At 58.3% G+C, this 57,091-nt stretch carries 55 protein-coding genes (2 of these 55 only partly in view); 31 read left to right on the top strand and 24 right to left on the bottom strand.

Annotated features, from left to right (window positions below):
* From J7380_RS07855 to J7380_RS07805, 11 genes are all read right to left on the bottom strand, one after another.
* A protein-coding gene (locus tag J7380_RS07855) for an acetolactate synthase large subunit (protein ID WP_209195236.1) crosses the window boundary here: on the bottom strand, positions 1–1,374 show its 5' portion. It extends 300 nt beyond the left edge of the window; the window shows 1,374 of its 1,674 coding nt (coding positions 1–1,374); it begins with the start codon at positions 1,372–1,374; its stop codon lies beyond the left edge, outside the window.
* An 84-nt stretch (positions 1,375–1,458) separates the two neighbouring features.
* Entirely contained in the window at positions 1,459–2,967 is a 1,509-nt protein-coding gene (locus J7380_RS07850) for an FMN-binding glutamate synthase family protein (RefSeq protein ID WP_209195235.1), read from the bottom strand.
* Positions 2,968–3,611: 644 nt separating this feature from the next.
* On the bottom strand, positions 3,612–4,271 hold the full coding sequence (gene ureG, locus J7380_RS07845; protein ID WP_209195234.1) for an urease accessory protein UreG: 660 nt from the start codon (positions 4,269–4,271) through the stop codon (positions 3,612–3,614).
* On the bottom strand, positions 4,268–4,936 hold the full coding sequence (locus tag J7380_RS07840; protein ID WP_247742459.1) for an urease accessory UreF family protein: 669 nt from the start codon (positions 4,934–4,936) through the stop codon (positions 4,268–4,270). The genes ureG and J7380_RS07840 overlap by 4 nt, the downstream gene beginning before the upstream one ends.
* The gene (locus J7380_RS07835) at positions 4,902–5,354 is read right to left on the bottom strand and encodes an urease accessory protein UreE (RefSeq protein WP_209195233.1); all 453 of its coding nucleotides are present in this window, start codon (positions 5,352–5,354) and stop codon (positions 4,902–4,904) included. Before J7380_RS07835 ends, J7380_RS07840 begins: the two co-directional genes overlap by 35 nt.
* 28 nt (positions 5,355–5,382) lie before the next feature.
* A complete protein-coding gene (locus J7380_RS07830) occupies positions 5,383–5,607 on the bottom strand; it encodes a DUF1127 domain-containing protein (protein ID WP_209195232.1) in 225 nt (74 codons plus the stop codon).
* A gap of 121 nt (positions 5,608–5,728) precedes the next feature.
* Entirely contained in the window at positions 5,729–7,438 is a 1,710-nt protein-coding gene (gene ureC, locus J7380_RS07825) for an urease subunit alpha (protein ID WP_209195231.1), read from the bottom strand.
* Positions 7,438–7,743, bottom strand: coding sequence for an urease subunit beta (locus J7380_RS07820; RefSeq protein WP_209195230.1), 306 nt, complete (start codon positions 7,741–7,743; stop codon positions 7,438–7,440). Before J7380_RS07820 ends, ureC begins: the two co-directional genes overlap by 1 nt.
* Positions 7,740–7,901 (bottom strand): hypothetical protein, encoded by a 162-nt coding sequence (locus tag J7380_RS07815; protein ID WP_209195229.1) that lies wholly within the window; start codon positions 7,899–7,901, stop codon positions 7,740–7,742. The genes J7380_RS07820 and J7380_RS07815 overlap by 4 nt, the downstream gene beginning before the upstream one ends.
* 15 nt (positions 7,902–7,916) lie before the next feature.
* A complete protein-coding gene (locus tag J7380_RS07810; protein WP_152460019.1) occupies positions 7,917–8,219 on the bottom strand; it encodes an urease subunit gamma in 303 nt (100 codons plus the stop codon).
* 1 nt (position 8,220) lies between these two features.
* Positions 8,221–9,075, bottom strand: a complete 855-nt coding sequence (locus J7380_RS07805) for an urease accessory protein UreD (RefSeq protein ID WP_348539089.1) — start codon at positions 9,073–9,075, stop codon at positions 8,221–8,223.
* A gap of 360 nt (positions 9,076–9,435) precedes the next feature.
* Between J7380_RS07805 and urtA the strand changes: the two genes are divergently transcribed.
* From urtA to J7380_RS07730, 15 genes are all read left to right on the top strand, one after another.
* Positions 9,436–10,716: an urea ABC transporter substrate-binding protein gene (gene urtA, locus J7380_RS07800; RefSeq protein ID WP_209195228.1), complete on the top strand. Its 1,281-nt coding sequence runs from the start codon at positions 9,436–9,438 to the stop codon at positions 10,714–10,716.
* Positions 10,717–10,777: 61 nt separating this feature from the next.
* Positions 10,778–12,730 carry an urea ABC transporter permease subunit UrtB gene (gene urtB, locus J7380_RS07795; RefSeq protein ID WP_209195227.1) on the top strand — a complete coding sequence of 651 codons (1,953 nt, stop codon included), beginning with the start codon at positions 10,778–10,780 and terminating at the stop codon, positions 12,728–12,730.
* A gap of 3 nt (positions 12,731–12,733) precedes the next feature.
* On the top strand, positions 12,734–13,963 hold the full coding sequence (gene urtC, locus J7380_RS07790; RefSeq protein WP_209195226.1) for an urea ABC transporter permease subunit UrtC: 1,230 nt from the start codon (positions 12,734–12,736) through the stop codon (positions 13,961–13,963).
* Entirely contained in the window at positions 13,960–14,700 is a 741-nt protein-coding gene (gene urtD / locus J7380_RS07785; RefSeq protein WP_209195225.1) for an urea ABC transporter ATP-binding protein UrtD, read from the top strand. The genes urtC and urtD overlap by 4 nt, the downstream gene beginning before the upstream one ends.
* 3 nt (positions 14,701–14,703) lie before the next feature.
* Positions 14,704–15,399 carry an urea ABC transporter ATP-binding subunit UrtE gene (gene urtE / locus J7380_RS07780; protein ID WP_209195224.1) on the top strand — a complete coding sequence of 232 codons (696 nt, stop codon included), beginning with the start codon at positions 14,704–14,706 and terminating at the stop codon, positions 15,397–15,399.
* Positions 15,400–15,788: 389 nt separating this feature from the next.
* Positions 15,789–15,968: a hypothetical protein gene (locus J7380_RS07775; RefSeq protein ID WP_209195223.1), complete on the top strand. Its 180-nt coding sequence runs from the start codon at positions 15,789–15,791 to the stop codon at positions 15,966–15,968.
* Between the two features lie 151 nt (positions 15,969–16,119).
* Positions 16,120–16,299 carry a hypothetical protein gene (locus J7380_RS07770; RefSeq protein ID WP_209195222.1) on the top strand — a complete coding sequence of 60 codons (180 nt, stop codon included), beginning with the start codon at positions 16,120–16,122 and terminating at the stop codon, positions 16,297–16,299.
* 163 nt (positions 16,300–16,462) lie between these two features.
* On the top strand, positions 16,463–17,323 hold the full coding sequence (gene cpaB, locus J7380_RS07765; protein ID WP_209195221.1) for a Flp pilus assembly protein CpaB: 861 nt from the start codon (positions 16,463–16,465) through the stop codon (positions 17,321–17,323).
* A 28-nt stretch (positions 17,324–17,351) separates the two neighbouring features.
* Positions 17,352–18,935, top strand: a complete 1,584-nt coding sequence (locus J7380_RS07760; protein WP_209195220.1) for a Tad domain-containing protein — start codon at positions 17,352–17,354, stop codon at positions 18,933–18,935.
* Complete coding sequence (locus tag J7380_RS07755) at positions 18,932–19,438, top strand: TadE/TadG family type IV pilus assembly protein (RefSeq protein WP_209195219.1); 507 nt, start codon at positions 18,932–18,934, stop codon at positions 19,436–19,438. Before J7380_RS07760 ends, J7380_RS07755 begins: the two co-directional genes overlap by 4 nt.
* On the top strand, positions 19,435–20,073 hold the full coding sequence (locus J7380_RS07750) for a TadE family protein (protein ID WP_209195218.1): 639 nt from the start codon (positions 19,435–19,437) through the stop codon (positions 20,071–20,073). The genes J7380_RS07755 and J7380_RS07750 overlap by 4 nt, the downstream gene beginning before the upstream one ends.
* Before the next feature lie 11 nt (positions 20,074–20,084).
* Positions 20,085–21,287, top strand: a complete 1,203-nt coding sequence (locus tag J7380_RS07745) for an AAA family ATPase (RefSeq protein ID WP_209195217.1) — start codon at positions 20,085–20,087, stop codon at positions 21,285–21,287.
* A gap of 48 nt (positions 21,288–21,335) precedes the next feature.
* A complete protein-coding gene (locus J7380_RS07740; protein WP_209195216.1) occupies positions 21,336–22,733 on the top strand; it encodes a CpaF family protein in 1,398 nt (465 codons plus the stop codon).
* A gap of 11 nt (positions 22,734–22,744) precedes the next feature.
* Complete coding sequence (locus J7380_RS07735) at positions 22,745–23,773, top strand: type II secretion system F family protein (RefSeq protein WP_209195215.1); 1,029 nt, start codon at positions 22,745–22,747, stop codon at positions 23,771–23,773.
* A 12-nt stretch (positions 23,774–23,785) separates the two neighbouring features.
* Positions 23,786–24,769 carry a type II secretion system F family protein gene (locus J7380_RS07730; protein ID WP_209195214.1) on the top strand — a complete coding sequence of 328 codons (984 nt, stop codon included), beginning with the start codon at positions 23,786–23,788 and terminating at the stop codon, positions 24,767–24,769.
* A 6-nt stretch (positions 24,770–24,775) separates the two neighbouring features.
* On the opposite strand, the gene J7380_RS07725 is transcribed toward J7380_RS07730, so the two are convergent.
* Together J7380_RS07725 and J7380_RS07720 are read right to left on the bottom strand one after the other, a co-directional pair.
* Positions 24,776–25,264, bottom strand: a complete 489-nt coding sequence (locus J7380_RS07725; RefSeq protein ID WP_209195213.1) for a prepilin peptidase — start codon at positions 25,262–25,264, stop codon at positions 24,776–24,778.
* Positions 25,264–25,920 carry a helix-turn-helix transcriptional regulator gene (locus tag J7380_RS07720; RefSeq protein ID WP_209195212.1) on the bottom strand — a complete coding sequence of 219 codons (657 nt, stop codon included), beginning with the start codon at positions 25,918–25,920 and terminating at the stop codon, positions 25,264–25,266. The genes J7380_RS07725 and J7380_RS07720 overlap by 1 nt, the downstream gene beginning before the upstream one ends.
* A gap of 866 nt (positions 25,921–26,786) precedes the next feature.
* Here J7380_RS07720 and J7380_RS07715 point away from each other — a divergent pair.
* The 5 genes from J7380_RS07715 (at position 26,787) to J7380_RS07695 (ending at position 32,006) form a co-directional block, all read left to right on the top strand.
* Positions 26,787–28,133, top strand: coding sequence for a substrate-binding protein (locus J7380_RS07715; RefSeq protein WP_170353387.1), 1,347 nt, complete (start codon positions 26,787–26,789; stop codon positions 28,131–28,133).
* A 100-nt stretch (positions 28,134–28,233) separates the two neighbouring features.
* Positions 28,234–29,265 (top strand): branched-chain amino acid ABC transporter permease, encoded by a 1,032-nt coding sequence (locus J7380_RS07710; protein ID WP_170353386.1) that lies wholly within the window; start codon positions 28,234–28,236, stop codon positions 29,263–29,265.
* 3 nt (positions 29,266–29,268) lie between these two features.
* Positions 29,269–30,474: a branched-chain amino acid ABC transporter permease gene (locus tag J7380_RS07705; RefSeq protein WP_209195211.1), complete on the top strand. Its 1,206-nt coding sequence runs from the start codon at positions 29,269–29,271 to the stop codon at positions 30,472–30,474.
* Positions 30,475–30,485: 11 nt separating this feature from the next.
* A complete protein-coding gene (locus J7380_RS07700) occupies positions 30,486–31,241 on the top strand; it encodes an ABC transporter ATP-binding protein (protein ID WP_170751588.1) in 756 nt (251 codons plus the stop codon).
* Between the two features lie 9 nt (positions 31,242–31,250).
* Complete coding sequence (locus J7380_RS07695) at positions 31,251–32,006, top strand: ABC transporter ATP-binding protein (protein ID WP_170353383.1); 756 nt, start codon at positions 31,251–31,253, stop codon at positions 32,004–32,006.
* Between the two features lie 255 nt (positions 32,007–32,261).
* Here J7380_RS07695 and gph read toward each other — a convergent pair whose 3' ends face one another.
* Entirely contained in the window at positions 32,262–32,936 is a 675-nt protein-coding gene (gene gph, locus J7380_RS07690; RefSeq protein ID WP_209195210.1) for a phosphoglycolate phosphatase, read from the bottom strand.
* Between the two features lie 224 nt (positions 32,937–33,160).
* Here gph and J7380_RS07685 point away from each other — a divergent pair, with 224 nt between their 5' ends.
* Entirely contained in the window at positions 33,161–33,328 is a 168-nt protein-coding gene (locus J7380_RS07685) for a hemin uptake protein HemP (RefSeq protein ID WP_209195209.1), read from the top strand.
* Positions 33,325–33,786, top strand: a complete 462-nt coding sequence (locus tag J7380_RS07680) for a hypothetical protein (RefSeq protein WP_209195208.1) — start codon at positions 33,325–33,327, stop codon at positions 33,784–33,786. The genes J7380_RS07685 and J7380_RS07680 overlap by 4 nt, the downstream gene beginning before the upstream one ends.
* Before the next feature lie 52 nt (positions 33,787–33,838).
* Here the strand turns inward: J7380_RS07680 and J7380_RS07675 are convergent, their stop codons facing one another.
* The 7 genes from J7380_RS07675 to J7380_RS07645 form a co-directional block, all read right to left on the bottom strand.
* Complete coding sequence (locus J7380_RS07675; protein WP_209195642.1) at positions 33,839–36,898, bottom strand: aminotransferase class III-fold pyridoxal phosphate-dependent enzyme; 3,060 nt, start codon at positions 36,896–36,898, stop codon at positions 33,839–33,841.
* Positions 36,899–37,006: 108 nt separating this feature from the next.
* Positions 37,007–37,879, bottom strand: coding sequence for an NAD(P)-dependent oxidoreductase (locus J7380_RS07670; protein WP_209195207.1), 873 nt, complete (start codon positions 37,877–37,879; stop codon positions 37,007–37,009).
* 97 nt (positions 37,880–37,976) lie between these two features.
* The gene (gene cueR, locus J7380_RS07665) at positions 37,977–38,366 is read right to left on the bottom strand and encodes a Cu(I)-responsive transcriptional regulator (protein ID WP_209195206.1); all 390 of its coding nucleotides are present in this window, start codon (positions 38,364–38,366) and stop codon (positions 37,977–37,979) included.
* Positions 38,363–40,834 (bottom strand): heavy metal translocating P-type ATPase, encoded by a 2,472-nt coding sequence (locus tag J7380_RS07660; protein ID WP_209195205.1) that lies wholly within the window; start codon positions 40,832–40,834, stop codon positions 38,363–38,365. The genes cueR and J7380_RS07660 overlap by 4 nt, the downstream gene beginning before the upstream one ends.
* 105 nt (positions 40,835–40,939) lie before the next feature.
* Positions 40,940–41,101, bottom strand: coding sequence for a hypothetical protein (locus J7380_RS07655; RefSeq protein ID WP_170353376.1), 162 nt, complete (start codon positions 41,099–41,101; stop codon positions 40,940–40,942).
* Positions 41,102–41,146: 45 nt separating this feature from the next.
* Positions 41,147–41,767 (bottom strand): pyridoxamine 5'-phosphate oxidase family protein, encoded by a 621-nt coding sequence (locus J7380_RS07650; protein ID WP_209195204.1) that lies wholly within the window; start codon positions 41,765–41,767, stop codon positions 41,147–41,149.
* Between the two features lie 12 nt (positions 41,768–41,779).
* Positions 41,780–42,244 (bottom strand): nuclear transport factor 2 family protein, encoded by a 465-nt coding sequence (locus tag J7380_RS07645; protein ID WP_170751567.1) that lies wholly within the window; start codon positions 42,242–42,244, stop codon positions 41,780–41,782.
* Between the two features lie 300 nt (positions 42,245–42,544).
* Here J7380_RS07645 and J7380_RS07640 point away from each other — a divergent pair, with 300 nt between their 5' ends.
* Together J7380_RS07640 and J7380_RS07635 are read left to right on the top strand one after the other, a co-directional pair.
* Positions 42,545–43,111: a TetR family transcriptional regulator gene (locus J7380_RS07640; protein ID WP_209195203.1), complete on the top strand. Its 567-nt coding sequence runs from the start codon at positions 42,545–42,547 to the stop codon at positions 43,109–43,111.
* A 101-nt stretch (positions 43,112–43,212) separates the two neighbouring features.
* Complete coding sequence (locus J7380_RS07635; RefSeq protein ID WP_209195202.1) at positions 43,213–44,370, top strand: acyl-CoA dehydrogenase family protein; 1,158 nt, start codon at positions 43,213–43,215, stop codon at positions 44,368–44,370.
* Between the two features lie 165 nt (positions 44,371–44,535).
* On the opposite strand, the gene J7380_RS07630 is transcribed toward J7380_RS07635, so the two are convergent.
* Entirely contained in the window at positions 44,536–45,426 is an 891-nt protein-coding gene (locus J7380_RS07630; RefSeq protein WP_209195201.1) for a LysR substrate-binding domain-containing protein, read from the bottom strand.
* Between the two features lie 164 nt (positions 45,427–45,590).
* On the opposite strand from J7380_RS07630, the gene J7380_RS07625 reads away from it, so the two are divergent.
* The 3 genes from J7380_RS07625 to J7380_RS07615 are packed head-to-tail and all read left to right on the top strand — an operon-like array spanning position 45,591 to position 50,125.
* On the top strand, positions 45,591–47,783 hold the full coding sequence (locus tag J7380_RS07625; RefSeq protein WP_209195200.1) for a thiamine pyrophosphate-dependent enzyme: 2,193 nt from the start codon (positions 45,591–45,593) through the stop codon (positions 47,781–47,783).
* Positions 47,780–48,814, top strand: coding sequence for an ACP S-malonyltransferase (locus tag J7380_RS07620; RefSeq protein ID WP_209195199.1), 1,035 nt, complete (start codon positions 47,780–47,782; stop codon positions 48,812–48,814). The genes J7380_RS07625 and J7380_RS07620 overlap by 4 nt, the downstream gene beginning before the upstream one ends.
* A 39-nt stretch (positions 48,815–48,853) precedes the next feature.
* On the top strand, positions 48,854–50,125 hold the full coding sequence (locus J7380_RS07615) for an FAD-binding oxidoreductase (RefSeq protein WP_209195198.1): 1,272 nt from the start codon (positions 48,854–48,856) through the stop codon (positions 50,123–50,125).
* A gap of 2 nt (positions 50,126–50,127) precedes the next feature.
* On the opposite strand, the gene J7380_RS07610 is transcribed toward J7380_RS07615, so the two are convergent.
* Positions 50,128–50,829 (bottom strand): SDR family oxidoreductase, encoded by a 702-nt coding sequence (locus J7380_RS07610; RefSeq protein WP_209195197.1) that lies wholly within the window; start codon positions 50,827–50,829, stop codon positions 50,128–50,130.
* Positions 50,830–50,932: 103 nt separating this feature from the next.
* Between J7380_RS07610 and J7380_RS07605 the strand changes: the two genes are divergently transcribed.
* Positions 50,933–51,784 (top strand): LysR substrate-binding domain-containing protein, encoded by an 852-nt coding sequence (locus tag J7380_RS07605; RefSeq protein WP_209195196.1) that lies wholly within the window; start codon positions 50,933–50,935, stop codon positions 51,782–51,784.
* On the opposite strand, the gene J7380_RS07600 is transcribed toward J7380_RS07605, so the two are convergent.
* Positions 51,775–52,677 carry a LysR family transcriptional regulator gene (locus J7380_RS07600; RefSeq protein WP_209195195.1) on the bottom strand — a complete coding sequence of 301 codons (903 nt, stop codon included), beginning with the start codon at positions 52,675–52,677 and terminating at the stop codon, positions 51,775–51,777. The two genes, J7380_RS07605 and J7380_RS07600, sit on opposite strands and share 10 nt — an antisense overlap.
* Before the next feature lie 75 nt (positions 52,678–52,752).
* Between J7380_RS07600 and J7380_RS07595 the strand changes: the two genes are divergently transcribed.
* The 3 genes from J7380_RS07595 to J7380_RS07585 form a co-directional block, all read left to right on the top strand.
* Positions 52,753–55,965, top strand: coding sequence for a reductive dehalogenase (locus J7380_RS07595; RefSeq protein WP_209195194.1), 3,213 nt, complete (start codon positions 52,753–52,755; stop codon positions 55,963–55,965).
* A gap of 129 nt (positions 55,966–56,094) precedes the next feature.
* On the top strand, positions 56,095–56,961 hold the full coding sequence (locus J7380_RS07590; protein WP_209195193.1) for a xanthine dehydrogenase family protein subunit M: 867 nt from the start codon (positions 56,095–56,097) through the stop codon (positions 56,959–56,961).
* Positions 56,958–57,091: the beginning of a (2Fe-2S)-binding protein gene (locus tag J7380_RS07585; protein ID WP_170353362.1), read on the top strand. 346 nt of this gene lie beyond the right edge of the window; only the first 134 of its 480 coding nucleotides appear in the window; it begins with the start codon at positions 56,958–56,960; its stop codon lies beyond the right edge, outside the window. Before J7380_RS07590 ends, J7380_RS07585 begins: the two co-directional genes overlap by 4 nt.

Raw genomic sequence — 57,091 nt, 5'->3', positions numbered from 1 at the left:
TCGAACCGCGGTTTCGATTTCTTGACTGTTCATCATGAACCCGCCGTCGCCACAGATCGCCATGACCCTGCGGTCGGGGTAAAGCTTGGCCGCCATCATGGCCGAAGGCAACCCGGCCCCCATGGTGGCCAGAGCATTGTCCAGCAGGACGGTATTGGGCTGATAGGCAAGATAGTTTCGCGCGTACCAGATTTTATAGATGCCGTTGTCCAGCGCAATGATATCGCAATCGCCCATCACTTTGCGGGTATCGGCCACAAAACGCTGTGGGATTACGGGGAAACGCGGGTCATCGGCACCTTCAGATGTATGCTGGTCGGTCTCTTGCTTGACGCGCTGGAAATAGCTTCGGTCGAAATCCAGCGGGCCGCCCAGTTTATCACCCAACCGCGCGATGGATTGTGCCAAATCACCGACAACTTCGACCTGCGGAAAATAGACCTGATCGACCTGCGCGGCCTTGTAATTCACATGGATCACTTTGGTGCCGCCTTCTTCCATGAAGAAGGGCGGTTTTTCGACCACGTCATGGCCAACATTGATGATCAGATCGGCCCGTTCGATGGCGCAATGCAGGTAATCGCCATCCGACAGCGCAGCCGTCCCAAGAAACAGGTCGGATCGTTCATCCACCACGCCTTTGCCCATCTGCGTGTTGAAGAAGGGGATCTTTGTGTCTTCGACAAATTTGCTTAGCGCACTGCGAGCGTGCTTGCGGTTGGCTCCGGCACCCAGCAACAACAGGGGCATCTTCGCTGACCGGATCATTTCAGCGGCTTCGTTCAGGACCGTGTCGCCCGCGACAGCGTAGTGGCGCGGATGCGGCTCGAGCACGTGTTCCGTTGTGTCTTCAGCAGCGATATCTTCTGGCAATTCAAGCAGCACCGCGCCGGGGCGTTCCTCTTGCGCGACGCGGAACGCCTCGCGGATCAGGGATGGGATGGTGTTGCCATGAACGATCTGCTTGGACATTTTGCAGATCGGGTCGAACAGCCCGACTACATCAATGATCTGAAATTGGCCCTGTTTCGACTTCTTGATGGGCTTTTGGCCTGTGATCATGATCAGAGGCATGCCGCCCAGATGCGCATAAGCGGCAGGAGTCGCAAAGTTGGTGGCCCCTGGCCCCAGTGTTGCCATGCAGACACCCGCCTTGCCGGTCAAGCGCCCGTAGGTCGCCGCCATAAATGCCGCGCCCTGTTCATGGCGGGTCAGGACCAGCTCGATCCTTGAGGTCCGCAAGGATTCCAGCACATCCAGGTTTTCCTCACCCGGTACGGCAAAGATATACTCGACCCCTTCGGCCTCAAGCGCTGCGACGAGCAGATCCGAGGCTTTTGTGACAGACGGTGCGTTTTGCGAATGATCGGACATGGTGTCTCCTGATAGCGCGCCGGATCCACGTACGAATCCGGCGGTGGCAAAGGTCACAATTGAACTGAGATGAATGGTGCGATGTTATTCCGCTGCTTGCAATTGTGCAGGTTCGGGATACAGCTCGTGCATCGAAACGGATCGGCCATTGTCCAACACGATACGCGCATGGTGACGCTTCAGCTGGCGCGGTTCGGCCACACCGCAGCTGTGGGCGATTATGCCAACCTCTTTCTTCATGTTCCGGGCATAGCTTGCCACACGTTCCGATTTACTGGTTGGATCAAGGCCGAACTGCAGCTTGGTATTATGCGTGGTGATTCCGGTCGGGCAGGTGTTCTTGTTGCACTGCAAGGCTTGGATGCAGCCCAGTGCAAACATGAACCCACGCGCTGAATTCACAAAATCCGCACCCGCGCAAAAGGCCCATGCCACCTCAGACGGGTTGATCATTTTGCCGCTGGCGCAAACCTTGACCCTGTCGCGAAGCCCGTACTTCTTCAGCATATCTACAGTCAGAGGCAGGCTTTCGCGCAGTGGCATCCCCATGTTGTCAATCAGGCTCATCGGGGCCGCACCGGTACCGCCATCCGAGCTGTCGATGGTCACAAAATCCGGCGCGCTTTCTGGCCCACGCTTCAAAATCTCGGCGCACAGATCGTCAAAGAACCCATACGACCCTATAACCGCTTTAAAGCCGACCGGCTTGCCGGTGATGTCGCGCACATAAGCGATCATATCCAGCAGATCGCCCACGCTGTCGATTTCTGGGTGGCGGTTCGGGCTGATCGCATCCTGACCTACTTGCAACCCGCGGATTTCGGCGATGTCCTCGGTCACTTTGGCGCCGGGAAGGATGCCGCCTTTGCCGGGTTTGGCGCCTTGGCTCAGCTTGATTTCAAACATCTTCACCGCATCATGGGCCGCGACAGTGCGCAACTTGCCCTCGTCAAACCCACCCTCGGGTTTGCGCACCCCGAATTTGCCGGTGCCGATCTGGAATACGACATCCGCACCGCTTTCCAGATGATAAGGCGATAGACCGCCCTCGCCGGTATTGATCCACATGCCCGCTTTCTTCGCCCCCTGGGACAGCGCCCGCACGGCAGGGATCGAGATCGCACCGTAGCTCATGCCGGAAATGTTGAAGATTGAATCCGTCGTGTAGGGGTGGCGCGCATAGGGTCCAACTGTAACAGCCGACGGCCCTTGCGCATCCTGCTCCAGTGTCGGGAAGGGACAGTTGACGAAGTACACGGTACCCGTGGGGCGCAGATCCCGTGTCGAACCAAATGCTACGGTAGAATCCACGTTCTTTGCGGCCCGGTAAACCCAGGATCGTTCCGCCCGGTTGAATGGCATTTCCTCGCGGTCCTGGGCAAAGAAATACTGACGGAAGAATTCCCCCATATGTTCAAAGAAATACCTGAACCGGGCCACAACCGGATAGTTCCGTCGCAGTGTACTTTCCGTTTGTGTCTTGTCCCGAAAGTAGGCGACGACAACCCATAGAACTGCAAGTCCGACAGCAAAGACAAAAACCAAGGACAGGATTTCCAAAATGCTAAGGAGGGACGTTGATAATTGCGACATGGCTTGGCTCGTCTGTTGGGGTCGACCAAAATTCGCCAGGATCAAGCGGACTTCTAAGTCGAAGAATAAGGATGCAACCTAGATTGGGCGTTCCGAGTCTTTGTTCCAGCAGCAATCACGATTTTGCTAATAAGCGTCAACAAAGCCGTGATGACGAAAGCCTGTTCACTTTTAAATTGGTCTCTGTTTCCCAGAACATTTTTGTTTTTTCTTAGCTGATGAGCAGTGCGCACACATCTGTGGGGATTAGTGCTCAAAGCTTAAGCGCCGCAGGCTCCGCCGGATCGTGTTTGCTCACAGAACGGTCACACAGGTTTGACCCGCTGTCGTACCGCGCTGTGTTACGCAAAAGCACTCACACTTTTTATGTCCACGTCCTCAATGCAAAGGCCACCAAAATGATCCGAGCCGTCCTCATCACTGCCAGCATACTCTTCGTGGCCGCCTGCGAAGGTCCAAGCGGCGGCAGCGCAGAAAATCAAACGCAAGAGTTCGAAGAGAGCTTTCGCAATCAGGGCAGCTGATGCTCCAACGTCGGGCTGAATTCGTTTCGGCCCGACGTTTTTTTGGGCAGACGCCGCAAAACTGGTAGAACAATAGGTTCTGAAACCGCGAACCTGTCGCGCGTCTCGCAGTGTCAGAGGTTACGCATTCTGAACCACGGGTTGTTGCGCATCTGAGCTTGATGACAGGTTCAATCCACCTATCTGCGCCAGCAGGTCCACAATCCTGTCGACGCTCTGTCTCTGTTTCAGAGATGCAAAGACAAACGGCCGCCCGTTGCGCATCCTCGTCGCGTCGCGGTCCATGACGTCCAACGATGCACCGACATGGGGCGCAAGGTCGGTTTTGTTGATGATCAGGATGTCGGATTTGGTGATCGCGGGGCCACCCTTTCTGGGGATTTCCTCGCCCGCAGCCACGTCAATCACATAGAGCGTCACATCCGCCAATTCCGGACTGAAGGTGGCGGATAGGTTGTCGCCGCCGCTTTCGATCAGAACAATTTCGACATCGGGGTGCCGGGCCTGCATTTCAGCCACGGCCGCAAGATTGATCGAGGCGTCCTCGCGGATTGCTGTATGCGGGCAGCCGCCGGTTTCGACACCAATGATCCTGTCTTGGGGCAGAATCTGCATCCGCATCAGGGCCTCGGCGTCTTCACGGGTGTAGATATCGTTGGTAATTACACCGATCGAAAGACGGTCGCGCAATGCCTCAGACAGTGCTGCGGTCAGCGTGGTTTTGCCTGCGCCGACAGGGCCGCCAATGCCCACGCGCAGAGGGCCGTTCATGCTGGTCATGTTCGGAACATCCTTGAATATTGGGTTTCATGTTTCATCGACGCAATGTCCGACAGGAAAGCTGTGGACGTCAGATCGTCCAGTGTCGCATCCAGAGCGTCCGTTGCCACGTGCTGACATAACGGGGTCAGATCTCGGATCAGGCGTTGGCCTTCGGTTTGTCCCAAGGGCACCAGACGCATTGCGCATGCGACCAGATTGGACATGAACGCTTGCAGATACATCTGTGCCGTCAGCGGCAGAGGCAGGCCGTTCAGTTTTGCGGCATAGCCCAGAGCCACGGCATAGGTCAGGGATGGCAGGTCAACTGACCATATTTCTGCAGTGACAGTGCTGAACGCTTCCCCCAAAAGGCGCGTTTCCATCAGACGCTCGGACGAGGGGCAAAAAGCGCGCGACAGCCTGTCGATTTCAGCAATCGCATCCGCCGACCCAGCGTGGGCAGCGGCCAGAAAGATGCAATCAGTGCGCCCCGAGCCGTGCTGGATCACATCGGCTATCCAATCCCCCGTTTCGGCGGCCGAGGAAACGCTGCCGCTTTCAATGGCCCATTCCAGACCGTGGGAATAGGCGAAGCCGCCCACAGGATATGCGGGCGACAGCCATTGCGTCAGCGTCAGGATATCGGCGTCAGTGGGCGTGGCCATGGGTCCTGCCGTGGCCATAGGCACCACCTTCGGGGGTGAAAGGCTCGCGGATTTCGCGCACAGTTGCCCCCAGTTTCAACAGCATGTCGCGGATGACGTGATCGACCTGTATCAGCAGGCGATCCGGGTCGACCTGACACGGTGTGTGGCGGTTGCCGATATGCCACGCGATGCGGGTGAGATCGTCGGATGTGACCTCAAGCAGCGCCTCAGGCGCGGCCTGAATAAGAACTTCGCGCCCGTCTTCCAGAACCAATGCGCCGCCATGGTCCAGTGATGTGGTCTGGGACAAATCAATAAGGATTTGTTCGCCGCTGTCGCAAGTCAGAACTTTGCGACGTAGAAAACGGTCCTCGTAGGTAAGCGACAGGTGATCAGCGGGATCACCGTGCGTATGGTCACTGTATCGACGCGCAGTGCAGAGCAGGGCGGTCATAGTTTGGCCCCCTCTGCAGCGCGTGCGGTCAGAGCCAGATCGAGTCCGCAAACACCCTGTGAACGATCCGGTCGCGGGTCAGGCCGCGTTTGTGCAGTTCCTCGTCGCTGAGCGATTGCAGGAACTCGACTTGCCGAACCCGTGTCTGGGCTTCTGCCATGCGGGCCAGCGCGGAATTGACGCGTGTTGCGAAGTTTGCGATCAGCCCGAATAGCGAGAACCGCGTCGGGGTATGAGTTGCTGAATGTGCCATTTGGACCCTCGTTTCCGTTGGTCCTCCCATGAGCTTGAAAATGTGTCATGTCAGCCTCATTGAGTAGTGGGTTTTTGGTCATGGCCGCGTTGCAAATGCGGCAACGCAGCGCAAATATTGGTCAGAACATAAAGTACCGCTGGGCCATCGGCAGAACCTCGGCCGGTTGGCAGGTCAGCAATTCGCCATCGGCGCGGACTTCGTAGGTTTCGGGATCAACCTCAACCTGCGGTGTGGCGTTGTTCAGCAGCAGGTCGCTTTTGCCGATATTGCGGGTGTTCTCTACCGCAACGGTTTGCTTTGCCAGCCCCAGTGTATCACCAATCCCTGCGGCCTGCGCCGCGCCCGAGACAAATGTAATCGCCGAATGCTCGACCGAGCGCCCATAGGCCCCGAACATCGGACGGCTATAGACCGGCTGCGGGGTGGGGATTGAGGCATTCGGATCGCCCATCTGCGCGCAGGCGATGGTGCCGCCCAGCAAGACCATCTCGGGTTTTACGCCGAAAAAGGCCGGGTTCCACAGGACCAGATCGGCGCGTTTGCCTTCTTCGATGCTGCCAATTTCATGGCTCAGGCCGTGGGCGATGGCCGGATTGATGGTGTATTTCGCGATATAGCGGCGCACGCGCACATTGTCGTTTTCACCGGTTTCCTCGGGCAGGCGGCCGCGCTGTTTCTTCATCTTGTCGGCGGTCTGCCATGTGCGGATCAAAACCTCTCCGACCCGACCCATGGCCTGACTGTCGGACGCGATGATGCTGAATGCACCCATGTCGTGCAGGATATCTTCGGCTGCGATGGTTTCACGCCGGATGCGGCTTTCGGCAAAGGCCACGTCCTCGGGGATGGATTTGTCGAGGTGGTGGCAGACCATCAGCATGTCCAGATGCTCCTCAACCGTGTTCACGGTGAAGGGGCGCGTCGGGTTGGTCGAGGAGGGCAGAACGTGGTTTTCGCCGCAGATCTTGATGATGTCCGGGGCATGACCGCCGCCTGCGCCCTCGGTATGGAAGGCGTGGATCGTCCGGCCTTTCATGGCCCCCACGGTGTTTTCGACAAAGCCGGATTCGTTCAGCGTGTCAGTGTGGATCATCACCTGCACGTCCATCGCGTCGGCCACCGTCAGACAGCAATCGATGGCGGCAGGCGTCGTCCCCCAATCCTCATGCAGTTTCAGGGCGCAGGCACCCGCGTTGATCTGTTCCTCCAGCGCGGCGGGCAGCGAGGCGTTGCCTTTGCCCGCAAAGGCCAGGTTCATCGGAAACGCGTCGGCAGCCTGCAGCATCCGCCCGATATGCCAGGGGCCGGGGGTGCAGGTGGTGGCCAGCGTTCCATGCGCCGGGCCGGTGCCGCCGCCCAGCATGGTGGTCAGGCCGGAATGCAGCGCGTCCTCGATCTGTTGCGGGCAGATAAAGTGGATATGGCTGTCGAACCCGCCCGCGGTCAGGATGCGCCCTTCGCCCGCGATGGCCTCGGTGCCGGGGCCGATGACGATATCGACGCCGGGCTGCGTGTCGGGGTTTCCAGCCTTGCCGATCTTGGCGATGCGCCCGTCCTTCAGGCCCACATCCGCCTTGTAGATGCCCGAGTGATCGACGATCAGCGCGTTGGTGATGACCGTATCCACGGCCCCCTCGGCCCGCGTGGCCTGAGACTGCCCCATCCCGTCGCGGATCACCTTGCCGCCGCCGAACTTGACCTCTTCGCCATAGGTGGTCAGGTCGCGTTCAACCTCGATCACCAGATCGGTATCGGCCAACCGCAGCTTGTCGCCAGTGGTAGGGCCGAACATTGCGGCATAGTCAGAACGTTTGAGTGTTGCTGGCATCAGAGCGACCCCATGACTTTTTGATTGAACCCGTAAACCTTGCGCGCACCCCCGATGGGGATCAGCGAGACCTTGCGCGCCTGACCGGGTTCGAACCGCACTGCGGTGCCGGGCGCGATGTCCAGACGCAGCCCGTGCGCGGCAGTGCGGTCGAAATCCAACGCCGGGTTGGTTTCGGCGAAATGATAGTGTGAGCCGACCTGAACCGGGCGGTCGCCGGTATTGGCGACCATCAGGGTGATCGCCTCGGCACTTGCGTTCAGGGTGATCTCACCCTCGGCGGGGAACAGCTCTCCGGGGATCATTTGTTCAGCTTTACCATCACTGCGACGGCGGCCAGCGCGACGACGGCCAGACCAACACCCAAAGTGGCATAATCCGAGCCATGCGCGTGGATATGGGTGCCGTTGTGGGCCGCTGCGGGACCGGCGAGGATCAGTGCGGGAAAGAGCATACGGGTCATGTCAGGGTTCCTTTGTCAGCGAATGGGGTTGTGGACGGTCACCAGTTTGGTGCCATCGGGGAAGGTGGCTTCGACCTGAACTTCGTGGATCATCTCGGGCACGCCTTCCATGCATTGCGCGCGGGTGATCACCTCGGCCCCGGCCTGCATCATGTCGGCCACGGATCGGCCATCACGCGCGCCTTCGACCACGGCGTCGGTGATCAGCGCGATCGCCTCGGGGTGGTTCAGCTTGACGCCGCGGGCCAGCCGCTTGCGGGCGACCTCGGCGGCCATGGCGACCAGCAGTTTGTCTTTTTCACGGGGGGTCAGGTTCATGTCAGATCATCCAGCATCGGGGAAGCGTGTCATTGTTCAGCCGCCGCAGCACCGGCATCAGCGTGCGGCGGAGGGTAAAGCTGTTCTCGGCAAGCACCCGGATCACCAGCAGATCGTCCTGGATCAGCGAGGCTCCGGCGGTGTCAGGCAACATCTCGCGGATGGGGCCGATTTGGCCCTCGGCTGTGGGTGAGACAAAGGCCACCAGCGCCATCGCCCCCGCACCGCCTGCAATATGCGGTTTGGACAGATGGGCGTGCAGATCACCGGTGAATTGCATCGCGTCGAGAAACAGGGGGGTGCCATCGCGGACAATCTCAATCCGGTCGCGCAGGCGGATATCGGTCAGGGTCTCGCCCATCGCCATGCGACCAAAGACCAGCGGTTCCACCATCAGTGCGGTGGCATCCGGGGCAAGGTCGATCTGCAACCGGCGATCCAGCGCACTGCCATCAAACAGAATAGTTTCCTGCGGCAGCCAATTCAGCCGCGCGCCCGGCGCTACGCTCAGGTGGTTCACGATCTGACCCGAGGGGCCGGGTTTGGCCTTGTATGCGCGCTCGCAGGTTTGGGTGGTCAGGGTCAGGGTCGTGTCTTTGCCCGCGTGGCCGGTAAAGCGGAACGTGTCGCCTCCGGTGATCCCGCCAGCGGTGTTCAGCAGTACAGCGTCTAACGCGTCACCATCGGTGCGCGGGAACAGGCATTTGAAAGAGCCTGACTGCCGGAACCCATCCAGAACCGAGGTTTTGCCCAATCGTTTGGCACTCAGCCGAATCGCACCCTGTGCGCGCGGCGGTTGCGCAGCCTGCGTGGGCAATATCGAGGCATGATGTGTAATGGGGCACCTGCGGATCACGTTGTTCTGCCGCCTGTTTCACCGTTTGGGCGTCGGAACTCTATTCTTCCGTGTCGGATTTGGGTGGTGTTTCGGTGCGACGGATTAATTTTTAGGCGATCACGTTAACGACTGCCTTAAAATTAAACAAATACGACGGATCGAGGGAAATGATCTGTCAACCATTTGCCAAATTCTCTGCGATGCAGAAACCGTATGGGTGCCCACCACGGGGACGACCCCCGAGGGTGTGTGACGGCTGCGCGAATTGGACCTCGGACACAACCGCCACACGGAACGCAACAACAGTTGCGGGGATCAGGTAGAAGAAAGGCGCGCTGCTGCGCAAGCCCTCACCTGCGCCCTGCCAGGAGGATCTTTATGACATCTCTCAAATCCACACTTGCCGGTTCGCTTGTCTTTGCAGCCATGGCAACCGCCGCATTGGCCGAAGAAGACACGATCAAGGTGGGCGTGCTGCACTCGCTGTCGGGTACCATGGCGATCTCGGAAACCACGCTGAAAGACACCATGCTGATGCTGATCGACCAGCAAAACGCCAAGGGTGGCCTGCTGGGCAAACAGCTTGAGGCGGTTGTGGTCGACCCCGCATCCGACTGGCCGCTCTTCGCGGAAAAAGCGCGCGAGCTGCTGACCGTGCATGAGGTGGATGTGATCTTTGGCAACTGGACCTCCGTCAGCCGTAAATCGGTTTTGCCGGTGATCGAAGAACTGAACGGCCTGCTGTTCTACCCGGTACAGTACGAGGGCGAGGAATCGTCGAAAAACGTCTTCTACACCGGCGCCGCGCCGAACCAGCAGGCGATCCCTGCGACGGACTACTTCCTGGACGAGTTGGGCGTCGAGAAATTTGCTCTGCTGGGCACCGACTATGTGTACCCGCGGACCACCAACAACATTCTGGAAAGCTATCTGAAGGGCAAAGGCATCGCGGATGACGATATCTTCGTCAACTATACACCCTTCGGCCATTCCGACTGGTCCAAGATTGTGGCCGACGTTGTCGCGCTGGGCGCGGATGGCAAGAAAGTCGGCGTGATCTCGACCATCAACGGCGACGCGAATATCGGCTTCTACAAAGAACTGGCCGCTGCGGGCGTTTCGGCGGATGACATTCCGGTCGTGGCCTTCTCGGTTGGTGAGGAAGAACTGTCCGGTCTGGATACTGCAAACCTTGTGGGCCACCTGGCTGCATGGAACTACTTCCAGTCGGCGGACACCGAAGCAAACGCTGAATTCGTCGAAACATGGAAAGCCACCATGGGCGACGAGCGTGTGACCAATGACCCGATGGAGGCGCATTATATCGGCTTCAACATGTGGGTGAACGCCGCGACCGAAGCGGGCTCGACCGAAGTCGACGATGTGCGCGCCGCGATGTACGGCCAGGAATTCCCGAACCTGACCGGTGGTACGGCGGTCATGCTGCCGAACCACCATCTGGCGAAACCGGTTCTTATCGGTGAGATTCAGGAAGACGGCCAGTTCGACATCATCAGCGAAACTGACGTCGTGCCGGGCGATGCCTGGACCGACTTCCTGCCGGAATCGGCGGTTCTGATCTCGGATTGGAAAGAGCTGGGCTGCGGTATGTACAACACCGAGACCAAGACCTGCGTTCAGACGCTGTCGAACTACTAAACGACACGCAAGGCGGGTGTGATCGCCCGCCTTGCCCCCTAAGACACTCGGGTTTCACCACATGTTACGACTATTCCTTGCGGGCCTCGCAATCCTGTGCGCCTGCCTGACTGCCAACGCGCAAGAGGCCGGTCTGCAACCGATCCTGCAGGAGCATCAGGAGATCATCGCCAAAAGCTCGCGCAAGACGATCGGGCCCGCGATTGATGCGATTGCCAGCAGTGGTTTGCCGCAGGCGCAGGTGATGCTTGAGACATGGGCCGCCAAAAACGTGTGGATGCGCAAGTCCGACGGCCTGTTCTTTGCCGGGAAAAAGGGTGAGGGACGGTCCTATGAGCTGACCGATTTCGACACCGGCGAGGTTGTTGGCACGTTCGAGAAATCCGACCTGAAACAGTTGAAACCCAACAGCGGCATCCGCGCGATGATCGGCACGGCCTTGGTGCAATTCCAGCTGTCCGACCCGGATCGTGCAAAACGACTGGCTGCTTTGACATCTATCCAACGCGACCCCGAAGGCGCCTTGCTTGAGCCGCTGCGCGCGTCGATTGATGATGAGCCCGACGCCGATCTGAAAGCGCAGAAACAGCGGTTGGAACGGTTGCTGACCATCGGTTATGACGAAGATACCGCCGCGCGCGTGGCCGCGATCGAAGAGATGTCCGACGATCTGGGGGTCGACGTTCGCGCGGCGCTGAACCCTCTGGTCGTGACCAGGCTGCAGACGGCGACGGACCTGCCGTCAGATGTGAATATCGCTGGTGTTTTGCAACCCGGATCGGATGACCTGTCGCGCGATGCCGCCTATGACCTGCTGGTCGCCCGCGATCTGGCCGCGCCGCGTGTTTCACCCGATGACATCCGTGCGGCACTGGCCGCCAATATCGACGGAGGCCGCGTGGGCGGTGTTCCGGTCGCGCAACTGAACTCCGACGTGGCCCGTGCGCAGGCTTATGCAGCGCTGGCCGAAGCCGGAACTGTCCCGGGTTTGATCACGCAGGCTGACATCGACGCAACGCTGGGCGCGCATGTGTTCTTTGAAACCTATGCAGAGCCGTCGGGCGAAGTCACAGCCGCCGCCGAAAAGGCGCTGGACCAAATCGAACTGAAGGTCGGTCTGAACCAGACCCTCGACCTGACGCTGGATGCGATTTCTCTGGCGTCGATCTATTTCCTCGCGGCCATCGGCTTGGCCATCACCTTTGGCGTGATGGGCGTCATCAACATGGCACATGGTGAGTTCATCATGATGGGCGCCTATACCGGCTATGTGGTGCAGCAATTCATCTCCGACCATACGCTGTCGATCATCGTCGCCATTCCGATGGCCTTTGCCGTCACCTTCGCCATGGGCGTCGCGATGGAGCGGCTGGTGATCCGCTGGCTCTATGCGCGCCCGTTAGAGACGCTGCTGGCGACGTTTGGTATCTCGATTGCGCTGCAGCAACTGGCCAAGAACATCTTCGGCACGCAGGCCCGGCCGCTGACCGCGCCCGGCTGGCTGGACGGGGCATGGGTGCTGAACGATGTGGTCTCGATCAGCTATATCCGCATCGCGATCTTTGTGCTGGCGATGATCTTTCTGGGACTGTTCCTCTACATCATGAAACGCACGCGGCTTGGGCTGGAGATGCGTGCCGTCACGCAGAATCCGCGTATGGCCGGGTCGATGGGCATCAATCCGGGGCGGGTGAACATGCTGACCTTCGGGCTGGGCTCGGGCATCGCCGGGATCGCGGGCGTTGCAATTGGGTTGTTCGCCAAGGTCACGTCCGATCTGGGCAGCGACTATATCGTGCAAAGCTTCATGACGGTGGTTGTCGGCGGCGTCGGCAACATCTGGGGTGCGCTGGCCGGCGCGGGCATGATCGGCTTCCTGCAAAAGGGGATCGAGTGGATGAACCCGTCGAACACCCTCGCGGCGCAGACCTACATGATCATCTTCATCATCATTTTCATCCAGTTCCGGCCAAGGGGCATCATTGCCCTCAAAGGCCGCGCGGCGGGGGATTGAGCCATGGAACGCAGCTTTGTCGCCAAGAATCCATCTGTGCTGGTCTTTCTGGCCATCCTGTCCCTGTTCACCTTGGGCGTCACCGTCCTGTCCGAAGGGTTCGGGATCGGCGTGATCTCAACCAGTTTCGTCAAGACGCTGGGCAAAACCCTGTGCCTGTGCCTGATCGCCGTGGCCATGGATCTGGTCTGGGGCTTCACCGGCATTCTCTCTCTGGGCCATTTCGCCTTTTTCGGGCTGGGCGGCTACATGATCGGCATGTGGCTGATGTATGAACGCACCCGCCTGATCGTGGTCGAGTCGCTGTCGCAGGCAGAAATCCCCCCGACGTCATCCGAGGTCGTGGACGCCATCGGCACACAAATCTTCGGCGTGGTTGGTTCGTCCGAGTTCCCGCTGATCTGGGCCTTTTCGGACAGCCTGTTCCTGCAACTGGCGCTGGTCGTATTGGTCCCCGGTTTGCTGGCGCTGATCTTCGGCTGGCTTGCTTTCCGCAGCCGGGTCACGGGCGTCTACCTCTCGATCCTTACCCAGGCGATGACGCTGGCGCTGGCGCTGTACCTGTTCCAGAACGACAGCGGATTGCGCGGCAATAACGGCCTGTCGGGCCTGCAGAACCTGCCGGGGGTCACCGTCTCGCAGGATGTGGTGTCGGTCTGGTTCCTCTGGGCCTCGGCACTGGCCCTGGGGCTGGGATACATGCTGGCGGCATGGGTCGTGTCGGGCAAGTTCGGCTCGGTCATCCGCGGCATCCGCGATAACGAGGCGCGGGTGCGGTTTCTCGGCTACTCGGTCGAGGTCTACAAGCTGGCTGTCTTCACCCTGACGGCCTGTATCGCGGCCATCGCGGGGGCGCTGTATTATCCGCAGGCGGGCATCATCAACCCCGAGGAGATGGCCCCGATCGCTTCGATCTATCTGGCCGTCTGGGTCGCCATCGGCGGGCGCGGTCGCCTGTACGGTGCGGTGATTGGCGCGGCCTTTGTCAGCCTGCTCAGCACTTGGTTCACCGGCGGGCAGGCGCCGGACATCCCGCTGGGGTTCTACACAATCAAATGGGTCGACTGGTGGCAGGTGCTGCTGGGCGTGTCCTTCGTGCTGGTCACGCTGTTCGCCCCGCAAGGGATCGGTGGGCTGTTCGACCTTTGGTCCAACCGACGCGCACCGCAGCGCCACGGCGCGGCCCTTGGGCCCGATGAAAGCGCATTGCGGGAAAAGGAGGCCACGGAATGAGCACTCTGCTAGAAGTCAGCGGCGTGTCCGTCACCTTCGACGGGTTCCGCGCCATCAACAACCTGTCGTTTCAGATCGGCAACGCTGAGCTGCGCGCGGTGATCGGGCCAAACGGGGCGGGCAAGACCACCTTTATGGATATCGTCACTGGCAAGACCCGACCCGACGAAGGTCGCGTGATCTGGGGTGAGAAATCCATATCCCTGCTGCGAATGAGCGAGGCCAGGATCGCGCAGGCCGGTATTGGGCGGAAGTTCCAGAAACCCACCGTGTTCGAAGACCAGAGCGTGCAGGAAAACCTGCTGATGGCCCTGAAGAACAAACGCGGATGGCTGGGCGTGCTGTTCTACCGGCCTTCTGCAAGCGATCTGGACAAGGTCGAGGAACTGGCCGCCGAGATCGGCTTGAAGGACGAGTTGACGCGCAAATCGGGCGAACTCAGCCACGGGCAGAAACAATGGCTTGAGATCGGGATGTTGCTGGCGCAGGAGCCGCGCCTGCTTTTGGTCGATGAACCCGCCGCCGGCATGACGCCGCAGGAACGCGAACATACGACCGATCTGCTGGTACAGGCCGCCAAGACCCGCGCCGTGGTGGTGGTGGAGCACGATATGGAGTTCGTCCGCCGCCTGAACTGCAAGGTGACAGTGCTGCACGAGGGCTCGGTTCTGGCCGAGGGCTCTCTGGACCATGTGACATCAAATCAGGACGTCATCGACGTCTATCTGGGGCGCTAGGCGATGCTGAAACTGAACGATCTGACCCTGCATTACGGGCATTCGCAAATCCTGCACGGTATCTCGATGCAGGCTGCGCTGGGCGAGGTGACCTGCGTGATGGGCACCAATGGTGTCGGCAAGACCAGCCTGATCAAGGCGATTTCCGGTACCCACCCGCGTTCGGGCGGTGGGTTGGAGCTGAATGGCGAAGTGTTGCCGCCCTTACCCGCACATAAGATGGCATGGAAAGGAGTGGCGTATGTTCCGCAGGGTCGCGAAATCTTCCCATTGATGACTGTTCGCGAAAACCTTGAATCCGGGTTTGCGTGCTTGCCAAAGGACGAGCATTTCGTCCCGGACGAGATTTTCGATCTGTTTCCCGTCCTGAAGCAAATGCAAAATCGCCGGGGAGGCGACCTGTCAGGCGGCCAACAGCAACAACTGGCAATTGCGCGTGCCTTGATCACCAAACCCAAACTGCTTTTGCTGGACGAGCCGACCGAGGGTATCCAGCCCAATATCATCCAACAGATTGGCGATGTCATTCGGCATCTCAGAAGCAAGGGTGAGATGGCCATCGTTCTTGTCGAACAGTATTTCGACTTTGCCTACGATCTTGCCGACCGTTTTGTCGTGCTCAGACGCGGCTCCATCCTGATGGAAGGGGCAAGGCAGGACTTATCGCGAGAGCAGGTTTTGCAGGGCGTGACGGTCTAACGTCTAGCAACTTAAAACGAAAAACGCTGTACGGCCCCCAAGCGAGCGAGGGGCCGTTTTGCATTTTGTGGCTTAGGTTTTCCGGTCAACTTCGGAAATGTGCACTGGTTTTCGGTATTTTGCCGGGCTTTTGGGCTTACGCGAGCTGTCAAAACACGATTCGCGTGCGTGGCGAATCTGTAAATTTTTGTGTTTGGCGGTCATATTCAGCCCAACTCTGGCCACAAATCCGCCCAAGTTGAAAGAAAATTCCCGTTATGCGGGAAAACCTTTTCGTTTGGGGGGAGGTTCCATCGCAACTCGCTTGGTATCAATTTTGTTAACGGGGATGTGAACCTCGTGTGTGTGCGTTCATTTCGCACTTGGTAAAACAGTCTGGAGTACAAATTATGAAGAATTCAATTCGCAAGATTTTCCTGAAGCTGCGTGAAGACGAGCGCGGTGCGACCCTGGTTGAATATGGCATTGCCCTATTCGTTGCGATTGTTGTTGGTGGTACAGTGCTCACTCAGTTGGCCAACCAAACAAGTTCGAACTTCTCGGACGCGGTTGGTGCTGCGACCCGCTAACCAATCCTGTGCTACGACACGAGATTGAACAAGTGATACCTCATACATTGGTAAAGAAAAACCTCATTGAGGTATCAGTTTAAGCAGAGGCACCTATCGTAGGTTTGCGCTTGAATCTCGTACTCGGCTAAACATTATGGAGTATGACCTTATGAAAAATTCTATCCGCAAGGTTTTCTTGAGACTGCGTGAAGATGAGCGCGGAGCAACTTTGGTTGAATATGGCATTGCCCTGTTTGTTGCTATTGTTGTTGGCGGTGTGGTTCTGACCGGTTTGGCTAACGCGACTAGCTCGAACTTCTCAGACGCGGTTGGTGCGGCGACCCGCTAACCAATCTTCAATGATAGGTTAAAACTTTGATTCCCCGGCTAAAAGTCGGGGTGTCACACCAGAATTAACGGTTTTTCGTCAGTTCATCAGTCGGTTTGTTAATGAAGACAGCAATTCGCCCCAATCTGACGGCCTGAACCGACTTCGGAAATTGGAGGGCACTATGCGCGTTAAGTCTTTTTTGATGACATTCTTGGGTGTCGGTTTGGCAGGCGGTGCCGTTCTTATTGCCCAGGACCAAATTCAACGAAATCAGGAAGCCGCTGCAGACGCATCTATCGTCCGCGTTGTTGCAGTTGCTGAAGACATTCCATTTGGAACACCGATCGAAAGGTACAAGCTGACCACGATCGAATGGCCGGCAGAGTCGGTTCCGGCTGGTGTGTTTACCAACTTTGACGATGTTCTACCTGAAACCGGAGCAGATCCGCGTCGCGCGAAGCGTGCTTTGGCGCAGGGTGAGATTTTGTTGGCCTCAAAGGTCTCGGACTTTGGTGAGAAAGTCACGATTGTGCAGACGATCGGGGAAAACAACCGGGCGGTTGCCATCAGTGTTGATGCGCAAACCGGCGTTGGCGGTTTCGTCACACCTGGCGATTTTGTCGATATCGTGTTGACCCGCGGGTCCAACGATGAGCTGCGCGCCATTACCATTCTTCAAAACATTCGCATTATCGGCGTCGACCAAACTGCGGATGAGGAACTGGATCAACCCGGTATCGCACGGACCGTAACGGTTGAAGTAACGCCACAGCAAGGTCAGCGTTTGGCCTTGGCGCAAAAGGCAGGCCAGTTGAGCCTCTCACTGCGTTCACTGAACACAGAAGACGATGAGCCGCTCGAAGCAGTGCGCCTGAGCGATATTCTTCTGGAAAAGTCACCAGCAGAAGATGGTGAACCGCAGCCGATTGTCAAAGTACGTCGCGGTATTTCCGAGGTCGAGGAGTTCAGGGTGGAAAATCCCACTGCGGCCTCTGCCGAACAGGACGTCCCCGTCACGGACACGTCCGGGACAGTGAACTAAAGCACGGAGTGTTTGGGAGGGTTTGACAATGTTTTCGGTTAAAGAGTTCAAAAAAGAAGAAGACGGCGCAATTCTGGTTTTTGTTGGAATGAGCCTGGTTTTCATCTTCGGCTTTGTTGCGCTGACTTTTGACCTTGGCCGTGTCGTTTCCACCCAAACCGACCTTCAGTCCTATGCTGATCACGTTGCGCTGGCTGCCGCTGGTGAACTGGACGGCGAAGGAGATGCGATTACCCGGGCTGAGGCCGCTGCCGCTGCGATGATTGCAGACGAACAGTTCTTTGCCGAAGGCGATCGTGCATTGGCCTCGGCCGCAGACTTCGATATTCGGTTTTTGACCGGTTTGCCCAATGACGCGCGCGACGAAGCCTCTGTCGCCAGTTTTGTGACAACCGACCCGACTTTGGCCGTCATGGCTGAGGTTACCGCAACGCCCCGGACAGTTTTCCTTCCATTCTCGCGCGCTTTGGCAACTTTGCTTGGTGCGACCCCGCAAGATGCCGAGGTCAGCGCACAGGCGATTGCAGGTTTCACGGCCTACGCCTGTGATGTCACTCCGCTTATGTTCTGCATCCCTCCGGGTTGGACTGCTAACGCGAATATCGGATCCACGATCAAACTGCGCACTGGTCAGGCCAATGCCGCGTGGGGTCCGGGCAACTTTGGGTTCCTTGATCCAACTGATTTTGGCATCAATCCGGAGGGGCCATGTGCGGGGCTGAACGGCTCGAACCTGTACATTTGCCTGATCGCTGCTGAGGGTAACAAAGGTCGTTGCGTGGCGCAGCGGGGTGTTGATACCGAACCCGGTCAGCGCCAGGGCATTGGCGGAGCAATCTACAACTCGCGCTTTGACTATTTCACGTCGACCCTGAGCAACAAACGCAACGATCCCGCGTATGCACCGGGGCCGCAGGTTATTTCCGGTTGGACCCAATCCGCTGGCAACGGCAATGGAGGCGGCAATGGCAACGGCAATGGAGGCGGCAATGGCAATGGAGGTGGCAACAGCTGCATAAGCGGTCAGCCGACAGCTTCTCTGGACACTATGCCGTTCCCGCCGGATGACTGTTTTGCAACTGATACCTGTGGTTCGCTAGTCCCCAACAGCGGTGGTCGGTTTGGAAACGGCGATTGGTCCGATGGTCGTCAGGATTATCTGGATGTGAACTATGGCGCGGGCCTTGATCCTGTGAACAATCCGCTGCCGGTCAACAATTCCGTCGGAGCTGATGCGATCCGCAACCTGCCCGCCAATGCGACACGCTATCAAATGTATCTGGAAGAGATCGCGCAATTCTCAGGCGGTCCGATCTTGTCCAATCGCTCGGAAACAGGGCGCGCGCAGTGCGCCACGCCTGCGTCGACTGATCCCGACCGCCGCACGTTTATTCTGGCTGCGATCGACTGCGATGCGAACAACGTTCAAGGCCGTGCTGAAGATGTTCCGGTTGAGGAATATGTCAAAGGCTTCATGATCCAGCCTCTGGCGAATTCATCGGGTACCGATTTCGACATTTACCTTGAAGTGGTCGAACAAGTCGGCGGCGCCGGTCTGGGCGGCAGTGAAGATGACGGTATTTTCCGCGATGTCGTGAGGTTGTACCGGTGAAACGCTTGATCTCGCATATCCAACGCCTCAAGCGCTGTGAATCTGGCGCACCGATGGTCGAATTCGCGATGGTTCTTCCGCTGCTGCTGCTGTTCATTGCAGTGATTATCGAAGGCAGCCGGATCACCTGGGCGCATCAGGCTGCTGCTGCCGGTGTCCGCGATGCATCCCGGATGATCGCAAGGACGGCTCCGATTGACTTGTGCGCAGCGGCCACTGGACCGGTCACATTGGGCGGTGACTACGAAATAACAGCGACAGAAATCGTTACAAACCAGCTTGGCGGCACGTCTATCATGCCGGTTGGGACGTCTGTCGTGGACGTGATCCCCACCTGCCTGCGTCGTAATGGCGCCTATAGGGTCAACCCGGCCTCGGTGGTGGAAGTGACCGCTCAGGTTCGCGTCGAATTCTTGTTCGGCAACGTTTTCAGCTTGTTCGGTGGCGCTCTGGGCCCGTTGAACATGGAAATCTCGGATCAAAGCAGGGTGTTTGGCATATGACACGTCTGGTTAGCATCTTTCGCAAATTCCGTACGCAAGAACGCGGTGCAGCCCTTGTTGAAATGGCGCTGGTCGTTCCGATGTTCCTTCTACTGATGTTTGGCATCGTGGATTATGGTCGCCTGTACTGGTCTACAACGACGGCGCAGAAGGCGATGCAAAAAGCAGTGCGTCTGGCAACAGTTGGTCCAGCACAATGTGGAACATTGCCTGAGACGCATGAGTTGGTAAGCAATCCAACAGGCACTCCTCGGTTCGGAACCTTGTGCCGCGTAGGTGGCATCTGTGCAGTGCCGAACTTGCCTGCCCCGTGCCGTCTGGACACAAGCACTGCTTATGGTGAGCGTATCTGGGATGAAATCCAATCGCTTCTGCCACCGGGAACAACCCCGACGAATGTGCAGTTCGCCTATACTCACGATCCACGCCTGGGTTTTCTGGGTGGCCCTTATACGCCAGTTGTTACGGCCGAATTGATTGATGTGGACTTCGATTTCGTAATGCCGCTGGCCGGACTGGCAGCACTGGCTTCCAATAGCCCGGCGGTAACTTCAAACACCCCAAATAGTATTTCCCTTCCCGCGATGAGCACTTCGGTTCCTGCCGAAGACCTGGGCATCGGGGCAGCAGAGTAAGGAGAAAGATAATGAGTGGAAAACAGATTTCAGTATTGTTGATTTCGCCCGACGAAGAGATCTACTCGGCGATTGAAGGGTCTCTTGCTGAACAGGAGAACTGCCAGTTCACTGGCCGAAAAGATACGGTCTCGGGTGTGAACGGTTCGGCCATCTCGCTTACGGCGCTGAATGATGTGGTTCTGTTCGACGTCGAGGAAGACAGCGACAAAATGCTGGAAACAGCACAGAGCATCTGCGATGCGCGGATGCCCAACGCAATTATCATTGCGCTGGCCCCGGAAGATCTGCCGCTTGAAAAAGCTCGACAGCTTAAGAAATTGGGCGTCGATGACGTTTTACCCCGGACCGCGATCAACGAGGAGATCGTGCCGCAGGTTGATGCGATCCGGACTCGCCGCCAAGCTCAGTTGCCTGCGGTTTGGGGCGGTCATGCAACGCTGGGCAAAGTAATTGCCGTGGCAAAATCTCGTGGTGGTGTTGGTTCTTCGCTTGTGGCCGCAAATATGGCCAACGAGTTGCAGCAGAAAGAAGGTTTCTTCAAGAAGAAAGCGGCCAACGAGGTTGCAGTGGTTGATCTGGACTTCCAGTTTGGTTCCATAGCGGCCCTGATGGACGTGGAAGAAAGCGATGCCATGTGGCGCATGGCAATGGAAGAAAGCATTCCTGACACTGCGTTTCTGGATCAGGCGATGAGCAAAGCACCATGCGGTGTGGATGTTCTGGCAGCTCCATCACGTTATGGCCCGCTATCTGCCATCAAAGACGAACAGATTGACGCTATTCTGGACAGTTTGCGCCGGTCTCACGACTACGTTGTGGTTGATCTGCCGCGTGCTTTGGTCGAATGGATCACTCCGGTGCTCGCCCAGGCGGACAGGTTGTATCTGGTTACGGATGTGGCCGTGCCGTCGGTGCGCTCTGCCCGCAAGCTGATTGATTTTTATCACAGCGAAAACCCGGCTTTGGACATTCAACTGGTTGCAAGCCTTGAGAAAAAGCCCTTGTTCCCCGCGGCCCATCACCGCGCCGCGACCAAGCTACTTGAAAAAGACTTCTCGTATTGGGTGCCAAAGGACGAGCGTACAGTGCGCGAGTCCGTTGATCGAGGCGTTCCCTTGCAGGACGTGTCCAACCGGGCGCCAGCGACCCGGGCGATCAAGAAGCTGGCGGATGACACGCGGGCGTCTCTGCCGCCGCGCGTGAACAGCTGACGTCCGTTCCCCAAGCCGTGATGCAAGATAAAGTAAAAGGTTGAAAGAATGTTTCGTGAATTTGACAGAACGAGCCGTACAGCACCCAGCGCACCCAAGGTCGTTCCCTTGGATACCAAGAAGCTGGACTCTAACGTATCAGACATCGCAGCCTTTGAAGCCGAGAAAAAGGTCGTTGATCGCGAAAGACAGTTGGATCGCATCGACCTGAAGGCGCGGATGCACAACTCGCTGCTGGACAAGCTGAACCTCGCGGTCATCGACAAGGTTGAAGAGGACACTCTGCGCGGCGAGATTGGCAAACACGCTACGGATCTGTTGCGCCATGAAGGCCGTGCGATGCGCAGCGAAGAGATCAAAGAGCTTGTCGAAGAGCTAATGCATGAAGTCCTGGGCCTTGGCCCGCTCGAGCCATTGCTGGCCGACCCTACGATCAACGATATCCTGGTCAACGGCCATGAGCAGATCTTTGTCGAACGCGCTGGTATCCTTGAAAAAACTGAAGCCCGGTTCCGTGATGAACGCCACCTGCTGCGTATCATCGACAAAATCGTTAGCCGGGTTGGTCGCCGTATTGATGAACGTCAGCCTTGGGTAGACGCACGTCTCGAGGATGGTAGCCGTGTGAACGCTATTATTCGGCCTTGCGCGTTGGATGGTCCTGCCCTGTCGATCCGTAAATTTGCACGCGTTCCTTTGACGATGCAGCGTTTGGTGAACAACGGCGCCCTGAACGACAGTGCCGCAAACCTGCTGAGAGGGCTTGTTGACGCCAAGATGAATGTTCTGATCTCGGGTGGTACAGGCTCTGGTAAGACGACGATGCTGAACGCGCTTTCTTCTTACATTGGCGCGAACGAACGGATCGTGACCATTGAAGATGCTGCGGAACTCCAGCTGCAGCAGGAACATGTGCTGCGCATGGAGACGCGTCCTGCTGGTCTGGACGGAACAGGAGCTGTGGCGCAGCGTGACCTTGTTCGAAACGCGCTGCGGATGCGCCCGGACCGTATCGTCGTAGGCGAGGTACGCGGCTCGGAAGCTTTTGACATGCTGCAGGCCATGAACACAGGCCACGACGGATCGATGACTACGGTCCACGCGAACAGCCCAAGAGACGCCCTGTCGCGTGTCGAACAGATGGTTCAGATGGGTGGAATGGAACTGCCACATTCGGCCATTCGCGCCACTATTGCCTCGGCAGTGCACTTTGTTCTGCAGTTGAACCGAATGTCAGACGGTACCCGCCGCGTGACTTCCATTGCTGAAGTGACCGGCATGGAAGGGGACATTGTGACCATGCAAGACATCTTTGTCTTCAAGCGCGAAGGTAAAGATGAGAACGGCAAAGTTTTGGGACGGTTCAAGGCAACCGGTATCCGGCCGAAGTCGAGCGAAGCATTGGCCGCTGCTGGGGTAGACCTGTCCACCGTCCAGTTCACCTAAGGAGGCGGGTCATGTTCGAGCAAATTCGATCATTCTTTTCCAATCTCGATATCAACGGAATTGTTGGGCCCGAGATGGAAATCTTCGGTTTTGATGCGCGCTTTGTTCTCGCGTTGGCTGTTTTCCTGGGGGCTCTGATCGCATGGGAAGGGCTGCGGCAATTCCTGAAGCGGGGTGAAAACCGCGAAGAAGCGATCAATCGCCGCGTTCAGTTGCTAAACGAAGGTAAGAGCGGCGAAGATGTTCTGAACCTGCTTAAACCGCAGGAAGCCAAGCCATTGATCCGGAATTTCCCGTTCGTGGGGGATCTTCCGGCAGCGTTGAAAGCGTCCGGGTTAAACATGGCCCCCGAGGTGTTCCTGATGGCTTGTGCTGCGGCCTTTCTTGTCTGCGCAATTGGCGGTTCGCTCGTGTCCAACCCGGTGCAGGTTGTGCCAATCTCGGCCGTGGTTTTCTTGCTGGGCCCGCTTGTTATCCTCGGAAGCACGTTGAGAAAGCGTAAGGCCACGCTGATCAAGCAACTGCCTGATGCGTTGGACCTTATGGCCCGGGGTTTGAAAGTTGGGCATCCGCTGAACACGACGTTGCAGAGCGTTGCCGAAGAGATGCCTGATCCTATCGGCACCGAGTTCGGGCTGATTGTCGACCAGGTTGCCTACGGAGAAGAACTGCCGGATGCCTTGAAAACCCTTGCCGAGCGTATTGACGAAGAAGACATTCAGTACCTGGCCGTTGCTTTGATGATGCAGCATGGTACCGGGGGTGATCTTGCCGGAATCCTCAGAACTCTGGCGCGGGTTATTCGCGCGCGAATGTCGCTGCGCCGTAAAGTCAAGGCGATCTCGGCGGAAGGTCGAATGACCGCATTTATCCTATCCAGTATTCCCGTCCTCATTGCCATCTTTATGACGATCATGACACCGACCTATTACGGCGATGTTGCGGATGCTCCGTCATTCTGGCCGGTAATGGGGGTGATCGCGGTAGCGGTGGTTCTGAATGCCATCGTATTGTTTAAGCTGGTGAATTTCCGGATATAAGGAGTTTCCCCGATGGAATATATCAATTCTATTCTTGCTGACGAAATTGGGTCTCAAATCCTTTTGCTTGCAATTGTGATTCTTGGTGCAGTGCTTGCCTTTTTTGGAATTTCGTCCACGTTCAAAGAACGTTCAACCGCTGCTGATCGCATGGCGCCAAGCCGGCCGCGTCAAAATCTGGCTCGGGGAACGCCGGATAAGCTGGAAGGCGAAACGCCGACTGGCCTGAGCGCAGCGCTTATCCCAGCCGATGCAAGCGAGCGTCTCGAAGTTGGGCAGGTGCTAGCCAAGTCTGGCTTTCGCGGGAAGAACGCAATTGCGGGTTACTACTTTATCCGGTTGGGCCTGGCGACGTTTTTGCCGATGACCTTTATCTTTTTGCTCAACTGGCAGCCGCCGAACAACTTTGGCGCGCGGATCGCAGAGTATATGGGCGGTCTGGACATGCTGGCGACCCTAAGAAACGTGGTCATTTTGGGTGCGATCGGTTTTTACGTTCCTCATCTGTGGATGCAAGCCCGCATCAAAGAGCGCAAATGGCAGATGGAGAGCGCCTTCCCGAACATGCTGGATCTTCTGCAGATCGGGATCGAAGCTGGTATGGGATTCGATCAGGCTCTGCTAAAAGTGGCTGTCGAAATGCAGTTGGTTGCTCCGGAACTGTCCGAAGAAATACTGATCGCGTTAAGCGAGATTCAGGCAGGCCGGGATCGTGACACAGCTCTTATGCGTATGGCGCGTCGAACCGGGATCGAGGAAATGAGTGCTTTTGTAAGTGTCGTTCTTCAGTCGACCCGGTTTGGTGTTCCGCTTGCTTCTGCCTTGAACACGTATGCGGAAGAGATGCGGGAACTGCGTGAAGTGCGTGCTCAGGAAAAGGCCAACAAACTTCCCGTCCAGATGTCGGCAGTCATGGCCAGCCTGATGTTGCCAGCTATTGCTGGTTTGATCCTGGCTCCGATCGTGATTCGATACATGGAGACTTTTGGAAGCTAAGTCTGACTACGCATACTGAAGGACAGAATGCACGGTCAAAACCAGCCCCGAAGACCCGATCGCGATCCCCATTGGAAACTCTCGCGATTGGGCAGTTGATCTGAAGCGCGGAGATAGGGTTTTGGCATAACGCCGTACCAAGGCCATTCCAACAAGCCCCAGACCCATACCTGCGGCCAAGAGCAGTAAATAGTCGGGAATTGCTGGGCTTGGAACAATGAGAAACACGACAGGAAGCATCTTGGCGTCCCCGCCGCCCAGCCATCTGACTGCGAACAGGCCAAAGCAAAGCAGAAAGCACGCTCCGCCAATCATGAGGCGCATGAAAAACTCGTGCCAGTCCAGAAACGGGGCCGTGGCCACGAAGATGACCAGGCCGATGATGCAATAGGTGTTAGGAATTCGCAGCTGAGTGAAATCAGTCCACGCTGTAGCCGCAAACAGCGGCGCGAACAGCCATAGGGCAATCCAATTTTGCCAGTCTAATTCAGGCATTAAGCCCTTGCTTGATGCAGTTTCCCGTACAGCGCCTCGCGCTCTTCGACCGACACTAGTCTGCGTGCCAGCATATGGAAATTATCCAGACCGGTTTTCGAATAGATATGTTTGAGGTGTGTCCTGACAGTTGCAGGTCCAATTCCCAACTCAGCTCCGATACCTTGGGATGATATGCCGCGAGACACCAATACGCACACACGCCATTCGGCACGGGTAAGCCCCGCAGGGTTTTCGGTGCTCAGGATGGGCACTTCAATACTTGTCTTGCGGATGGTTGCGACGGTCTGCCGGGACAATGCCTCGGTCACAAGGCCAGCGCGCCGGCTCTGAAACGTCTCGGATAACTGTGGAGCAATCTGTTCGATTGCCTCCTTATAGCCGGGTTCGGGATTCTGACCAAAGTGCAGCTCAAGAAAGTCTATTTCGCCAGCCTGATGGTCCAGACACAGGAACAGGATGTCCGAGATTTTGCGATGCGCAATCCAATCCGTCAGGACCGGTGACAGTTTCGCAGGGTCCTCGCCATCTTCACGCAAACTGAAAACCGATGCCCTTTTCGGCATGTTGCGAAAAGGTCCAAGCGCGTCATTGGCATAGGACAAGAACAGAGGGCGGCTGATTGATGGATCGCGCATGTCCGAACGCGCGGCCACCCTGTGGGCGCCTTTGTTCAGCCACAAGCGGCTTATTACGGCGCAGTCTGCACCGAACGCTTCCACTATACCATTGAGAGCTGCGTCCAGAACAAGGCCGCCCTGACTCCAATGAATGAAATTTATGATTGCTCGTGCATGAAGCGCATTTGGCAGCCACGCTCCAGTTTGAGCCTTCCCCCCATTCATACGTCACCATTCCATACTAATTACAACAAAAATGCGGCTTACGCCAAAAGCGGACGAATGCCCACTCGATTCTTTAACGATTCTTTTGAAAGTCTAACGTACCACCTAAAAAATTAACTGAAAATTAATGGAACATAAATTTAGAGCAACGAACGAAAGTTGTGACTTTATGGCCTCCTTTCTGGGGACAAACGAGCGAGCTCCTTTAGACTGTTTCTTTCATGGCGTGTCAGGCGCTCTGGCTTGAGCTATTATGAGTGTTCATAATGGGATTTATGTCGGAACATAAACTCGTCAAATATTGGTAAGTTTAAGCTCTTCAGAATGTGCTCTCAGGTGTTTCAATGCGGCGCGGGCAAGTGTCATTGTGAGAACTCTTCGCATTTAGCCCGAAGGGTGCAACTTGAATCAGCGAGTTTGGTAGCGGTTTTAGGTTTTTGACAAGAATATTGAATTCACAATTAAATATCTGTAATTAAATAGTAAAAAAAATCAGAATGGCCAAACATTAACTGATTTTCTATTTTCTTGTGTATTTGTTTACTTAACATCGTTGCAAGTTTAATAGGTTGTTGAGAAATTTTCGGATGGGCCTCCATACTCATAGAACGCAGAAATGCGCCTTCACTCGCTGGAAGAGGAGCCAGAGAGTGAAAATTGGGAAATGGGAGGAATGAATGACTAACAAATCTGTCACACGCCGCGGCGTGCTGAAGTCCGGTGCCGTTGCGGGAACCGGTCTGGCCCTGCCTACGATCTTCACCGCTTCGTCAGCAGCAGCCTACACTAACGAGCCCACAGGGTCTTCGGTTACCCTTGGTTTCAACGTCCCGCAGACCGGGCCATATGCCGAAGAAGGAAATGATGAACTTCTGGCGCAACAGCTGGCGGTCGAGCATCTGAATGGTGAAGGCGATGGCGGTTGCCTGAACACCTTTACGTCCAAGGCGCTCAAGGGGAACGGTATCCTTGGTAAAAAGGTCGAGTTCGTAACCGGTGATACACAAACCAAATCGGATGCAGCCCGCGCTTCGGCCAAGTCGATGATCGAAAAAGACGGGGCCGTGATGATCAACGGCGGATCGTCCTCGGGCGTGGCCGTTGCGGTTCAGGGTCTGTGCCAAGAGGCAGGCGTGATCTTTATGGCGGGTCTGACCCATGCCAATGACACCACCGGTAAAGACAAGAAAGCCAACGGTTTCCGCCACTTCTTCAACGCCTATATGTCGGGTGCCGCGCTGGCGCCGGTGCTGGCGGCTGAGATGGGCAAGGAACGCCGCGCTTATCACCTGACAGCTGACTACAACTGGGGCTGGACCCAGGAGGAGTCGATTGTTGCTTCGACCGAAGCCTTGGGATGGGAAACGGTCAACACAGTCAAAACACCACTCGCGTCAACGGACTTTTCGTCCTATATCGCTCCGGTTCTGAACTCGGGCGCGGATGTTCTGGTTCTGAACCACTATGGCGGCAACATGGTGAACTCGCTGACCAACGCGATTCAGTTCGGCCTGCTGGATAAGGTGGCCAACGGCAAGGACTTCAAGATTGTCGTGCCGCTGTATTCCGAACTGATGGCCGCTGGTGCGGGCGAGAACATCAAAGGCGTGCTGGGTTCGATGAACTGGAACTGGCAGCTGCAGGATGAGGGCACCAAGGCCTTCGTGAAATCCTTCGGTGAAAAGTACGGCAAGCCGCCATCCAACTCGGCCCAGACCTGCTATGCGCAGGTTCTGCTATATGCCGATGCGGTCGAGCGCGCGGGCACGTTCAACCCCTGTGGCGTTGTCGAAGCGCTGGAAGGGTTCGAGTTCGACGGTCTGGGCAACGGTAAGACGCTGTACCGCGCCGAAGATCACCAGTGCTTCAAAGATGTGCTGGTCGTGCGTGGCAACGAAAACCCGACCAACGCCTATGACACGCTGGAAATCGTCGAGGTGACCCCGGTCGAGCAGGTGACCTATGCACCTGATCATCCGATGTTCGCCGGCGGTGACCTGGGTTCGTGTAACTCGGGCGCATAATCCGCGCCTCAGAATTTTCGACGAAAATTCTTGTACCTGGAACTGGGCTCTCCTGCTGACGCAGGGGAGCCTGCCTTGAAGGCAATAAAAGGGGGGGACAATGGACGCCATACTTCTTCAAATCCTAAACGGGCTCGATAAGGGATCGGCATATGCGCTTATCGCGCTAGGGCTGACATTGATCTTTGGCACGCTGGGTGTTGTGAACTTTGCCCACGGGGCGCTGTTCATGATCGGCGCTTTTTGTGCTGTTACCCTGCAAAAGCTGTTTAGCCTCAGCTTTCAGACCATCGATGAAACCCAGACGGACTTTCTGGGTAATCCGCTGAAGGTCGAGACACCTTATGTCGAGGCATGGTTCGGTCCCGAGGTCGGTGCGTCAATCATCGACTGGTCGGTGCCTCTGGCGATCTTGTTCGCGATCCCGATCATGCTGTTGGTCGGCTACGTGATGGAGCGCGGGCTGATCAAGCATTTCTACAAACGCCCCCATGCGGATCAGATCCTTGTGACGTTTGGTCTGGCTATCGTACTGCAAGAGGTCGTCAAGTATTTCTTCGGGGCTAACCCGATCCAGACCCCGCCGCCCGAAGCGCTTAATGGCTCTATCGATTTGGGCACCATGATCGGGTTCGATCCGAACGCAATCATTTATCCGATCTGGCGTCTGGTCTATTTCGGCTTTGCGGTTGCCATTATCGGTGCAGTCTTCTCATTCCTGCAATTCACCACTTTCGGCATGGTAGTGCGCGCCGGTATGGCTGACCGGGAAACTGTGGGCCTGTTGGGCATCAATATCGACCGCCGGTTTACCATCATGTTCGGGATCGCTGCTGCGGTGGCAGGACTGGCCGGGGTGATGTACGGGCCGCTCAATCCGCCGAACTACCACATGGGGATGGACTTCTTGGTCCTTAGCTTTGTTGTGGTTGTTGTAGGTGGCATGGGATCGCTGCCCGGTGCCGTGTTGGCGGGGTTCTTGCTGGGGGTCCTCGAGAGCTTTGCCTCGACCACTTGGGCCACGACCACGATTCCGGGCATCAACCAGATCATCATCTACCTTGTCGCCATCATCGTGCTGCTGCTGCGGCCACGCGGGCTGATGGGGCGCAAAGGCGTGATGGAGGACTAATCCATGTTTGGACTGAACAAAAAAGACACCGGGCTGCTGATCATCGTTGGGATTCTGACGCTGCTGGCCCCCTTCATCCTGAACCCGTTCCCGGCGGACAGCGCCATGGCGCAGTTCAACGCGGGCTACCCCGACCTGATGCAGCGGTTTGTGATCTTTGGCATCTTCGCCATCGGGTTCAACATCCTGTTTGGCCTGACCGGATACCTGTCCTTCGGCCATGCGGCCTTTCTGGGCGTGGGATCGTATTCGGCCGTTTGGATGTTCAAGCTGCTCAGCTATAACGTCATCCCCGCCATCGCGCTGAGCGTGGTGATCGCTGGGTTGTTCTCTTTGCTGATCGGTTATGTCAGCCTGCGGCGGTCAGGGATTTATTTCTCGATCCTGACGCTGGCCTTCGCACAGATGAGCTTTGCGCTGGCCTATTCGGTGCTGTCGAACCCCAAATTCAACCTCACCAACGGGGAAACTGGCCTTCAGGTCTATGCAGATGACCCGCAGATTCTGCAGGGGGCCAATGCGCCCGACCTGCCGCATCTGTTCGGATTACCCATGCGCGCGACCTACACGCTGGACGTTGGCGCGTGGAGCTTTGACTTCAACGCAGGCTACTACCTGTGTGCGGTGGTTATGATGGTCGTGTTTTATCTGGCGATCCGCATCTTCCGGTCGCCTTTCGGGATGATGTTGCGGGCGGTGAAGTCGAACCAGCAGCGGATGAACTACACCGGGCTGAACTCGAAACCCTATACGCTGGCGGCCTTTGTGATCTCGGGCATGTATGCCGGTCTGGCTGGTGGCCTGATGGCCGCGATGGATCCGCTGGCCGGGGCCGAGCGGATGCAGTGGACGGCCTCGGGCGAGGTGGTTCTGATGACCATCCTTGGCGGTACCGGAACGCTGATCGGTCCGGTTCTGGGCGCGGGCTTCATCAAGTATTTCGAGAACATCTTCTCGAAGATCAACGACAACGTCCTGCACAGCTGGTTTGCCTTCCTGCCCGACGGGTTGGAGGACGCGGTGGTGTTCATCATCCACCCGTTCATCGGTAAAGGCTGGCACCTGACATTGGGTATTCTGTTCATGTTGGTGGTGATTTATCTGCCGGGTGGCCTTGTCGAAGGCGGACAGCGGGTATCGAACTGGTTCAAACGTCGGAAATCCGGTTCGGATGATGCGCCTTCGGGCAAAACCGAGCCAGCGGAATAAAGGAGGCGACTATGGCAATTCTACGTGTAAAAGACGTCAGTAAACGCTTCGGTGGCCTAAAGGCGCTGACGGACGTGAACCTGAACGTCGAGGAAAATTCGGTTCATGCCATCATCGGCCCCAATGGCGCCGGCAAGTCGACCCTGCTGAACTGTCTTGTGGGTAAACTGATGCCGGACACCGGGTCGGTCCTGTTTGACAACAACTCGGTGCTAGGGCTCGAACCGTTTCAGATCAACCAGATGGGCATCAGCCGTGTGTTCCAGACCCCCGAGATTTTCGGTGAACTGACGGTGATGGAGAACATGTTAATCCCGATTTTCGCCATGCGAGACGGGGCGTTTCGGATGCACGCCTATGAGACGATTGCCAAGGAAAAGGATATCGTGGAACAGGCCGAAGCGATGCTGGTCGAGATGAACATGGCCGACAAGCGCGAAATGCACGCCGCCTCCTTGTCGCGTGGTGACAAACGTCGGCTTGAGATCGGTATGTGCCTGAGCCAGAACCCGCGTCTGTTGCTGCTGGATGAACCGACGGCCGGAATGGCGCGGGCCGATACCAACAACACGATCGACCTGCTGAAACAAATCAAGGATGAACGCGACATCACCATCGCGATCATTGAACACGATATGCATGTGGTCTTCAGCCTTGCCGAACGGATTACCGTGCTGGCACAGGGCACACCATTGGTGGAAGACGCGCCAGAGAACATTCGCGGTAACCCCAAGGTTCGCGAAGCCTATCTGGGCGAGGCAGCGTAAGGAAAAGCTATGAATCAGAAACCGGACTTTTCGAAAAACGCCAATATGGCCACAACTGCGCCCGCCTTTCTTTCGGTGTGGGATATGCACTCGTACTACGGCGAAAGCTACATCGTTCAAGGTGTCAGCTTTAACGTGCACGAAGGCGAGATTCTGGCTCTGCTCGGCCGGAACGGGGCTGGTAAGACCTCGACCCTACGCTCGATCGCGCGTCTTGGTGACCCCGAAGTGCGCCATGGCGAGATCTGGCTGGACCACCAGCCTCTGCACAACAAGACAAGCTACGAGGCCGCAGCGGCTGGTCTTGGTCTTGTCCCCGAGGATCGCCGGATCATCCCTGGCTTGACGGTCGAGGAAAACCTGCAACTTGCTCAGATTGCGCCACCGATTGGCTGGTCGCTTGAACGTATCTACGAGTTGTTCCCCCGTCTTGGCGAGCGCCGCAAGCAAGAGGGCGTGACCCTGTCGGGTGGTGAGCAACAAATGCTGGCCATAGCGCGTGCATTGGCACGCGACATCAAGGTTTTGCTGTTGGACGAGCCCTACGAAGGACTGGCCCCGGTGATCGTGGATGAGATCGAAAAGACTCTGATCCACGTAAAGCAACAGGGTATGACCACGATCATCGTTGAACAAAACGCCGTGCGTGCGTTGGAGCTGGCCGACCGCGCAATCATCCTGGATACAGGCAGTATCGTATTTGACGGCACTGCCAGCGAAGTGCTGGAGAATACGCAACTGCGTGAGGAATACTTGGCAATCTGATCCAGTTGGTTAACCGACAGATTTACAGAGTTAAGGCGGAGTGAGTGATCACGCCGCCTTTTTTCTGACCGCTGCAAACAGGGGGTGGATTAATTCAACGCGGTTTCAAAGGGTTAATGGCCACTACGGGAAACCCCCAATATGCCTTGGGCGCCAACGGAGTTAACCGTAAATCATCCAAGGTTTTACCAAGGACATTTCCCCCTTTGAGGGGCTGGCTTCTTACCCCCTCGGCCGGCCCCTCAGTCGTTTGGGTCAGGCCGTTTCTTCCAGTTTCGATATCGCTTGCCGGACCAACGAGGGCAGCTTTTCGTTGTGGTCGTAGTTAAGTGCATGCGGGATTTCGGAGACGGGTGACTTCCGATACCCTTCGGTGAACAGCAGAAACGGAACCTGCGCACGTTGCGCGGTTTCGGCGTCGACTTCGCTGTCGCCAATAAACAGACGCGGACCGGTCGGGGTGACGGCGGCGAAACTGGCGTGAAGATGCGCGGGGTCGGGCTTGCGTGTGTTCAGAGTATCACCGCCAAAGACGGTTTCGAAATGATGAGCGAGGCCCAAATCCCGCAAAATATCGCGGGCGGGGGCCTCGGGCTTGTTGGTGCAAATGCCCAACACGCATCCCATATCGCGCAGCTGCTGTAGCGCCTCGGAAACACCGGGATAGGGCACGGTCAGCGCACTGGATGCGGCGGAATAATGTGCAAGTGTACGCTCGGTCAGTTCTGCATGGCGATCAAGTGGCATGTCGCAATGCCTGATGACACGTTCGACCAATTTGGGAAGGCCATTCCCAACGAATTGCTGGATTGTCTCTTGTGGAAGATGGGGGCGTCCCTCGTCCTGCAGCATGCGGTTCGCGGCCGCCGCGATATCAGGCAAACTGTCGATCAGCGTTCCGTCCAGATCGAACATGAGCGTTGCAGTCATGGAAAACCTCGGGCGTTTGAATTGCAGCATCAGGCTTAGCCCGATCGCCAAAGCGGCGCAATTCCGCGTGGATAAATGAGGTTTGATTTTGACGCTTGACATACCTGAGTAAAATTATCAGATTAAGGATCAAGACACCAAGCCAACCCGGATTCGGGTCAGCCAGCCACTGAAAACGCGAACAGAAATCGGCCTTGCGCCCGTGACCCTCTGGAGTTGACCTGATGAATGTGCAGAACCCGAACCCCACGCAATCCTACCCTGTATCCATGCTGCCGGCGCATAAAGCTGAAGATCTAACAAAAGGTGGAAATCTGGCTCATATTGAGCTGGGTGATCAGCTTTACACCCTGCGCATCACCCGCGCTGGCAAACTGATCCTGACGAAATGAGCGCGCGTTTTGCCCGCGGCGGGGCTACCGTTGGTCGACTGACAGACCTTAGCCCTATTGAAGCCAGCGCGGTTCTGTACTTGCGGCAGTGGAGCGATGCAGCGTTGGCGCGCGCAGATGGTTTGGCGCAAGAATCCGATCAGGACAGCGTTGCGATGAGTGTTATGGATCGCTTGTGTTCACTCTGCGCTCATCACGGCAGACGCCCGTTGATCCGTCATGGACTAGGGTGTTCTTGTCTGGGCGCGGATGAGAACTGTTTCGCGCAGATGATCGCCGCAGCCTCGGAAGGTGCGCGTGAAGACGCAATGATGTTGGCGGCGCTTATCGTCCGTCCGGATTTCGCGCCCGCCCTTGCTGCCTTGTCCGAGGAATTGGCGCTGGCATTGCGTCGCATGTCAGTCGCGGCGCCGCTACCTTCGACCGGCCACGTAACCCCCTCTGCCGTGTTGCATTAACAGCTCGGTCAGGCTCAGACCCCCGTCCCAGTCAGGCCGGGGGTTTGTTCATTCAGCAACACCTGCAACCGGCATGGTGGTGATCGCAGGCGGGGGCAGGGGCATAGTCACCGACCTCGGTCAGCACATCGCGCAGCGCCCACAGGATCATGTCGACATCATCGGCCTCGATCGTCAGGGGTGGGCGGATTTTCAGGATGTTGTCCTTGGGCCCTTCGCTGCCAATCAGAATGCGGTGATCGCGCATCCGGTTCTTGACGTATTTGCAAATCTCGGTGCTCTCGGATCCGTCGGGGTTAATCAATTCGACGCCCAGAAACAGGCCCATGCCCCGCACGTCGCCGACACAGCCGAAATCAGCCTCGATCGCGCGAAGGCCATCCATCAGCCGCGCGCCCATCACGCGGGCGTTGTCCTGCAGCCCTTCGTCATCGACGATATCCAGAACCTCTTTCCCGATCCGACAGGACAGGGTCGATCCGCCAAAGGTCGAGAAGAACTCGATCCCGTTGTCAAAGCTTTGGGCGATTTCTTTGGTGGTGACCAGCACGCCCAGAGGGTGCCCGTTGCCGATGGGTTTGCCCATGACCACGATATCGGGCAGCGCGCCCTGGTGCTCGAAGCCAAAGTAATACTCACCCAGACGCCCCAGCCCGGTCTGCACCTCATCGGCGATACACACCCCTCCGGCGGTGCGGATTTTTTCGTAGACTGCGGGCAGATAGCCTTTGGGCGGGATGATCTGGCCCCCGACCGAGGGGAAGGTCTCGGCGATGAAACCGGCGATGCCGTGGCCCTTGTCTTGCAAGGCGGCAATCGCAGGGTCCACAAGATCCGCGAATTTTGTGGCGCGGTCGGGATCGTCGCGCTTGAACGATCCACGATAGTCGTCGGCCACTTCAACCAGTTCGACCCAATCCGCCTGACCTACGCCGCCGGGTTTGTTGAACTTATAGGCCGAGATCGCGACCGCCGCATTCGTATTGCCGTGATAGCCGTGATCCGGTGTCACGATCCCCTTGGCCCCGGTATGGGCGCGGGCCAGCCGCAGGGCCAGTTCATTGGCCTCGGTGCCGGAATTGACGAAGAAACAAACCTCAAGATGGTCGGGCAGTTTCGACAGCACCTTATCGGCAAATTCGGTCTGCGCCGGATGCAGATAGCGCGTGTTCGAGTTCATGCGCCTCAGCTGATCCGCCGCCACCGCCTGAATGCGCGGATGCGCGTGGCCCACATGGGGGACGTTGTTATAGGCGTCCAGATAGGGGCGACCCCATTCATCGAACAGGTGGTGTTTCCACCCGCGCACCAGCATGACCGGGTCGTCATAGGTCAGGCTGAGATTGCCGCCAAAATGGTCCTGCCGCCCCTGCAGGATCGCTTGTTTGTCGGTCGGTTGATAGAACACCTTGTCATCAGGCAGGTTCAGCAGGGCCGCCGGGTTCGGGCAAACCGCGTTCCACAGCTCCATCTCATCGGGGTCACCAACGCCGGGCCAGTCGCTTTGCATCCCGTCCGTGGTCATAGCCAGCTGGAAATGCACATGCGGGGCCCAGCCGCCATTCTGTGTGGCGTCCCCCAATCGCGCGAACGCCGCGCCCTGCGCCACCGGATCACCGGGTTTCAGCCGATCACAGACCTCGGGGTCCAGATGACCATAGAGCGTATAGAACGCGTCCCCTTCGGGCGTTTCGTGATGCAGGATCACCACGCCGCCATAGTCCAGGTGGGTGTCGCGGTTTTCCACCGCCTCAACCCGTCCGCTCATCGGCGCGTGCAACACAGTGCCCGCCTGGGCGAACACATCCACCGCCAAGTGCACCGTGCGCCGGTCCGAGGCCTTCCACGGCCCCTTGCGGAACCCCGGCTCGGCATAGATCAGGCGCGGCTCATTGTAGTAACCCAGCCACAGGCCCTCGCCATATTCCTCGCCCACGCGGGCGGCCTCGGCCAAGGGCATGTGGAACGGGTTTTGCGGCCAGACGCAGTTTTCAACCGACAGCGACCCCATCGGCGCATCACCCAGATCCTGTCCGAACATCGGCGCGAACTGACCGCGATGGGCGGCCAGATAGGCGTGGACACGTTCGCCCCCGTCGGTCACAGGCAACCCGCAGGCCACACGCAGCCGCGCCGCCATTAACCCGCCATTGACGGAAGCGTTCTCAAGAAATCGCCAGGCGGGGGCCTGGCTGATGGTCACATATGGATCATCGGGATTGTCGATCGCCATCAGGGTCGAGTTCACCACCGACACCGCCAGCCGCATCCGCAACAGCGGCCAGATCAGATCAACCTCATCCGTGCGCAAGCGGTTCGCGGCGTGATAGCCTTGCACCAAGGCGGTCAGCGCGCGTTCGGGCTGAGGATGGTCCAACACGATATACGCCCCCGCAATCGCCAGATCACAGATACGGGGTGCCGCGCACATATCCCCCAGATCAATCAGGCCCGAGACGCTCTGCCGCTGGCCCATCTCACCCTCGACCAGAATGTTATAGTCGTTGGCGTCATTGTGGATGGCTTGTTTGGGCAATTCCCTCAAAGACGCCTTGATCGCATCAAACCCGGCACAAACCTCGGCCAGCAATGCGCGCCGCGCGGGATCAGAGATCGCCTCAAGCTGATCCGCGATCCAACCCGCCTGCATCATGTCCCACTTGAAATCCCCGCGCTGCAAGCCGCCATGGGCAAACCCTTCCAGCGCCCGGTCGGTCGCCCCCAAAACGCGGCCCAGCTTCAGGATCAACGCCTCGGATTTCGGCGCGGCCTTGGCATAGCACTCGCCGGGCAGACGCTCCAGCAACCAGACCAGCCGGGGCTGTCCGTCCTGATCCGCAATCTCGGGCAGCAGACGGCCGTTCAGATCAGGGAAAACCTTGGGAAACGGCAGACCCGGCGCCTCAGCCGCGATATGCTCCAGCGCCTTGACCTGCAGGTCGACGAATTCGGCCTCGCACCCTGCGCGCATAACCTTCAGCACATAATCCTGACCATTGGTGGCATGGACCATGAAATTCAGGTCATATTCCCCATCCAGCCGCGTCAGCTTGGCCTCCAGGCCCCAATGCTGGCGCAATGCATCGGCCCAGAACTGCGTCATGTTTTCCATTCCCAAACCTGCCCCGTTTGCAAACGGGATCCCCTTCATCTGGCTAAAAATATCCTCGGGGGGAATCGCGCCTCGGCGCGATGGGGGGCAGAAAGCCCCCCTGACCCGTTACCCCAAAGCGCGCAGCCGCTTGATCAACGAGGACGTATCCCAGCGCCCCCCGCCCAGCTTCTGCACATCCTTGTAGAACTGATCGACCAAAGCCGTCACCGGCAGCGATGCCCCGGTCTCATCCGCGGTATCCAGACAAATCCCCAGATCCTTGCGCATCCAGTCGACAGCAAAACCATGGTCGAAATGATCGTCCAGCATCGTCTCGTAACGATTGGCCATCTGCCAGCTGCCGGCCGCCCCCTGGCTGATCACCTCAACGACCGAGCGCCCGTCCAATCCGGCCTTTTCAGCGAAATGCAGCGCTTCGCTCAAACCCTGCACCAAACCTGCAATGGCGATCTGGTTGCACATCTTGGTCATTTGACCTGCGCCGCTGTCGCCGATGCGGCGGCAGATTTTGGAATAGACCTGCATCACCGGCTCGGCCGCATCATAGGCCGCTTGATCCGCACCACACATGATCGACAAGACTCCATTTTCGGCCCCAGCCTGACCGCCCGAGATCGGAGCGTCCACAAACGCGATACCTGCGGCTTTGCCTGCGTCGTAGAGCTCACGCGTCACCTTGGCGGATACGGTTGTGTGATCGACAAAAATCGCCCCCTCGGACATGCCGTGAAACGCGCCGTCTTCGCCGGTGCAGACCATGCGCAGGTCATCGTCATTGCCCACGCAAGCCATGACAAATTCCGCGCCCTCAGCGGCTTCGCGCGGCGTCGTCCCCATTGATCCACCATGTTGGGCCACCCAGGCCTCGGCCTTGCCTGTGGTGCGGTTATAGACGGTGACATCGTGGCCTGCAGCCTGCAGGTGACCGGCCATCGGATAGCCCATTACACCCAAACCCAGAAACGCGACTTTTGCCATGTGGAGATCCTCTCTGCTGTCCGACAACCACCTAGCGCAGCAGTCCGGAATGTTCAGCAGAGACAAATCAAAGCTACGAGGAAAGGGCAACCCTGTGCTAAGGCTTCCCACCTAAATCTTGAAGGATTGGACAGTCTGGACGGTCATCGCCTGCGCAGGCGTCTACCAGATGACCAAGCGTATCCCGCATCGCATTCAGGTCGGCGATTTTGGCCTCGATCTGCGCCAGATGCGCGCGCGCGACTTTTTTCACATCAGCGCTGGCGCGGGTCTCGTCTTCGTACAAAGCCATGAGGGTCCGGCAATCTTCGATGGTGAATCCCAAGGCGCGGGCGCGGCCCAGAAAGTTCAGCTTGTGCACGTCCTGGCTGCGAAACACTCGGTATCCGTTGTTATCCCTCAGTGGTTTAACCAGCCCGATGTCTTCGTAGTAGCGGATCGTCTTGGCGGGCAGGCCCGTCTGGGTCGAAACATCTCCGATATTCATGAGGTCACCGTCTGAGGTTGGTGTGCTGCCTGCCGTTCGGGCAGGCTGGCCCGCACCCGTCGCAGGCGCAGCGCATTTGTGACAACAAAGACGCTGGACAATGCCATCGCCCCTGCCGCCAATGCTGGGGACAGTAACGGTCCGCCAAAGGGGTACAAAACGCCCGCCGCGACCGGGATCAACACTGCGTTATACCCGAATGCCCAACCCAGGTTCTGGCGGATGTTGCGCATTGTCCGGCGGCTGATCTCGACCGCATTGGCGACGCCGCGCAGATCTCCGGACATCAGAACAACATCGGCCGTTTCAATCGCCACATCCGTGCCCGTGCCGATGGCAATTCCAGTATCAGCAGAGGCAAGCGCAGGCGCATCGTTGATACCGTCGCCCACAAAGGCCAGCGCCCCGAACCGGTCGCGCAGTGCGTTGATCGCTTTTAGTTTGCCGTCTGGCAGAACCTCGGCGGTGACATGATCTATGCCCAGCTTGTTGGCCAAGGCTTGCGCTGTATGTGCGTTGTCTCCTGTGACCATGGCCAGAGTCAGGCCCATCGCGTGCAACCGGTCCAAAGCCTCGGTCGTCCCCGGCTTGATCGGATCGGAAACCGTCAGCAAAGCAGCGGCCCGACCGTCCACTGCAACGAACAAAGGCGTGGCCCCTGCGGTGGCGCGTTGATCTGCCTCGGGCGTCAGCTCAGACAGGTCCACTTCGCCCTGATCCATAAACCGAGGCGACCCGATCAACACCTCGCGCCCTTCGACCACGGCCCGCACGCCCAATCCGGTCAGAGATTCAAATTCGACCGGCTGCAGCAGATCCGAAGGTCCGGCGCGTGTGATCGCGGTGGCAATCGGGTGCTCGGACCGCGCCTCAATCGAAGCGGCCAGACGCAGAACGTCATCGCGGTCGAATCCGTTGACGGTGGTGATGCTTTCCAATTCGGGCCGACCCAGTGTCAGAGTGCCAGTTTTGTCCAACGCAACCACCTTTGCCTGCTGCAACTGTTGCAGCGCGTCGCCCTTGCGGAACAAAACACCCAACTCAGCCGCGCGCCCGGTGCCAACCATGATCGAGGTCGGCGTCGCCAGACCCATTGCGCAAGGGCATGCAATGATAAGGACCGAGACACCGGTGACCAGCGCCATCGGCAGCGCCGGCGCGGGCCCAAAGATCAACCAGACCGCAATGGTCAGCAGTGCAACGACCAGCACGGTGGGAACGAACCAAGCAGTGATCTTATCGACCAACCCTTGAATCGGCAGCTTGGCCCCCTGCGCCTGTTCGACCATGCGAATGACCTGCGCCAGCACCGTGTCGGCCCCGACCCGCGTTGCACGGACGCGCAACGCGCCGGTGCCATTCACCGTGCCACCCACAACCGGGTCGTCTGGTGCTTTGCCGACCGGAATGGGTTCGCCACTGATCATGCTTTCGTCAATGTATGACGTACCCTCCAGCACCACGGCATCCACTGCGACGCGTTCACCGGGGCGGATTTGCAGAATGTCACCCACCACGATCTGGGCAATGGGACGGTCTACAGTTGTACCACCTTGTTCAACCCGAGCCATCTTTGGTTGCAGGCCCACCAATTTGCGGATCGCAGCGCCGGTGCGGCCCTTGGCCCGCGCCTCCATCGCGCGCCCCAGAAGAATAAGGACAACGATGACCGAGGCGGCCTCGAAATACACATTCGCGCTGCCTTGTGGCAGGAGACTTGGTGCGAATGTGGCGACGATCGAGTACAAATAAGCCGCACCCGTGCCTATCGCGACCAGCGCATTCATATCCGGTGCGCGCCGCAACAGGGATGGAATACCCTTTGCGTAAAACACTCTTCCCGGTCCAGCCAGCAAAGCCGTGGTCAGCGCGAACTGGATCAAATAGCTGGTCTGCACCCCAATAGTCTGATGCACCCAGTGATGAAAGGCCGGGACCATGTGTCCACCCATTTCAAGGACAAAGACAGGCAGAGCCAGCGCCGCAGCTATGAGCGTCGTGCGCGTCAATGCGGTGGCTTCTTGCGCTTTGTCCGTAGCGCCCTCATCCACCTGCGCGACATGCGCTGGATAACCCGCATCAGCGCATAGCCTGGCCAATGCTAAGGGATCGCTGGCCCCCTCAACGTACTGAATTTTTGCGCCTTCGGTGGCGAGGTTGACCTGCGCGCTGATCACGGCCGGGTCGGCCTGCAAGATACGCTCGATCCGGCCCACGCACGAGGCGCAGCTCATCCCCTCGATCTTCAGCGATGCTGTGGCTGTTGCGGCGGGATATCCGGCGGCGTCCAGCGCATCGGTTAGCCGGGTGATCGGGCCGTCGTGGGTAACCTGCGCCACTTTGGTTGCGAAATTCACCGAAGCATCGGTCACACTATCCACAGCGCGCAGGGCCGTTTCGACACGTCCCACGCAAGATGCGCATCCCATTCCGGTTATGTTCAGCCTGGTTTCGCGTACGGCTGGCATCCGACTCATCCCGTGTAGATCTTCGTTCCTTTAATGGGGGTTCCAGTCACGGGAAGGTCAAGGGGTTGCGTGGGTTCTCAGCGCATAGCTGCCATGCGTTTGGGGTCAGGGATCTGAAAAAACCTCGAGCAAAAGCGAGTTGTATTGGGCGGGCGGCGCGCTGCGGACAGCTTCCGGAGACGCGAAAAACCCCAGCATCAGAATGGCCACACACATCAACATGCCAAAAAGGCAGAAACTGGCGAGGTTCAGTGTCGAACGCAGCATGATGGTAATCCCTGTTTCCAATCTGAGGGCGGATCGCAATTCGGTTCAGCCCCGTTTTGCCAGTTCCTGTTTTAATTTTTCGTTCTCGGCCTGAAGTTGCGCCAATTGCTGACCAAGCGTGTTCAGGTGGGGGCGCAGTTCGGCTTCGGTAAAGCGAGGTGTGATATGACGGGGGCAGTTCCAGTCCAGCCCTTCGACCCGGATGATCGCGGCGCGTTCTGCAGGCGTTTCAGCACCGTCGGGATAGAGGCTGGCTGCGGCGGCTTCGCCTTCGGTAAACTCGACCCGACCCAGTATTTTCAACCGCCGTTGGTTGGCGTAATCCATCAGGATCATGGCAATCCGGTCGTTTCCGTCCAAATTCCCGCGCGAGATATACTGTTTGTTGCCCGAGAAATCGGCGTATCCGATGGTTGTCGGCCCAAGCACCCTTAGAAACCCGATTGGCCCGCCGCGATATTGCACATAGGGCCAACCGGTCTCGGACACAGTAGATTGGTAAAACCCGTCCCGCGCCTCGATAAACGCTTTTTCCGCCGGGCCGATCTGATGCCCCTGTTGTGGCCCGCCTTCTAGGAATTTGGCATAGGTCTTGGCCGATCCCATTCTTTCCTGATGGGCGCGGACGGCGGGAGTAAAGGTCAGTTCAGAAAAGGCGCGGGGCATGGGTGATCCTTTCTAGAGGCCCAGATCAGACAGGCCGGGGTGGTCTTCGGGTCTGGGGCCTTGGGGCCAGTGAAACAGACGATCTTCTTCGTCAATCGGCAGGTCATTCAGCGAGGCGTGGCGTTTGGCCATCCGGCCATCTTCGGCAAATTCCCAGTTCTCGTTGCCATAGGACCGGAACCACTGACCGCTATCGTCATGCCATTCATAGGCATAGCGTACGGCAATTCGGTTTTCCGTAAATGCCCACAGTTCCTTTATCAGCCGGTAGTCGAGCTCTTTGTTCCATTTGCGGGTCAGGAAGGCGTGGATGTCTTCGTGGCCCGACAGGAATTCGGCGCGGTTCCGCCATTGGCTGTCCTCGGTATAGGCGGGTGTCACAAGATCGGGGTCGCGGCTGTTCCAGCCGTTTTCCGCCATACGGACTTTTTGTGTGGCGGTCTCAAGAGTGAAGGGTGGCAGAGGGGGTCGGCTCATATCTTGGTCTTTCAGGTCAGTGCGGCGGCAAGCAGCGCAAGGGTCAACAGGAAGGGGGCATACTGAGGGGAAAATGGGCTGTTGCGGCGTTTCATCGTCTAGCTCCAGGGTTTACTGATCGGTACATCTTGGAGTTAATGTGTACTGATCGGTAAACTTTTGCAAGTCTCAATTTGAGAAAATTTTTGAATGACCTTTAAAGAGCTATAATTTAAAGGCTTCAGGAGTTGAGTTCCCGGCAATCTTGTCGCGAAATGAAACCATTGTTATGTACTGATCAGTACACTCAGGAGCCGAATTATGCGCCCGAACAAACGCGACGAGCTGGTCCGCAATGCTCTGCAGGTTTTTTACCGGGATGGTTTTCATGCCACCGGTATGGACAAACTGGTGGCAGAGACGGGTGTGTCGAAGACCTCGATGTACAAGCATTTCCGAACCAAAGAGGAATTGATCGTTGCCGCCCTGCGCTTGCGGGATGAGAATTTCCGCAAATGGTTCTATGGCCGGATCGACGCGCTTGCCGACACGCCCGCGCAAAAACTGCTTGCTAGTTTCGATGCCTTGCAAGAGTGGTTTGAAGAGGACGGCTATCGCGGTTGCATGTTCATCAAAGCCGGGGCCGAATATCAGGACAAGGACCACCCCATCCATCTGGAAGCAGCCGAGCACAAACGTCTGCTGCTCGAATATTTCACGGATTTGGCCGGCGACGCAGGCGCTCGCGAGCCTGAAAAGCTGGGATGTCAGATTCTGCTGTTGAAAGAAGGAGCGATTGTCACTGCTGTTCTGCTGAAAAGCTGTGATCCTGCGCGCGACGCCAAGGAAGCAGCCCGGGTGTTGTTGGCGAATGCGCTACCGGTCTGAGGCGTTACGTTTAAAAGACGTTGCGTAGCAAAGCTCTTGGCGCATTGGATTGCCGGATCGCGGGGGTTACCTTCAAGGAAACTGACTTGAGGGGACACGAAATGTCTTTGTTTACGAATTCCGCCAATTGGGTAACCGAAGAGCATCGGATGTTCGCAGAGATGGCGGACCGTTTCATGCAGGATGAATTGGTCCCCAACGCCGAACGCTGGAACGATCAGGGGCAAGTTGATCGAGCGTTCTGGCACAAAGCTGGGGAAATGGGTCTTATGGCCGGGTCGATTTCCGAGGAACATGGCGGTGTCGGGGGCGGTCTTGGTTTCGACGCGGTTACGATGTACGCGCAGGCGTCGCACGGAGATTGTGGATGGGGTTACCCGATCCAATCGATTGTGACCCATTACATCACCGCTTATGGCAGCGAAGAGCAAAAGCAAAAATGGCTTCCCAAGCTGGCTTCGGGTGAAATGGTCGGCGCGCTGGCGATGACTGAGCCCGGCACTGGTTCCGATGTTCAAGGCATTCGGACAACTGCCGAGAAAGATGGCAATTCATACCGCATAAACGGCTCGAAAATCTTTATTACTAACGGTCAGTCGGCTGATCTTATCCTTGTCGCCGCAAAAACGGACAAATCGCTGGGCTCGAAAGGTGTTTCGTTGGTGGCGGTCGAGACCGGAGGCGCGGACGGGTTCCGGAAGGGGCGCAACCTCAAGAAGTTGGGGATGAAGGGCAACGACACGGCCGAACTGTTCTTCGAGGACGTAAAGGTGCCGATGACCAACCTGATCGGCCCTGAAGAAGGGCAGGGTTTTTATCAAATGATGAAGCAGTTGCCGTGGGAGCGTATGACGATTGCGATCATCGCACTTGGCGCGATCGACTTCGCGATTGCCGAGACGGTGCGTTACACGCAAGAGCGCAAAGCCTTCGGTCAGCGGGTTATGGATTTCCAGAACACACGATTCAAACTGGCCGAGTGCAAAACCAAAGCTGAGGTTCTGCGCAGCTTTGTGAATGACTGTATCGCTCGGCTTGAAGCTGGAACGCTGGACGCAGCGACGGCATCGATGGCCAAGTATTGGGGTTCTGAGGTGCAGAACGAAGTCATGCATGAATGCCTGCAGTTGTTCGGAGGCTATGGGTTTATGATGGAGTACCCTATCGCGCGCCTCTACGCCGATGCGCGTGTTCAAATGATCTATGGTGGTACCAATGAGATCATGAAGGAACTCATCGCACGTTCCCTGGACACATAAAGCCCGACGGGATACTCCCGCCCGTCGTCGACGTTTCTGAAGAAACATCTCCTTCCGTTGGGCCGGGCAGGCGCGGGCGCAGCCCGCGCCTGCCCGGCCCCTGCCGTCCGCAGGACGCAAGGCCGGAGGCCGCGCAGTTGTTCTCGGTAAGTCTTGTCTATTGGTTCAGGCTAAAGAGATTTGATCCTGTAGCCATGTTCGAAACGAGCGGAGCGGTTCAGATTCCGCTCGGGATTGGGGCCAGACAAGAAAAAAGTCGCCAAGGCTGACACTCGGGCCGTTCCATGCAAGCACCAGTTTGCCTGTTTTCAAGTCGTTTTCGATCAAATAGGTCGGTAGCAGCGCGACCCCCAGCCCGTGAATTGTCGCCTGACCCATCGTCGAAAACTGGTCAAACAGCATGCCAGAAATACCGCTAACGGACCGACCTTGTACAGCGAACCACCTTTCCCACGCATCTGGCCGCGTTTCCAAGTGCAGCAAGGGTGCACTCAAAAGCCAGTCGGGGTTGTCGTTCTGTGTCGGAAGCAGATCTGGCGCGCAGACCGGCAGAACATCTTCCCGCATGATCGGCAAGTAATTCACACCGGCCCATGTCCGTCCGCCAAAGTGAATCGCCGCGTCAAAGTGTTCGTTTTCAAACTCAAACGGTCTAAGACGCGTGTTCAGGTTTACCGTGACTTCGGGGTGTTTGCGGGCGAAATCCTGAAGGCGCGGGGCCAGCCAGTGCATCCCGAACGCTGGCAGAATCGACAGATTGAGTGAGCCGCCGGTCGGGTTGGCCTTCAGCTTCAGAGACGCCTGAGCAAGCTGACTCAGACTGGACCGGGCGACCTGAACATATTCTTTTGCTGCGGGCGTCAGGTTCAGTCGCATCTGGTTGCGTTGAATCAGATCGACGCCCAGTTGCTCTTCCATCGCCTTGAGTTGTCGACTGATCGCGCTTTGGGTCAACGACAGCTCTTCGGCTGCAGCCGAGGCGCTGCCCAGCCGGTCTACCGCTTCCAAAGCCAGAAGCGACGGGATTGAGGGTAGGAAACGACGGGGCGCGATCATATGATAAATCCTCATACCTTTGGGAGGGAATATCACTGGCATTTGCGCTGCGCCAGCCCGATACACATCACAGGCATTTCCTTTGCTTAAGCTGCTGAATGCCTGCAAGAAGGGGGCGCCGTATTTCTGATGTTGCCGCCAGGTTGAACCAAAAGGACCCGCAAATGGATCGCGCGCAGATCGTTCATGAGAATTTCCTGACCCGTGTGGCGCAACACGACTTCCCCCATGGTGCTCCTCCTCAGTCGGGACTGACTGCGCCCGAAGCGGTATCTCTGTTTCGCTCGCAGGTGCTAAGCCGGGCGCTGGATCGCACCAGCCGCGCAATGCAGAAGGCTGGGCAGGGGTTCTATACCATCGGCTCATCCGGGCATGAGGGGATGGCGGCTGTGGCCCATGCACTGCGCCCCACGGATATCGCCTTTCTTCATTACCGCGATGCCGCGTTTCAGATCGCGCGGGCCGAGCAGGTGCCGGGCCAGCAGATCGCATGGGACATGCTGCTGAGCTTTGCGTGTTCCAGCGAAGATCCGACCTCGGGCGGACGGCACAAGGTGCTGGGGTCCAAGGCACTGACCATCCCACCGCAGACCTCGACCATCGCCAGCCATCTGCCCAAGGCGGTGGGCGCGGCCTATTCCCTAGGTGCGGCGCGGCGGCATAACCCCGAGCATCGTGAATTGCCCGAGGACGGCATTGCGATGTGTTCTTTCGGCGACGCCTCGGCCAACCACTCGACCGCGCAGGGGGCGATCAATACGGCGGGCTGGACCAGCGTGCAATCGACGCCGCTACCGCTGTTGTTTGTGTGTGAGGACAACGGGATTGGTATCTCGGTCAAAACGCCCAAAGGCTGGATACAGGCGTCGATGGAGCATCGCCCCGGCATTCGGTATTTTCAGGCCAACGGGCTGGATATCTACGAGACCTATGCCGTCGCGCAAGAGGCCGCCGATTATGTGCGCACCCGCCGGAAACCTGCCTTCCTGCATTTGCAAACCGTGCGCCTTTACGGCCATGCAGGCGCTGACGTACCCACCACCTATATGCCTAAATCCGAGGTCGAAGCTGATGAGGCCAACGACCCCTTGCTGCATTCCGTGCGCCTGCTGGATCAGGCCGGGGCGTTGTCGCCGGATCAGGCGCTGAAGATATATCAGGACACTTGTGCCCGCGCCGATCGCATCGCGGCCGAGGCCGCCTCGCGCCCGCATCTGAGCAGCGCCGCCGAGGTCATGGCCAGTCTGATCCCGCCCAAACGCGACTGCAAACCTTCGAACGGCCCCGGCGCACAGGCGCGCGCAGATACGTTTGGCGGGGATATGCGGGCGATGAACGATCCCCAACCCATGAGCCGCCTGATCAACTGGGCGCTGACCGATCTGATGCTGGAACATGGCGAAATCGTCTGTATGGGCGAGGATGTGGGCCGCAAGGGGGGCGTCTACGGCGTCACGCAAAAGCTGCAACACAGGTTCGGGCCGGACCGGGTAATCGACACGCTGCTGGACGAGCAGTCTATTTTGGGGCTGGCGATTGGCATGGGTCATAACGGGTTTGTGCCGATCCCTGAAATCCAGTTCCTCGCCTATCTGCACAATGCCGAGGATCAGATCAGGGGTGAGGCCGCGACGCTGCCGTTTTTTTCGAACGGCCAATTCACCAACCCTATGGTCGTGCGGATTGCTGGCTTGGGCTATCAGAAGGGGTTTGGCGGGCATTTCCACAATGACAACTCGCTGGCCGTGCTGCGTGACATTCCGGGGGTGGTCATAGCCTGCCCCTCGACCGGGGAAGACGCAGCGCAGATGCTGCGTGAATGCGTCCGGCTGGCGCGCGAGGAGCAGCGGGTGGTGGTGTTTCTGGAACCCATTGCGCTTTATCCCATGCGTGATCTGCATGAGGCGCAGGATGGGGGCTGGATGACGACTTATCCCGCGCCGGATCGACGGATCGCGTTGGGTGAGGTGGGGGTGCATGGCGACGGCACCGATCTGGCCATCGTGACCTATGGCAATGGGCATTACCTGTCGAAACAGGCGCTGCCCGAACTGCAGGCGGCGGGGCTGAATGTGCGGATCATTGACCTGCGTTGGCTGGCCCCCTTGCCGGTCGAGGCCCTGCGCGAAGCCACCAAAACATGCGCGCATGTCCTGATCGTCGACGAGTGCCGCCGCACTGGCAGTCAATCCGAGGCGCTGATGACTTTCTTCGTCGAAGAAAGTCCGACCACCCCAACCGCCCGCGTTGTGGCCGAGGACAGTTTCATCGCCACCGGCCCGGCCTATGCGGCGCCTTTGCCGTCGAAAGACGGGATTGTTGCCGCCGCGCTGACCCTGACCGGAGGTCGCCAATGACCCGCACCGCTGTTCTGATCTGTCCCGGTCGAGGTACCTATAACAAGCCCGAGCTGGGTTATCTGCACCGTCACCACGCGCAGCGGATGGACCTGTTTCACAGCTTTGATGCCCTGCGTGCCGAGGCGGGGCAGCAGGCCGTGACCGCGCTGGACGGGGCCGACCGGTTCACGGTCAGCACCTATTCGCGCGGGGATGTGGCCTCGGCTCTGATCTATGCGGCGTCTTTCGCGGACGCGCAGGCCGTGGCTGATGATATCGAGGTTGTTGCGGTCACGGGGAACTCGATGGGCTGGTACAGCGCGCTTGCTGCGGGCGGGGCGCTGTCGCCGCAGGACGGGTTTCGTGTGGTGAACACCATGGGCACGCTGATGCAGGATCACCTGATCGGCGGGCAACTGGTCTATCCGTTCATCGGTGACGACTGGGTAAACGACCCTGCTCGGAAGGAGGAGTTGCTGGCCGAGGTCGCGCGGATCAATGCGCAGGAGGGCCACACGCTTGGCCTGTCGATTGATCTGGGCGGAATGCTGGTTCTGGCCGGGGATGAGGCGGGGCTGGCCGCGTTCGAGGCGTCTCAGCCCGCCCTGCAGGACCGGTTCCCGATGCGTCTGGCCAATCACGCCGCGTTTCACACGGCGCTGCAAGCCCCGGTCGCCGCCGAGGGCCGCGCGCGGTTGGGGGCCGACCTGTTTGGCCAGCCCGAGCGCCCTCTGATCGACGGGCGCGGCAAAATCTGGTGGCCTGCAGCGACGGATACGCAAGCGTTGTGGAACTATACTTTAGGTCACCAAGTCACCGAACCTTATGACTTCACCCGCGCCATCCAGACCGCAGCGCGCGAATTTGCGCCGGACCTTTTTATCGTTGCCGGACCCGGGGCAACCCTTGGGGGCGCAGTGGCACAGTCTCTGGTATTGGCGGATTGGCACGGCTTGGCGGACAAACCCGCGTTTCAGGCGCGGCAGGACGCGCAACCCTTCCTGATTGCCATGGGCCGCGATGATCAGCGCGCACTTGCAACCGGCTGACACAGTCTTGATGATCTGCGTATTCGCAAGGAGCCCGACGTGAGCGACCATGACCAGTCCCTCTGGCTGAATACCAGTAAGGAGCATGTGGCCAGTAGCCTTTTGACCAGTGATCTGACGGTTGATCTGGCTGTGATCGGTGGTGGGTATACTGGCTGCTCGGCGGCTTTGACGGCGGCGCAGTCCGGCGCATCGGTTGCTCTGCTTGAGGCGCAGGAAATCGGGCATGGTGGATCGGGCCGAAATGTCGGCTTTGCCAATGCAGGTCTGTGGCTGCCACCGGACGAAATTCGTGCGTTTTTGGGAGAGGCGGCAGGCAACCGCCTCATCGACCTGTTGGGGGCTGCGCCGGGCGATGTGTTTGACCTGATCCAGCAACATGGGATCGACTGCGCGCCCGTGCGCAATGGTACCCTGCATTGTGCGCATTCGCCTGCCGGGCTTAAGGACCTGAAAAACCGTCATGCACAACTCAGTGCGACCGGTGCCCCGATCGCGCTTTTGTCAGCCGACGAAACCCGCCAGCGCACCGGTAGCGCGGCTTTTCACGGTGCGGTTTTTGATCCGCGTGCGGGGACGATCCAGCCGTTGGACTATGTCCGCGGGCTTGCGCGTGCGGCGGTTGAGGCGGGGACACAGGTCTTTACGCAAAGCCCGGTTCAATCGTTGTCGCGTGACGGCGATGTGTGGGTGTTGACCACAGCAAAAGGTACTGTTCGGGCCAAGGCATTGATCCAGGCCACAAACGCTTATCACCGGGGTTTGCCCGGAACGGCGCCTGCCTATGTACCGGTTTACTATTTTCAATTCGCGACAGCCCCGCTTTCGGACAACCTGCGCGCCAGTATTCTGCACCAAGGCGAGGGTGCCTGGGATACTGGCCTGATCATGACCTCGTTCCGGTTGGATCACGAGGGACGTTTTATCATCGGGGCGATGGGCGATCTGGGCCATGCAGGTAGCGGGGCCCACAGGGCGTGGATCAGACGCAAGATGGCCGAGCTTTATCCGCAGCTGTCCGACCAGCCCCTGACCCAAGGTTGGCATGGTCGCATTGCGATGACGTCAGACCATATTCCCAAAATCACGCAGATTGGCCCGAATGCCTTGGCAGCGCATGGGTTCTCGGGCCGTGGTATCGGCCCGGGTACCGTTTTTGGCCGTCAAATGGCCAAAAGCCTGTTGCGCAACGATCCGGGTCTGCTGCCTGTCCCGGCAGTTGCTGAGTACTCGGAAAATTGGACGGGCCTGCGCCGCGCCTATTTCGAGACAGGCGCGGCGCTTACGCATCTGATCAAGGCGCGGTTCTGATCCTAGACGGATCGCGTGATCCCACCGTCTACGCGTATGTTTTGTCCTGTGATGTAGCCTCCGCCTTCGGACGCCAGCATTGCCACGACCGAGGCGATCTCATCATAGCTGCGCCCATAGCGGCCCAGCGGGATACGGGCGCGGAACTCTTCTTTCTCGGGCAGGCTGTCGATAAAGCCGGGCAGGACATTGTTCATGCGGATATTGTCGGCGGCGTATTGGTCGGAATACAACTTGGTAAAGGCGGCCAGTCCGGCGCGGAACACGCCCGACGTTGGGAAGACCGGGTCCGGTTCGAAGGCGGCGAAAGTCGAGATGTTTATGATCGACCCGCCCCCTTGCGATTGCATGATCGGTGTAACCAGACGGGTTGGGCGAACGGCGTTCATGAAATAGACGTCCATGCCAGTGTGCCAATCCTCGTCCGTCAGCTCCAGCACCGGCGCGCGGGGGCCATGCCCGGCCGAGTTGACCAGAACGTCGACACGCCCCCAATGGGACATCGCGGCGTCGACCAGCTTTTGCAGATCCTCGGTAGATTGGTTTGAACCGGTCACGCCAACACCGCCCAATTCATGCGCCAGTGCCTCGCCTTTGCCCGAAGAAGACAGGATACCGACCTTGAACCCGTCTGCAGCCAGCCGCCGGGCGGAATCCGCACCCATGCCGCTGCCACCGGCTGTGATAAGCGCCACTTTGGTCATTCGATCTCTCCGTTTGTTGATGAACTGTAAATGCGCCTCGTCGGCGCATTTGACTAATCAGTTCTACTGTTTCTATGCTGTAGAAAATCTACAGGATGGTCATATGACCGCATTACCCCCGCTCAATGCCCTGCGCGCGTTTGAAGCCTCGGCGCGACATCTCAACTTTCGACTGGCAGCAGAAGAGTTGGGCGTGACGCAAGGGGCGGTTGCCCAACAGGTGCGCGGACTAGAAGCGCGATTGGCCGAGAAGCTGTTTGATCGCCTGCCGCGTGGCCTTGCGCTGACCGAAGCCGGACGCAGGTTTCATGCCCCTCTGCGCCGCGCTTTTCGTTTGATCGAAGAGGCGGTCACTGATCTGTCCGGCGACAGACATGTTACGATTTCGGTCACGCCCAGTTTCGCGTCGAAATGGTTGGCGCCACGATTAAAGGACTTTTCCTCGCGTTATCCGGATATCGCCGTTCAGATCGACGCGCGCGAGCGGTTGGCAGATTTCAATAGCGACGGGGTTGATATCGCCGTGCGACAGGGTCGGGCCCCGTTTGGCAGCGACTTATCATCGGTGCCTCTGTTTTCGACTGATTTCCTTGTGGTCTGTAGCCCTTCGTTGGCCACCCAAGTCAAAGCGCCGCAGGACCTGTCAGGCGTAATCCTTTTGAACGACACGCACGGTCTTTGGCCTCTGTTCCTTGATCGGGCCGGAGTCGTCGGCAAGCCACGAATGATGAATTTTAGCCAGACGAGCCTTGCCATTGATGCGGCTGTGTCCGGGCAAGGGATAGCGCTGGCTAATGCGCCATTGGTTGCGGCCGAGCTTGCGGAAGGACGCCTTGTTCAACCTCTGCCTGATGTATTGGTCGAGGATCTGGGTTTTCACATCGTCGTGCCAAAACGCCCGCGACAACCGGAACTGGTCGAGGTGGTGCAAAAATGGCTTTTATCTCAGGTCTGAAGGGCACCCGCTGTGGACTCGATCCTGTTGCGGACCCAGCGATGAGCGGGATCGTTTGCCGACCTTTGATGCCAGACCATGTAGATCGAGACCGGCTCGCATTTGAACGGCAAGGGCGCGCAGTCCAGCGCAGCCAGTGGCCCGCGTTTCATCAACGCGGTGTCGGTCGAGATCAGGTCGCTGCCTTTCACAAAGGACGGGATGGCGTTGAAATGAGGCAAGGTGACGGTGGGTGGTCTGATCTGGCTTTGGTCTACGCCCCGCATCACGGCGCGCGAACTGCGGCCATCGGGAAACCGGACGTCAACATGTTCAGTCGCACAGTAGGCGTGCCAACTGTCCGGCGGACAGCGTCGCTCTGCATCGTAAAAGATCATCAATGGGCTGCTGAGAATACGTTTCTGAAAGATGTCCGGCCCATCCGGCGGCAGGGGCGTCAGCATCAGCTGGCACCGGTCGCTACGCAACAAGTCCGGATCGGGAACACCCGAGGGTATGAACCCTAGCCGCAACCGGACGCCCTCGGCCCGTGTGGCGCGCAGCAGTTCGGGAAAGATCAGTTCGCGCGGCATGTCGTTGGTGGCGATCTGAAATTGCATGTCCTCAAGCATCGGATCAAACGGGCGGTCTTCGGTCAGCGCCCGCATTGCATCCAGCACGTTTTGCGCTGGGTCTTTCAGCGACAAAGCCCGTTCGGTCGGGGTCAGCCCCTGACCCGAGCGGACAAACAGCGGATCGCCTAGAACCTGTCGCAATTTGGCCAGCGTATGGCTGATCGCTGATTGCGTCACGCCCAACCGGTCGGCCGCTTTCGATACCGAACTTTCTTCGAGAATGGTCAGAAACACGCGCAAGACCTTACCGTCCAGGTCAGTAAAATCAGTTTTCCTCATGACGTGTATGATTATTCATGAATGGATTTGCAGTCCAGTGCGCAATAGGTGACTGTCATCATCAGGAGGTGCGCGATGGGAATCCGCTTTTTCTCGGACAAGAACCGCCCGGTTCATATGGGGCAATACCCGCTAGAACGGTTGGCTCGGCAAGCGGCGTTGCCGGATCTGTCAGCGGTCCCGCCGATGCCGACGCTTGGTTTTCACCGGCCCGAGCGCCCCGAAAGCATCGTGAACGCGATGGGTGAGTTTCAAGCGATGCTGGACACGATCCGCGACGGCTTCGTGAACCCGGTGGTGTCCGAAGTGCCTGCCGATCTGACCGAGCGGGCCAATCACCTGAAGGCGTTCGGCTATTTCAACGATGCTTCGATGATGGGCTGTGGCCCTCTGCCGCCCGAGGCATTGCTGACCGAACCCCGTCGCAACCTCGATATCGACCGTCTGGCCCATGCGCTGAAGACACGGCAAACCAAGACGCTGGCCTCAGGCATCGACCTGATCATGGCCGATCTGAAAGAAAGCATGGAGGCCACGCCGCGCCCCATGGACAGGCATCGCCATGCGATTGTGTTCCTCTATGAGCACAACCGCGACCCCGACCCGGAGGAACCCGGCGCAGATTGGATCATGGATGCGCAAGACCACCGCGCTAGTCTTCTGGCGACCGAGAACGCGGTGGTCATTGCCAACTACATCCGCATTCTGGGCTTTGACGCGCGGGCGCATACGGTGATGTCGTCTGAGGTTGATCTGGGCAAGCTCGCCGTGGCGGCGGGGCTGTGTGCGGTCGAAGGCGGGGCGCTGGTCGCGCCATGGCTGGGCAAACGGTTCGGGCTGGCGGCGGTCACGACCGAGATGGAGATCGCCCATGGTCAGCCTCTGCGCCCGATGGCGCAGCAGCCGTGGTTTCGCACTCAAGGCCCGGCGTGGTGGCTGGGCGCGGGCTTTGCCAAGAACGCCCTGAACCGCGACCCTTTTGCCAAGCGGCGCTATGTGGACGGGGCGCTTCCGTTTGAGACTCTCAAGCGGGTTGAAACGCCAACCACCTATATTGATGAGGAAAACGTGGCCCGCGTCCCCAAGCGCGCCGACATGTTCGCTCGGGCGCAGTTCGGGGATATGGGCAAGCATCTGCAAGACGGGGCCAAGGGCGGGTATTACGTGCGCAAGGCGGCGCCCAGTACCGCGCAACGCCGCGCGCTGGGCGCGTTTGTGTTGCTGCAGGATGGCGAAAGCGCGTACACCGCGCGCCCAACCGATGCCGCGCGCAATGCGGCGAATATCAAGGCGGCCACATATTTTCTGGGCGTCGATGCGGTGGGCCTCAGCCGGTGCCCGGACTGGGCGTGGTATTCGCATGACGCAATGGGCGAGGAGATCATTCCGCCGCACGACCAGGCCATCAGCATGATCATCGACCAGGGTTATGAAACGATGGAGGGCGCCAGCGGCGATGACTGGATCAGTGTCGCGCAGTCTATGCGCGCCTATCTGCGGTTCTCGTTGCTGGGCGGGGTGATCGCGCAACAGATCCGCAACCTCGGCTATAAGGCCCGCGCGCATACGGTGATGGATGGCGAGGTGTTACAGCCGCCGCTGCTGTTGTTGTCTGGGCTGGGCGAGGTCAGCCGGATCGGAGAGGTGATCCTGAACCCCTATCTTGGCCCACGCCTGAAATCCGGCGCGGTGACGACCGATATGCCAATGACGCATGACAAGCCGATCGATTTCGGCCTGCAAACCTTTTGCGAGAGCTGCAACAAATGCGCCCGCGAATGCCCCTCGGGCGCGATCACGGCCGGGCCGAAGCTGATGTTCAACGGCTATGAAATCTGGAAATCCGACAGCCAGAAATGCGCCACCTATCGCGTGACCACGCCGGGCGGCGCGATGTGTGGGCGGTGTATGAAGACCTGCCCTTGGAACCTTGAGGGCATCTTCAAGGAACGCCCCTTCCGCTGGGCCGCGATGAATATTCCCAAGGCCGCGCCCGCGCTGGCGCGGTTGGATGATGCCGTGGGCAATGGCGGGCTGAACGATGTCAAGAAATGGTGGTGGGATCTGGAGCTGCAACCGGACGGTGCCTATCGCCCGACCGAGCACCCGCTGAACCGGCGCGATCTGCAAACCGATCTGGACCTGAAATATGAGGATCAGACTCTGGCCGTTTACCCTGCCTATCTGGCACCGCACCCCTGGCCCTATCCGTTCGCCATGGACCGCGAGGCTGGGATCGCAGCCTATGAGGCCATGGTCACGGCCCAGGAATACAAGGCGCGCAAAGCGGCGGGCGATCTGTCGGTGATCCACCGCTATACTATCGCGGGCGACGCACCGGTGATGCGGGTGGCGCTGACCAAGGTCGATAAGATGACTGCTGATGTGACCAAGTATGAGTTCTCGACTCTGGACGGATCACCCTTGCCTGAATGGACAGCGGGCGCGCATCTAGACGTGTTGGTCGCGCCGGAATTCCTGCGGCAATACTCTATGTCCGGTGACCCATCCGACCGCGCCACCTATCAGATCGGTGTATTGCGTGAGGATGAGGGCCGTGGCGGATCGGCCCTGCTGCACCGGATTTTCAACGAGGGGCGGAAGGTTTTCATCTCGAAACCCATCAACCATTTCGAACTGGATGAGAGCGCAACCAAGACCTTCCTGATGGGCGGCGGTATCGGCATTACTCCGATGATCGCCTTTGCCCACCGTCTGTATGCCTTGGGCAAACCGTTCGAGCTGCACTATTCGGCCAGTACCCGTGCCGGGGCCGGGTATCTGAAAGATCTGGCAGCGATGCCTTGGGCGGATCACGTGCATTATCATTTCTCGGATGAAGGCACACGGGCCGATCTGGAAGCCGTCCTGTCGGGTTATCAAGACGGCTGGCACGTCTATACCTGCGGTCCGGATCGGTTCATGGACGGCGTGATGCAGGCGGCCGAGAAACAAGGATTTCCCGACGAGGCGCGGCATCTGGAGTATTTCTCGGTCCCTGAACAGCCGGATTATGAGAATCACGCCTTCACCCTGCGGCTGGCAAAATCGGGTCGTGATCTGACTGTACCCGCCGACAAAGATGCAGCGCAGGTCCTGAACGAGGCGGGTGTTCACGTCGATGTGAAGTGCGCTGACGGCATCTGTGGGGTGTGTAAATGTGGCGTGATTTCGGGTGAGGTCGAACACCGCGATTTCGTTTTGTCCAAGAAACAACGTGAGAGCGCTATCATCCTATGCCAAAGCCGGGCGGCGCAGCCGGATGGTGTGATCGAGATCGACCTCTGAGCCGAGGTCAGGAAACGACATTCTGAAACGCAAAAATTGGTCGCTCTTACCATGGACGTTACGGCACGGCTGCACTAACGTCCCCTGCGAACCCTAGTGAATCCTGATCAACAGGTGCGAGGTATTTTCATGGATTATCACAGCCCCGCCAGTTTTGCCGAGGCGTCGGCTCTGGCAGCAAACGCAACGGGGGTTACCCGCTTTCTGGCCGGTGGAACGGATGTTCTGGTGCAGTTGCGCTCGGAACTGGTCACGCCCGATACGCTGATCGACATCAAGAAGATCGACGGTGTCAGTGACATCACCCGTAATGCAGACGGCAGTTGGACCCTCGGCGTTGCCGCAACCGGTGCCGAGATGAGCGAACATGCTGAACTGAACCGCGACTGGCCCGGCGTGGTCGAGGCGATGGACCTGATCGGATCGACCCAGGTGCAGGGGCGGGCGACGCTGACGGGCAACCTGTGCAATGGCTCTCCGGCGGCGGATTCTGTGCCTGCGATGGTTGCCGCTGCTGTGACCGTTTCTGTCACCGGCCCTGATGGAACGCGTGAGGTGGCTGTCGAGGATATCCCAACCGGACCGGGCAAGACCTCGCTGTCCAAGGGTGAGGTGATCTCGGCCGTAAATATCCCCGCACGCGGAGACAATGCGGGCGACGCCTATCTGCGGTTCATCCCGCGCACGGAAATGGACATCGCCGTGGTCGGCGTCGGCGTCAGCCTGCGTCTGGATGGCGACACCGTGACCGAGGCCCGTGTCTCGCTGGGCGCGGTCGCACCGACTGTCCTGCTGGTTGACGATTGTGCCAAGGCCATCATCGGCAGCACTCTGGACGATGCTGCGCTGGACGCGCTGGCGGCTGCGGCATCGGCCGCCTGTAACCCGATTGACGACAAACGCGGTACGATCGCATTCCGCACCGAGGTCGCAGGCGTTCTGGCCAAGCGCGCCGCGAAAATCGCCTATGCCCGCGCGAAGGGAGAGAAAGCATGAGCAAGCTCCACGTAACGACCACCGTGAACGGCGATGAGGTCGATTTTCTGTGCGACCCGCGCGAAACCCTGCTGGATTGCCTGCGCGACAAGCTGAACCTGACCGGCGCGAAAGAGGGCTGCGGTACTGG

Source organism: Ruegeria sp. R8_1 (genome assembly GCF_017743815.1).
Taxonomy (GTDB): Bacteria; Pseudomonadota; Alphaproteobacteria; order Rhodobacterales; family Rhodobacteraceae; genus Ruegeria; species Ruegeria lacuscaerulensis_A.
Note: the sequence above shows the minus strand (reverse complement) of the source record. Positions and strands in the feature narration are given on the sequence as shown.

Bases quoted from the DNA above. Each gene is read 5' to 3' on its own strand.
- J7380_RS07850 (WP_209195235.1), bottom strand. From the start codon at position 2,967: ATGTCGCAATTATCAACGTCCCTCCTTAGCATTTTGGAAATCCTGTCC.
- ureG (WP_209195234.1), bottom strand. From the start codon at position 4,271: ATGACCAGCATGAACGGCCCTCTGCGCGTGGGCATTGGCGGCCCTGTC.
- J7380_RS07840 (WP_247742459.1), bottom strand. From the start codon at position 4,936: ATGGCCACGGCAGGACCCATGGCCACGCCCACTGACGCCGATATCCTG.
- J7380_RS07835 (WP_209195233.1), bottom strand. From the start codon at position 5,354: ATGACCGCCCTGCTCTGCACTGCGCGTCGATACAGTGACCATACGCAC.
- J7380_RS07830 (WP_209195232.1), bottom strand. From the start codon at position 5,607: ATGGCACATTCAGCAACTCATACCCCGACGCGGTTCTCGCTATTCGGG.
- ureC (WP_209195231.1), bottom strand. From the start codon at position 7,438: ATGCCAGCAACACTCAAACGTTCTGACTATGCCGCAATGTTCGGCCCT.
- J7380_RS07820 (WP_209195230.1), bottom strand. From the start codon at position 7,743: ATGATCCCCGGAGAGCTGTTCCCCGCCGAGGGTGAGATCACCCTGAAC.
- J7380_RS07815 (WP_209195229.1), bottom strand. From the start codon at position 7,901: ATGACCCGTATGCTCTTTCCCGCACTGATCCTCGCCGGTCCCGCAGCG.
- J7380_RS07810 (WP_152460019.1), bottom strand. From the start codon at position 8,219: ATGAACCTGACCCCCCGTGAAAAAGACAAACTGCTGGTCGCCATGGCC.
- urtA (WP_209195228.1), top strand. From the start codon at position 9,436: ATGACATCTCTCAAATCCACACTTGCCGGTTCGCTTGTCTTTGCAGCC.
- urtB (WP_209195227.1), top strand. From the start codon at position 10,778: ATGTTACGACTATTCCTTGCGGGCCTCGCAATCCTGTGCGCCTGCCTG.
- urtC (WP_209195226.1), top strand. From the start codon at position 12,734: ATGGAACGCAGCTTTGTCGCCAAGAATCCATCTGTGCTGGTCTTTCTG.
- urtD (WP_209195225.1), top strand. From the start codon at position 13,960: ATGAGCACTCTGCTAGAAGTCAGCGGCGTGTCCGTCACCTTCGACGGG.
- urtE (WP_209195224.1), top strand. From the start codon at position 14,704: ATGCTGAAACTGAACGATCTGACCCTGCATTACGGGCATTCGCAAATC.
- J7380_RS07775 (WP_209195223.1), top strand. From the start codon at position 15,789: ATGAAGAATTCAATTCGCAAGATTTTCCTGAAGCTGCGTGAAGACGAG.
- J7380_RS07770 (WP_209195222.1), top strand. From the start codon at position 16,120: ATGAAAAATTCTATCCGCAAGGTTTTCTTGAGACTGCGTGAAGATGAG.
- cpaB (WP_209195221.1), top strand. From the start codon at position 16,463: ATGCGCGTTAAGTCTTTTTTGATGACATTCTTGGGTGTCGGTTTGGCA.
- J7380_RS07760 (WP_209195220.1), top strand. From the start codon at position 17,352: ATGTTTTCGGTTAAAGAGTTCAAAAAAGAAGAAGACGGCGCAATTCTG.
- J7380_RS07750 (WP_209195218.1), top strand. From the start codon at position 19,435: ATGACACGTCTGGTTAGCATCTTTCGCAAATTCCGTACGCAAGAACGC.
- J7380_RS07745 (WP_209195217.1), top strand. From the start codon at position 20,085: ATGAGTGGAAAACAGATTTCAGTATTGTTGATTTCGCCCGACGAAGAG.
- J7380_RS07740 (WP_209195216.1), top strand. From the start codon at position 21,336: ATGTTTCGTGAATTTGACAGAACGAGCCGTACAGCACCCAGCGCACCC.
- J7380_RS07735 (WP_209195215.1), top strand. From the start codon at position 22,745: ATGTTCGAGCAAATTCGATCATTCTTTTCCAATCTCGATATCAACGGA.
- J7380_RS07730 (WP_209195214.1), top strand. From the start codon at position 23,786: ATGGAATATATCAATTCTATTCTTGCTGACGAAATTGGGTCTCAAATC.
- J7380_RS07725 (WP_209195213.1), bottom strand. From the start codon at position 25,264: ATGCCTGAATTAGACTGGCAAAATTGGATTGCCCTATGGCTGTTCGCG.
- J7380_RS07715 (WP_170353387.1), top strand. From the start codon at position 26,787: ATGACTAACAAATCTGTCACACGCCGCGGCGTGCTGAAGTCCGGTGCC.
- J7380_RS07710 (WP_170353386.1), top strand. From the start codon at position 28,234: ATGGACGCCATACTTCTTCAAATCCTAAACGGGCTCGATAAGGGATCG.
- J7380_RS07705 (WP_209195211.1), top strand. From the start codon at position 29,269: ATGTTTGGACTGAACAAAAAAGACACCGGGCTGCTGATCATCGTTGGG.
- J7380_RS07700 (WP_170751588.1), top strand. From the start codon at position 30,486: ATGGCAATTCTACGTGTAAAAGACGTCAGTAAACGCTTCGGTGGCCTA.
- J7380_RS07695 (WP_170353383.1), top strand. From the start codon at position 31,251: ATGAATCAGAAACCGGACTTTTCGAAAAACGCCAATATGGCCACAACT.
- gph (WP_209195210.1), bottom strand. From the start codon at position 32,936: ATGACTGCAACGCTCATGTTCGATCTGGACGGAACGCTGATCGACAGT.
- J7380_RS07685 (WP_209195209.1), top strand. From the start codon at position 33,161: ATGAATGTGCAGAACCCGAACCCCACGCAATCCTACCCTGTATCCATG.
- J7380_RS07680 (WP_209195208.1), top strand. From the start codon at position 33,325: ATGAGCGCGCGTTTTGCCCGCGGCGGGGCTACCGTTGGTCGACTGACA.
- J7380_RS07675 (WP_209195642.1), bottom strand. From the start codon at position 36,898: ATGGAAAACATGACGCAGTTCTGGGCCGATGCATTGCGCCAGCATTGG.
- J7380_RS07670 (WP_209195207.1), bottom strand. From the start codon at position 37,879: ATGGCAAAAGTCGCGTTTCTGGGTTTGGGTGTAATGGGCTATCCGATG.
- cueR (WP_209195206.1), bottom strand. From the start codon at position 38,366: ATGAATATCGGAGATGTTTCGACCCAGACGGGCCTGCCCGCCAAGACG.
- J7380_RS07660 (WP_209195205.1), bottom strand. From the start codon at position 40,834: ATGCCAGCCGTACGCGAAACCAGGCTGAACATAACCGGAATGGGATGC.
- J7380_RS07655 (WP_170353376.1), bottom strand. From the start codon at position 41,101: ATGCTGCGTTCGACACTGAACCTCGCCAGTTTCTGCCTTTTTGGCATG.
- J7380_RS07650 (WP_209195204.1), bottom strand. From the start codon at position 41,767: ATGCCCCGCGCCTTTTCTGAACTGACCTTTACTCCCGCCGTCCGCGCC.
- J7380_RS07645 (WP_170751567.1), bottom strand. From the start codon at position 42,244: ATGAGCCGACCCCCTCTGCCACCCTTCACTCTTGAGACCGCCACACAA.
- J7380_RS07640 (WP_209195203.1), top strand. From the start codon at position 42,545: ATGCGCCCGAACAAACGCGACGAGCTGGTCCGCAATGCTCTGCAGGTT.
- J7380_RS07635 (WP_209195202.1), top strand. From the start codon at position 43,213: ATGTCTTTGTTTACGAATTCCGCCAATTGGGTAACCGAAGAGCATCGG.
- J7380_RS07630 (WP_209195201.1), bottom strand. From the start codon at position 45,426: ATGATCGCGCCCCGTCGTTTCCTACCCTCAATCCCGTCGCTTCTGGCT.
- J7380_RS07625 (WP_209195200.1), top strand. From the start codon at position 45,591: ATGGATCGCGCGCAGATCGTTCATGAGAATTTCCTGACCCGTGTGGCG.
- J7380_RS07620 (WP_209195199.1), top strand. From the start codon at position 47,780: ATGACCCGCACCGCTGTTCTGATCTGTCCCGGTCGAGGTACCTATAAC.
- J7380_RS07610 (WP_209195197.1), bottom strand. From the start codon at position 50,829: ATGACCAAAGTGGCGCTTATCACAGCCGGTGGCAGCGGCATGGGTGCG.
- J7380_RS07605 (WP_209195196.1), top strand. From the start codon at position 50,933: ATGACCGCATTACCCCCGCTCAATGCCCTGCGCGCGTTTGAAGCCTCG.
- J7380_RS07600 (WP_209195195.1), bottom strand. From the start codon at position 52,677: ATGAGGAAAACTGATTTTACTGACCTGGACGGTAAGGTCTTGCGCGTG.
- J7380_RS07595 (WP_209195194.1), top strand. From the start codon at position 52,753: ATGGGAATCCGCTTTTTCTCGGACAAGAACCGCCCGGTTCATATGGGG.
- J7380_RS07590 (WP_209195193.1), top strand. From the start codon at position 56,095: ATGGATTATCACAGCCCCGCCAGTTTTGCCGAGGCGTCGGCTCTGGCA.